This is a genomic window from Peribacillus sp. N1 (assembly GCF_054600815.1).
In genome coordinates this window covers 288,357-346,027 of record NZ_BAAHZO010000001.1, presented here as the reverse complement: position 1 = coordinate 346,027, position 57,671 = coordinate 288,357, and the positions used below count along the sequence as shown (strand labels likewise).

Here is a 57,671-nt window from a genome sequence, read left to right as displayed (position 1 = left end):
TGCCCTCCCCGACAGGGTAAACGCGGAAGTCGTTGTTTCCTAGAGCCATCGCATCATAGTCCAAAGCTTTCAAAAGGGACGTCTCCAACTCTCCTTGCCCCCCCTGAAACTCGCCGCGCAGGAAGACATCCCCGCCATCGACGAGAAGCACATTCTCCTCTTCATTGCGCACATTTTCAATGATGGTGGCATACTTCGCAATAGAATTGTGATGAAGGGTTCCATCATCCAGCGTGACGATGTCATCCAGATGACCATGAAAGTCATTCGTCTGGAGAATGGTAAGTTTAAACTTCTCTCCCTCCTTGAGCTTTTCCTCCGCATCTGCCGTAACGGGCTTTGCGACAAAAACGGCAGCCATCGCCAACGAAAAGCAGCCCGTCAAAAATATCTTTCCCATTTTTTTCATACTATTTCCTCCAAGCAAAATGCTCTATTAAGTTGTAAAACAAGTTATTTAGTTTCCGGTCTTTTCGGATTTCTCAAGACCTACTAGTTTATTTTTCTCTTCAGAGTTAGTTTTTTCTTCTTTGTCATGGCTGATCAAGTCATTTGTTGCTTTTTTAAATTCTTTTAAAGTGTTTCCAAAAGCACTTCCGATTTCCGGTAATTTCGAAGGACCAAAAATGATTAACGCAATGACTAGAATGAGAATTAGGCCGGGGATTCCGATACTAGATAACAAACGTCTCACCTCCTATACCATGATGGTTTGATAGTACTCAAAAAATGCGTTCATTACTTATAAAATTGGCATACCATGACGCTCTAAAGCTGCTGCTTCTAATATAGACATACCTTGTTCTTCTGCGAATGCAGTAAGTTTATCCGAAACAACAGGTGCAAGACTTGCTGGCGGTTGAGCCTGGTTCATAGCTCGTCTACGGGTAGAATTTCTGCGTGCAAATGGTCCCCAAATCGCGAAGGTAATACCTGGTGTTTGCATATTTACAAAGAAAGTATTTCCATCTGGAGAAAATGTAGGGCCAGCAAATTCAGAACCGTTCATCATATTTTCAGCAAAAGTATAAATATTTCCTTCAGGAGTTAATCCGACAATACGATCATTACCGCCACCATCTTCGGCGATCCAAAGATCTCCCCAAGGAGTGATTGTAATGTTATCCGGTGCTTCTAAATCATTTTTATCAGTAGACTCATAGAATAGTTCTAAGGTGTTTGTCGCTGGAGTGTAGCGATAAACACGGCCAAGGCGTGCTGAACCTGCACTTGTATCATCAAACCATAAAGTACCTTCAGAAAAATAAGCCCCTTCTAAGCGGCTAAACTGAATACAGCCTTTATCCTTAGCATCTTGCTGTGCGATTTCAGGATTTAATTTTTTCCAAACAATCCCGAATTTTTGTCTAGTACTAAATTGACTTGCTGCTGCAGCCGGCAATTCCTCGATTGCTGCCGCTTCAAGTAGACCGCCCTTTTGCAGAGAACCTAGCTTTTGACTTCGGTCATGTGGGGTAAAACGGTACAAGAAGCTTGGACTTGCGTCTTCGGTTAAATACCAAATTCCTGTTGAAGGGTCAACATGCCCAGCTTCATGGGAGAAATAACCCATATCACGGATCGGTGTTCTTGACATTTCGTTTTCAGGATCAAGCGGATTTACTTCAAATACAAAGCCATGTCCCATATCACGAGTTTCTTCCATTGTTAACCAAGTGCCCCAAGTCGTAGCACCACCAGCACAGTTACGGATTGTACCTGAACTTGATACATACTGATCAATGACCTTGTTATTTTGTCCAACGATTAATGTGGTTGTGCCGCCGGCAGCACCAGCACTCCAAGGTTTTTTTCCGTTTACAGGGTAGTCCGAATTGGTCCCATTTTCATGGTTTCTTACAAGAATGGTTGTACCCTTCTCTCCTTTATAGGCAGCCATTCCATCGTGGGCAGAAGGAACAAGGTCACCATTAGGCATGATATCACCAGTTCGTGAAAGCATTTTGTAATGAAATCCCCTTGGCAGATCAAGAACTCCATTTGGATCTTTTACTAGTGGGCCATAGCCACCAAATCCACTTGTTGGATTGCTGGATTCCGCAGCAAATCCTTTTGTAGCTCCCGCAAGAGAAAATACCCCTGTTGAACCAAGTGTTAATGCTAATGTACTCATTCCGCCAACTTTTAAGAAATTACGTCTGTTTAAACCGCTATTGCTAGATTTCATCAACATTACCTCCAAAAAATCTTTTTTAGGGATGCTATATTCCTTATAGCAAACTCTACCCTTAAAATTAACAGACCATTTTAAATGCTCTGTTAAACCCATGTGATTTTATTCCTTCACATGAAAGATAAACCAAAAGTCATGGTTTATTCGAAAACAAAGGAGGTTATAACGACATTTATAACATGTAAAGGATGGAAATTGGTGGAATTAGTCAAAAATAGAGAAAAAACTAAGGATTTTGTCATAAAAAGAATGATGCAGAATATTAAAGCTTATTAATAGTTTGTAAATATAAGAGATACACTATGACAAACTAGTTAACCCGATTAATTCTACCCAAATCCAATAAAATTTTTGAAAGGGGTATCGGTTAAAGACATGCTATATAATTGATCTAGAAATATTCTAGTTGTAAACCTACTCCCACTTACTCGCATGTTTTGAATTACTGCCATTTTTCAAAATGTTAAATACTAATAATTTAAAAATATCCATCAGTCTCAAGCATATGCTCATATTTACATGCATGATAACTTTTTAATTCGTATAATAGAATAAATGGGAATCAAAGTGAGTCTAATTTACAAAAGGAGGGAGCAGATTTGTTCTGTGGAACCAAAAGGCGAAGAAATAAACAGTTTAGCATTAAAAGTCAAAGAGATTATTCAATCTTCAGGATGTCAAAATGAAGATGTAATCTTTCTGTGCATTGGTTCAGATCGATCGGTTGGGGATTCATTGGGCCCTTTAGTCGGGACGATGCTAAAAGAACACACGGTGCCTTATCGTGTTTACGGTACCTTGGAAAATCCCGTTCATGCATTTAATTTAAAAGAGACGTTGAAAGAAATTAAAAAACAATTCAAAAGGCCTCTTATTTTTAGTGTGGATGCTTGTTTAGGGGATCAAAACCAGGTCGGTTATGTTTTCTTGAAGGATGGACCTCTTGTCCCAGGGAAAGCTTTAAAAAAAGTATTACCTGAAGTGGGAGACTATCACATTATAGGAATGGTAAATTATATAGATCCGCTGCCAACGATGCAATTTTTAAATGATACTCGTCTTTACACGGTTATGAATTTGGCGAATAAAATCGTAAAAATCATTACTCAAGCGACCGGCGAGACTTCTAGACCTTATTAAAAGAATGGGCTGTCCCAAAAACCACTAATAATAATTGGTTTTGGCACAGCCCTAATTTTTTAAGTTCGAGAATTTAATTGATAACGTTATACTTAAATAATAGCCCCAGTCAAGATAGCAGTAATAATAAGGACTAATGAACAAATTAGAGCCCATTTAAATGCATACCGCTGTAGTTCCCCGATATCTGTCTTTACCATCCCTACCAGTAAAAGAGTCGAGGCCACGAGTGGACTTAAGAAATGTACAGGCTGCCCCAGTACGGAAGCTCTGGCAATTTCTAAAGGACTCACACCATAAGCTTCTCCTGCTTCGGCAAGAATTGGCAAAACACCAAAGTAGTAAGCATCATTTGATAAAACGAACGTAAATGGCATACTTGTGAACGCAACGACCATCGGTAAAAAAGAGCCTAAAGAATCCGGAATGATGGCCACTAATGAATTTGCAATGGCGTCTACCATTTTCGTTCCGGAAAAGATTCCTGTGAAAATACCAGCCGCAAATACTAATGTAACAACGGTTATAGCGTTTCCTGCATGTGACCCGATTCGCTCTTTTTGCTGTTCTAAATTAGGGTAATTAATGATCGAAGCAAGAACAAACCCGATTAGAAACAACACCGGTACAGGTACTAAGCCCATTACAAGTACGACCATGACTGTGAGCGTCAACAAAAGATTGACCCATATTAATTTAGGGCGCTTTAAATCGTCTTGTATGGCGGAAGCTACAGCTGCTTCAGCAAGAGCCCCTTTCATTTCAGGTGCAGATTTGATATAAACAACGCCAAGCCTTTTGCGCTCTTTTTTACCAAGTACATAAGCGGTAAAAAGAATAGCTGCTATTCCTGAGAATAGTGTTGGGATAATCGGGACAAAGAATTCATTTGCATCCAGACCTAATGATGCTATTGCTCTAGTTGCAGGTCCTCCCCAAGGAGTCATACCACTCATAATACTGACAGCCAGCATAGAAATAGTGGCAAGAATAAGTGGATTCATACCAAGTCGTAAGTAAAGAGGCAGCATGGCGGAAATCGTAATCATATGAGTCGTGGTACCATCACCATCCAAGGCAACGGTCATTGCGATTACCGCTGTTCCTATCGCTATTTTAACCGGATCCCCTTTTACGATTTTCAACATAGTTTTAATAAGTGGATCAAATAATCCAGCGTCAATCAGAACTCCGAAAAACAAAATAGCGAACAATAGCAAAGCGGCTGAAGGTGCGACAACCTTTAATCCATCTAGCATCATATCTCCGAGCTCTGGACCAAATCCGCCAATTAATGCAAAGATAATTGGAATGACTACAAGAGAATTAACAGGTGATAACCGTTTAGACATGATTAAATAAGTAAAGACAACGACCATTGAAATTCCAAGTAAAGTTAGAATATTAATCCCTCCCATTAAAGAAACCGCTTACAAATTGGATAAAGAGTCTTGAATAATTAAAAAATATTACATAGTTATTTTCTGCTTCCCTGTTGCTTTGTTTTCTATTTTTAGAATAGTTCATATCATTAAATAAGTGAAATACATATTTTTTGTACTTTTCCGAAAAAAAAACTTATAATCCATTTTATATTAAGTTAAGAAATCCAAAAAGCACAATGAAATTGTCAATAATTTCATTGTGCTTTTTCGTTAAAGATTGGAATTTTTATTCAAGAAATCAATAAAGTTTTTCACAGTAGAGAGTTTTAATGAATCCTGGTTATACATTAACCATGTATTTCTTAACACCGGCTTCCCATTTTTGTAGGATAACCCGTATGTATGCAAATTATCTGAAGGCTGCAGGCATATTTCCGGCAGAATAGAAACACCAAGATCATTTTTGACCATCTCTTTGCACGTCTCCTGCCGATCCGTTTCCATGGTTACAAATGGTGGCTCTGGGAATCTATCATGCCACCAGCCATTTATTAAGTTTTTTAAAGAACTGTCGGTCTTATAATTTATGAATGGAAGTTCTGGCAAATTATCCAAGTCTACCTCTTTCTTAGAAATTAAACAAAGTCTTTCTTTATGCAGTAATGATTTGATTCCATACCATTCATAATTTCCACGCAGAATGCCTAATTGAACACTAGAGGAATCGAGAAGATGCATGATTTCAGTACTCCAGCCTGTATTCACATTTAATTGTACATGAGGATATTGTGTTGAAAACTTTTTCAATATCTCTGGTAGTTTATATTGGGCAAAGTTGCTGGAAACGCCAAGCCTTAACGTTCCTCTTACCTCATTTTTCATATTCAGCATATAATCTTTCGTTTTTTGCAACTTTTTCACCATTTCTTCCGCATAACCCGCTAAATGTATCCCTTCTGAAGTGAACTCAATGCCTCCTTTTATTTTGAAAAATAGGTTTGTGCTAAATTCTTTTTCTAAATTTTTGAGCCGGTACGTTAACGCCGGCTGCGATATATATAAACGCTCTGCGGCACGGCTAATGTTTTTTTCTTCATAAAGTACTCTTATCGCAATCCAATCTTTTTCGTCCACTTAACCATCCCCCACTTTTTGGATTATAAGTTTTTTTATCATTTTTATTAAAAAAATATGTATTTTACTTATGAATAAACATATCATACTATATTTTCAAAGGAACCGGTAGTGCTATATATATTGATTTGAGAAAAGGTGGTTATACAATGAAAGTACCTGTAGTTGTAATGCGCGGCGGGACAAGTAAAGGTGTGTTCCTTAATTTTGAACATATGCCTTCGAATCCCTTACACTGGGAGGAATTCTTACTTGACGTGATGGGCAGTCCGGATCGGAGACAGATTGATGGTCTTGGAGGAGCGAATTCATTGACAAGTAAAGCAGCGATCATCAAAAAATCAGAATCACCAGAATTCGATGTGGAATATACATTTGCTCAGGTCAGCATCGATAATCAAATGGTCGATTTTAAAGGAAATTGTGGAAATATTTCATCTGCTGTAGGACCTTACGCAATTGAGCAAGGATTAGTCCCTGTAAAAGAACCTGTTACAACGGTGAAAATTTTTAATGTGAATACACAAAAACTGATTATTGCAGAAGTTGAGGTTGAAAATGGACAAGTGAAATCAGAAGGATGCTGCTCAATACCTGGGGTGCCTGGTAAAGGATCACCTATTTATCTTTCTTTTACTCGTGCAGAAGGAGCAGTTACAGGAAAACTTTTCCCTACAGGAAATCCGATTGACATGATTAAAACCAAGGATCGGTTAATTCAAGTTTCAATTATTGATGTTGCCAATCCACTCGTTTTTGTAAGGGCACAGGATATTGGTCTAAGCGGAACCGAATTACCCAATGATTATTCACAGGAAAAATTAAATGAACTGGAAGAAATCCGGTCAATTGCAGCTGAAATGTGTCAATTTTCCGATAAGAAATCAGCTACTGTCAAATCTCCTGCTGTACCTAAAATGACTCTAATTGCTCCTCCTATGGATTACGTCGATCTAAATGGATCTGAAAGAAAAGCGTCAGAGATGGATTTGATGATCCGAATGATGTCAATGCAAAAGCCCCATCAAGCGCTTGCCATTACAGGAGCCATCTGTGCAACAGCAGGGGCTTACTTACAGGAAACGGTTTTATCTGAGATGGTGAACATTAAACACGAAATTTTCCGATTAGCCCATCCTGCGGGGATAATGGAAACAAAGGTTGATTTCTTGGCAGGACACATACGTGCTATTAAAGTGGTACGCACAGCAAGAATCATTTTGGAGGGATACGTGTACACGAAAAAAAATTACGAGAATTCCTATCAATTAGCTTGATTTGAATTGATCTGCAAATTACAGCAAAAAATTTTCTATCACTTGGAGGCTTGTCAAATGTGGGTCATCACTATCTTTTTAAAGGAAAATATTTGAATTTGACACAGAAAAAGAAGCGAAAGAAATATTCAAAAATATGAAAGGCACTAAATTTCTTTCCGAAATAGTTTACTTTAATGATCCTTGTTTTGTAAAAGTGAGACTTCAAAAGAGCCCAAACTCTAATGTATTTCACCTAAACCCTGTCTTCAAATTTAATGATAAACTAGGATCGAGAATATAAGTGAATTTCCCCAGATAAGCTAAACCCCCTATACAAATTAGGGTACAGATACAGATTTTTATGGTTACTATATTATTTTAAAAAAGCTAAATACTATCTATTGTTTAGAGAAAAATACCAATACACAAATCCCTCCCCTTTTTCATGCTGAATTTTGGCATCGGAGTGATAAACAGCAATATAACTGGTAAATCTTGATAAGTTAGAACTGACTTCATAAGCGTTAATGCTGATCCTTTCAAGCTGGTGCTGAACTCGAAAAGCTAGTACTGAAGAACCTTATTGTCTGGCCATCAGGGCGCTTAAAGCTATACAATCACTCCATCTGAAAAAACTCCAATAGATAATCTGTTACTAAGTTTGACCTTTTATATTCCTATATGATATGAGTTTTAGTCAAAGCATAAAGACTTTAAATATGTTAAAATACCAAACAGCCAAGGACTTTTTAAGCCTTGGCTATTTTTCATTCTTCTACTTCACGTATCTCTATTATTTTTTGGACACATTCTTATCTAATAAACCATTCAAGGAAAAGACTCAGTGATTATTGATCGTTTCAACCTTTTCTTGAGTATAGCGTGCTGCTGATGAACCAGCTAATTTTCCAAAGACTGCTCCAGACATTAACCCGGATCCACCAGGATAGTTTTCATAAAAAATCCCCCCAATCATTTCACCAGCCGCAAAGAGACCTTTTATCGGTTGTTCTTCTTTGTCTAACACATGACCCGTTGTATCTACATGCAGACCACCGAACGAGAAGGTGATACCGCACGTTACAGGGAAAGCATAGAATGGACCTTGCTCAATTCGAAGTGCCCAGTTGGATTTAGGAGGGGTAATTCCAATCGTTCCTTTGCCATCTTTCTCTGCTGGTCTATACTCGCCATCTTGTACCGCACTGTTATACTCTTCGATCGTTTTTAGAAATTGTGTTTGATTGACCGGCAGTAAACTAGCCAACTTTCCAAGCGTATCTGCTTTATAAATAGTCGCTTCTTCAAGGTCATATTCTTTACGCAGCATCGGGCGTACCTGTGCATCATAAATTTGATATGCCACATGTCCAGGCTGTTTTAATACCTCACGGCCGTATTTGGCATAGGTGTAATTTCGTAAATCTGCTCCTTCATCAACAAACCGTTTCCCTTCATTATTAAGCATGACGCTGTACGGATAAGAATGCTTTTTAAAAATATCCCCCGGCTTCGTGAAGTCCCCTACTTTTGGCGCATTATAATCTGTCCCAATAGAATGACATCCAGACCACTGCCCGAATTTTTGAGCCCCCACTGCCATAGCCATGGAAATGCCGTCTCCTGTGTTGAACTCGGTTCCACGAACAATAGCCGCTTCCCATTCTTCACCAATATTTTCACTTCTCATTTTCTTATTGGCTTCAAAGCCGCCACAAGCCAAAATCACACCGGATGTCTGAACAGTTACCATTGTATGACCCTTCTCAACAACGACACCGGTTATTGTGTTATCCTCTGATACAAGCTCCACAGCACGTGAATCGTACCAAACGTCGATGCCAATTTCTTCTGTCCGCGCAAAGAGCTGTCTCATTAAGCCAACGCCTTTATCCTCCGTTTTGATAGGCAGTCCTCCCCAAAAATTGCGCTTGCCAGCTTGTACGAAAGATTGATTTTCATAATTCAATTCAAATTTTATTCCCTGATCACGCATCCACGCAATTGTTTCATATGATCTAGAAACCAGCTGCTTTGCTAACTCAGGATTACTTTGTCCACCTGTTACTCGCATTAGATCATTGTAATAATCGGTTTCCGTGTATTCAGGCATTACAATTAATTCGGATTCTTCATCTGTTAATTCAGGTATTATATTTCTGATTGCGTCTAAATTATTGTATGCAACACGAATGGCTCCATCCGTGAAGAAAGAGTTCCCTCCACGCTTTTCCACTGGTCCCCGTTCTAATACAAGAACTCTAGCACCTCCCTCTTTTGCTGAGATCGCGGCACATAAAGCTGCGTTTCCTGCCCCTACTACAACTACATCATAATTTTGTGTATTTGACATTTTTACCCCTCCTGTTAAGTTGTGATAACTCTTCATGTAAATAATAAGTGAAAATAATGAATAAAAATAATATTGTTTTTTTATTCATTGCCATAGAAAAAATTTATGAAAGAATGCTGGAAACGCAAAACTATAGTGAGTCTATTGATTTACATAAAAAGATAGATTTCTTTTTTCATTAGTTGTATTATACTTTTAGAAATCAAATAAATTATCATTTTTTATAATTACCCATAAATATTTTTTATGGTTAAAGGAGAAAAATTTTATGGATGAAAAAGACTGGCTTATATTAATTACTCTTTACGAAGAAAGAAATATAACAAAGGCAGCACAACGACTATTTATTTCCCAGCCAGCTTTATCCTATCGTATAAAACAGCTGGAAAAAGAGTTCAAAACAAATTTAATCTCTAGAGGCAAAAGAGGTGTCGAGTTTACAGTTGAAGGGGAATATCTCGTTCAATACTCGAAAAATATGCGTAAGCAATTAGGAGCTGCAAAAGAGCATATTTCAAATTTGGATAAAAAAGTAAAAGGAACTTTGCGATTGGGTGTATCTGGCTTGTTTGCCCGATATAAACTACCATTATTATTAAAAGAATTTCTAACTCTATATCCAGAGGTTGAAATCAGTTTGAAAACTGGATGGAGTTCTCAAATTCATCAAATGCTTCAAAAAGAAGAAGCACATCTCGGGATAGTTAGAGGTCCTTACAAATGGCAGGAAAATAAAGTGTTATTTCAAGAAGAAAAGATTTGTATTGCCTCCAGTAAAAAAATTGAATTAAAAGAACTTCCTTTTCTTCCTAGAGTTAATTATCAGACAGACCAATCGTTAAGAACTACTATTGAAAACTGGTGGCAGGAAACATTTGCGTTACCACCTAAGATTTCAATGGAGGTAGATCGGATTGAAACATGTAAGGAACTGGTTCTTAATGGTTTAGGATATGCCATTTTACCAGAAATCTGTATTAAAAATGATGAACCACTGTATACTTTTCCCATTGTTTTAAGCGATAATAGCTATTTGCTTAGAGAAACTTGGGTATTTTATCGGGATGTGACTATGGATTTGGCACAAGTAAAAGCATTTATTGATTTTCTTAATGATTCTAAACAATGAAACAAGACGAAACGAAGTAAAACTAATACAAAGGAAGAGAATTAATATGAAAAAGTGGGATTTAAATAATGCAAGCAAGACAATCCAATTTTCGGCTGCACTTCTAACTGCTTTTATTGGAGGCGGCCTTTTCTCTCTTATCAGGTTTCCTATCCCCTGGCTACTTGGTCCAATGGCAGCCCTATTAATTGCATCACGTTTCAAAAACGTTAAATTAATTTGGCCCGTTTCGGTGAGAAATACTGGATTAATTATTGTAGGTTATTCAATAGGCATCTCCTTTACCAAGAGCTCACTGTCTGATATGATTAGTCACCTTCCCTCAATGTTGATCCTTACAACCTTAATTGTCCTTGTGTGTGCATGTTCTGCTTTTGTTATGTCAAAATATTCCGGCATTGACTATCCTACATCTTTAACGAGTAGTATTCCTGGAGGTTTGTCACAAATCGTTGTGTTTGCAGAAGATATGAAAGGTATTGATATTACTACAGTAACCTTTTTCCATGTTACAAGAGTGATAATGGTTGTTTTCTTAGTCCCCCTTTTAATTATCAGTCCCATTTTTGCAGCGAATAGTACCAATGATTCCTCTAAAATAACGGATAACGTTATTCCAGAGTGGAGTGGTTTATTTCCTCTTATCTTTCTGTTCGCCCTTATTTGTTTTCTGGCAGCAAGAATAGGTAAAATATTCAAATTACCAGCTCCTTACTTTTTAGGACCAGTAATCGTTGCTGCTGCAATAGGTCTTTTAGGTTTGCAGGGACCACCACTTCCTCCTACACTTCTTGATATATCTCAATTTATGGTGGGCGGTTATATCGGTTTACTATTAAAACCGGAACAACTTAACAACAAAAGAAAAACCTTATTATTGGCTTTGATGAACGGACTAATTTTGATTAGCGCAACAATGTTTTTTAGTTTTCTACTGACCCAGTATTATGATTTATCGACTATTACGGGTTTTTTAAGTTTAGCCCCTGGTGGAATGGATCAAATGGGAATCATTGCACAAGAAGTAAATGCTGATGTATCTACTGTTACCAGCTATCAACTATTTCGGATGGCTTTTATTTATGCCGCAGTGCCTCCATTACTGAAATTGGTATTAAAAATAAGTTTAAGAAGAAAAGACAAGAACAGTAATGTAAAACTAAATGTTAAATAAAAAAGGAGGAAGCTTTGCTCAAGGACAATGAAAAGTCTGATTTATAAAGAAAAGAAGGTTATCTTACACAAAATTGATGACCTTCTTTTTTGTTACTAAAAGTTGCATTAAATATTAAAAAAATTTCGTTATTGAATCACTTATCCTATGGCTTTATTTGCTCCCCTCCCCATTCTTTTTTAAAGAATAAATTATTTTGATACCAATACAAAAAAAATATGTATTTAACTTATTGTCCTCTCTGTATTACCTTTAATAAAGAAAAGCGCATAAGCATAGTGTAAAACTTATTAATCTACCAGTTAATTTTTCTGAAGAGTCACAAAATTATTTCTTAGTCATCCAGAAATCATTTGAAAGCGCATTCAAAATATGGGAGGGGATTTAATAATGTTTCTTACAATTTTAGGCATCTCCATGGTTACCGTTTTTACCTATTTAATTATGTCCAAACGTTTATCGCCCATTGTTGCTTTAACTTTAGTTCCGATCGTTTTTGCAGTAGTTGGTGGTTTTGGAAGTAAAATTGGCACTATGATGATGGAAGGCATTAAGCTAGTCGCTCCTTCTGCAGCTCTATTATTATTCGCCATATTGTTTTTTGGTATTATGATAGACACGGGATTATTTGACCCACTTATCAAAAAGTTATTAGAAGTTGTCAAGGGAGATCCTGTCAAAATTTCGATAGGTACCACAATTCTTGCATTACTCGTGGCCCTAGATGGAGACGGTACAACAACGTATATCATTACTGTTTCAGCTATGTATCCACTTTATAAACGAATCGGTATGAATCCATTGGTTTTAGCCACAGTAGCCATGCTAGCTTTAAGTGTTATGAGTGGCATGACCCCCTGGGGTGGACCTGCTACCAGAGCAATAGCAGTATTGGGACTTGATGCATCCGAATTTTTTGTTCCACTTATTCCTACCATGATCGGTGGTGCTATTTGGGTTATTTTCGTCGCATTTATTTTAGGGAAAAAAGAACGTAAACGACTGGGTGTAATACACATAGAAGAGTTAAAAAATGAAATAGCTGCTACTGTAGAAAATGAAGCCACTGATGCATTTCCTCATATTGACATTAAACGCCCTCGTTTTTTGTGGATTAACTTATTAATTGTGGTAGGTATTATGGTCATTCTCATTATGGGATTGGTACCTTCCCCTATTTTATTTTTGGTCGGTTTCGCTATTGCTTTAATGATTAACTACCCTAATCTGGAAATGCAAAAAAGACGTATATTAGCACATTCTGGAAATGCCCTAATTGTTGTTCTACTAGTTTTTGCAGCTGGAGTATTTGCAGGAATCTTTTCCGGTACAAAAATGGTTGATGCTATTGCTAATGGACTGGTTGCGATAATACCTGCTTCATTAGGACAGTTTTTCCCTGTCATTGTTGGCATTACAAGTATGCCATTCACTTTCGTTTTATCTAATGATGCCTATTATTTTGGAGTTCTCCCTATTCTTGCAGAGGCAGCTTCAGCTTATGGTATTAGTCCGTTAGAAATTGCTCGCGCTTCTATATTGGGACAACCCGCTCATTTAATGAGTCCACTTGTTGCATCAACTATTCTATTAGTTGGCATGGTTGATAAAGACCTTGGGGAATATCAGAAATTTGCATACAAATGGGCCATCTTGACATCGTTAACCTTAACAGTGTTAGCTATAATTAGCGGCGCTATTTCTTTTTTGTAAATTATAAAAGTCCTTGTTTACTTGTTTGCTAGTAAATATCCGCAGGATCCTTTCCAAAAACAACTACTAAGGACTTTTGACCAATTTCATAATGATGAGGACCTAACAACTCTTGAAAGAAAGACTCAGCGGCGTATAATTAACAGATCATCACATATTCTTCACTTAGTACTCTAATATCCCATTTGAAAGACAATGAAGAAGTTGTTGAAATTAAGCTGGTCTTAAAAATGTTGCGTCTTATAAAGTTTTGGTTATTACAAAAAATATATTCTTATTTTGTTATGAAACTGCCCTGATAGTTGCATAAAGTAAAAAGCTGCTCTAAAGACAGCTTCAATCTTATTAATTGCTCTCAAATTATAACCAATTGTATTTGAACTATACCGTAAATAACTCTTTCAAAAGCTAAAAGCAGTTGTATTTCTTAGATGAAATCAACTGCTTTCATTGTGTTTTTTTGTTCCCTATATGGAAACCTCTAAAGGTTGAGGCTTTTATGGAATCATTACTTAATAAATCCATTGAGAAATTGATATAACTCTTCTAATTCACTTTCTTTTGCCACAATACAGTTAGGGTATTGTTTTATCTCTGCTACGCTGGATAATTTAAAATCATTGGGAGTCGGGAGTCCAGAAGCACAAATCATTAAAAAGTCAGCAAAGTGAATTAACCCAGTCACTGCTGACGTTTTTATGGTCATTTGCCCCATTGCTCGCCCTGCAAACAAACCCTTCATTGCACTTTTTCCACCTGTTCTTTCTATTACTATTCTACTTTCGTCTATTATTACTTTTGTTCCTGATTTTAAATCAAAAGTTTTCATCTTCTTAACCTCCTACTTTTCCTTTAATATTACAACATCTTTATATGGAAATGGCTTATATATGTCATTTGCTTGAAAATGATCTTCAACTAACCTGCCCAGTTTTTTGAATAAGGAAAAGGTAGCAGCAACACCTTTAGTTAAAGTGTTATTATAAAGATTCATCAACAAGTTCTTTTTGGCAATTTGGGAAATATTTTTATTTCATCTACACTTACTCTAATTTTACACATTATACATCTAGTGTTAATTAAAGTGTGAGGGAATCGAATATACAAAAAAATAATAAATGGTTTTTGTCCCTAAATAGAAATATAATTTAATAGATATATGATAAGTAAGTATGAAAAGGTGGAGTTTTATTGGATATTTTATGGTGGGGTTTAACGATCGTCTTATTTGCTTTAAGTTTTGTAGGAATTGTCTATCCTATTATTCCTTCGGTTGTTGCTATTTGGGGAGGATTTGCAGTTTATCAATTCCTCATTAATTCTGATGAGTTATCGTTATGGTTCTGGATCAGTATGGTTGTGTTGAGCGGTGTATTAATCGCGGCCGACATCATCGCAAATAGTTATTTTGTTAAAAAGTATGGGGGATCAAAAACATCCGAGACAATAGCAGCTATTGCCACGATTGTTGGTTCATTTGTCTTTCCTCCTTTTGGAATAATTCTCGTACCATTTTTAGCAGTCCTCGTTTCGGAATTAATCATTCAAAAAGATATAATGAAGGCTACTAAAGTTGGGTTTGCAACTATCATCGGTTTTTTAGGCGGCAGCTTAGCCAAAATATTAATTCAATTATTGATGATTGTTTGGTTTATTTTAGCGGTAATTTTTTAATTATTTGTCAACGGCCACAATAAGAAAAAGCTGACTTTCAACAGTCAGCTTTTTCTATTAACAGAAGTCCCATTTACTTATCTGGTACAGATAATAAGAAAAAAAGTGATGGAGGAAAAGGAACTATTATTGTGGCCTAGTTTGAACAATTCTTTAACGATGGGACTCTTTTTAGAATTCTAATATAATTTTCACAACTGCTTCCTTCCGTGTCAAAACTCAAGACATTATCCCCACCCAAGTTTTCACAGCCGTCGCTAAAATCAATAAAGCCAGTATAACTTGCAGCACTTTTACATTCATATTTTTACCGGCCATCGCCCCAAGCGGAGATGCTATTAAACTCGCTCCCACCATTATCAATGCCGGATAGAAGTCAACTTGTCCCGTTGAGATTTTCCCTGCTGTTGCACCAATGGATGAAATGAATGTGATAGCTAATGAAGACGCAATCGTGACCCTGGTCGGTATTCTTAAAACGATAAGCATGATCGGAACTAATAGAAAGCCTCCTCCGGCACCGACTATCCCGGCACCTAAACCTACGATTAAGGCAAGAATGGCCGCAAGCCATTTGTTGAAGGTAACTTGATCCAAAGGAATGTCATCTATCCCTTTCTTCGGAATGAACATCATGACAGCCGCTATCAACGCCAAAATGCCATAGACGATATTCACTCCGTTTTCCGACATCGATTGTGATCCAAAACTTCCAACCACGCTTCCGATCAACACACTGATCCCCATATAGAGAATCAGCGTTTTATTTAAATGTCCGCTCTTACGATAGCTCCATATTCCTCCGATGGAAGCGAATAAGACTTGTACAGCACTTATACCTGTCACATCATGTGCACTAAATGCCGCTAAACCGAAGATTGGGGGAATAAACAGCAGCATTGGATAATTTATTATCGAACCGCCGATGCCGAGCATCCCTGAAACGTATGAACCTATAAAACCAATCAAAAAGATGGTAATGATAAAGGTGATATCCATTGTAAGTGCCTCCCTTAAAAGAAGGGAACCCTAATGGTTCCCTTCTTTTATCAGCCTTTTCTAATCCAAAATTTCAGTATATCATTTTCTTCTGCCGTTTCCACCAGTTCATGGCCACCGGATTTTGACCAAGCGGCTAAGTCTGCTTTAGCTCCTTTATCGGTTACATGTATTTCCAGCACTTGCCCGGTTTGCAAATCATTCATCGCTTTTCTCGTTTTAACGATCGGCATTGGACAAGCTAGTCCCTTAGCATTTAACACTTTATCTGAATGCATATTTCATTCCTCCTATTTTCTTGGCTTTTTATCGGTATTAACGAACCGCACAGCGATTTGGCCCGATTTCCATTTCACGCTGTTTTTCATCATCAGGCTCGATTTTCCCCATATTGGTTTCGCGAATTTCTTGATAAGCGTTTGGCTGAGGCGGTAAATTACCTGTTACCAGCTCTCTGAATTCCGTTTCATCTACAATGTTCAATCCATGATTTTCAGCAAACAGCGCACCCAACTTTTTAGCGACACTTCCATCTTCATTCAATTCATCAACGATCATGAAATGTGATGGCAATACGATTAACTCGTCTGATAATCCTCTATAACGTGTATACAGTGTTTCTCTCAAGTCGCCTACCCAATCCTCAGCCAATCCAGCTAGGTCCGGTCTGCCAATCGAATCGATGAATAGTATATCCCCGCTTAACAAGTATTTTTGATCGACCACAAATGAAGTCGAACCAATGGTATGGCCCGGGGAATATATTGCTTGAATATCAATCGAAGTATGACCAATCGTTATCACTTTCCCGCTTTCTAATGGCTGATATTCAAAGGTTACTTCAGCCGCATCTTTTGGCGGCAGCCAGTAAGTTGCATTTGTTACTTCCGCTATTCGTCTTCCACCTGAAATATGATCGGCATGTAAGTGTGTATCCAGAACATGTGTAATTTTCACCCCGATATCATCGGCGAAATCAAGGTAGGCATCAATCATTCGAGTAGAATCGATAATGGCTGCTTCACCATTGGTAACGACCATGTAAGATAGACAACCTTTACCTAGTCGAACAAATTGGTAAATTCCGCCGCCATTGATCAATTCACCGATTTTCACAGGTTCCAAGTGTTCACTCCATGCTTTCATGCCGCCCTTTAAATAAGAAACGTCCAATCCAGCATCAGATAACATTTCAGCTACCATAACGGAAGATCCTTCCTTTGCACATACTACCAGGATTTCTTTATTGGCCGGGATTTGATCGATTATTTCTTCCACGCCATCCAGTAGATCAAAGTAAGGGATATTAAGGAATTCAAAATTCTCCCCTTCAATTTTCCAATCATTGTAGTCACTTTCATTTCGAACATCCAAAATAAATAAGTCGGTTTTATTGATTACTTTCTTTGAAACCTCAGCGGCTGTCATTTGCTTAAACGCCATTTTATATACCCCCCACAGTATCAATGATGTCAAAAATTTTTCCTTCATTAAAAGGTTAATGTAGCATCAGCATTCTTAGCGAACTCCAAAAATGTGACCGCTCCACCTACTTAGATACGGTCAACGAAAGCTTCTTTTTCCATGCCCAATAAGGCCTTGGTCTTTTGACAACTGTACGTTCATTTCCTGTGCAATGGAAACTAAATCTGAAATGGAAGAAACATTTGCCTTTCTAATACCTTCGAAATAAAAGCAAATCGCCACTTCTTGATCTGTTGCTACTGCCGTTATGATGTTAAACCCTCAATACTTTTTATTCATTCACGGATTTTTGTGAAGGACCGTTCCATTGGCTCATGCCGGGTACAACATTGAATACCCGTTCAAAACCGGCCGCCGTCAGTTTTTGTGCAGCAAGATCACTTCGGCTGCCTGTACGGCAAACCACAAAAATCTGTGATTCTTTATCAAGTTCACCCATATGTTGTTCCAATTCACCCATTGGAAGGGATCTAGCTGCTGGTATATGATTAAAAGCATACTCTGCCGATTCTCGTACATCCAGGATGATCGTATTTCGGTTTTCCTGCATTAGTTGAAGAAGTTCTTCATTTGAAATGATTTTTTCATGCTTCTTCACTGCTGTTTCTTCTCCGATTGCTTTCCGAAGATAATGTTTTAGTATTGTTCCTTCTTCAACCGTACCCAAATATTGGTGACCTGAACTTTCCGCCCAGGCTTTCATGTCGGCGGTTGACCCTTTATCAGTTGCTTGAACTTCGAGTACCTCCCCCGCTTCCAGGACATTCATGGCTTTTTTCGTTTTTACGATTGGCATTGGACAGGCTAAACCTTTAGCATCCAAAACAGAATTTGTTTTAATCATTTTAGTTCCTCCTTGAGTCATTTATAGGGATGGGGGTATATTCGGATATAAAATTATTCTGTGGGACCTTCCCATTCATTCATACCACCCATCATGTTCAACACCTTATATCCATGATCCTCAAGTAACTGTGCTGCCCTTGAACTTCTGCCCCCTGAACGGCAGACGATGATATATTCTTTTGATTTATCCAGATCCTGCATTCTAAATTCCACCAGACCCAACGGGATATTCAAAGCTTTTGGTATTTTCCCTGCCTTTACTTCATCCACTTCCCGTACATCAATAATATGGACTGGGGAGTATCCCTTCAATAATGCGTTCACTTCATTCGGTAAAATTTCTTTCATTTTTTTAAGATCCTCCTTTTATTCGCGCCAAGAATTCATACCGCCTTTTACGTTTGTAACTTCATTAAACCCGAGTTTCTTCAATGCTTTACTCGCATTACTGCTCCTCATTCCGCTTTGGCAGATAACAATTACTTCTTTATCTTTTGAAAGTTCATGTGCCCTTTTGCCAAATTCGTTTAGAGGTATATTTTTAAAGTCCTTAATGTGATTGCCCCTATATTCATTAGGAGTACGAACAACGATGAATTGCCTATTTCCTTTATTATTCAACACAGCTTTTAACTCAACCGCATTTATATTTTTTATCCCCTTTGCCGGGACAAATCGCTGATATAAAAACCAAACGATGAAACCTAATATGATGAGATTAAATATAGTTCCCATTTGACCCCCCCCATTTATATAAATAAGTTTACATTTCCATCCTCTGCTTCAGCTAAATAAGCTGCAACACCTGCATACTCAATTCCATCCAATAATTCCTCTTGCTGTAAACCCAATAAATCCATTGTCATCGTACAGGCTATAAGTTTGATTTCCTGTTCTTGGGCCAACTCAATTAAATTTGGGAGTGACATGGCGTTATGCTTTTTCATTACATGTTTGATCATTTTAGGTCCCATCCCTGCAAAGTTCATGTTTGATAGACCCATTTTATCAGAACCACGAGGCATCATTTTTGCAAACATTTTTTCAAGAAATCCTTTTTTTAATGAAATCGGCTCATCCTTCCTTAAAGCATTCAATCCCCAGAATGTATGGAAGATAGTCACTTCATGATCGTAAGCAGCCGCCCCATTTGCTATGATATAAGCAGCCATTGCCTTATCATAATCACCACTAAATAAAATGATCGTCGTTCTTTTCTTTTCAGTCATTTATGTTTTCCCCCTGATTCACTCTTATATACCCTACGGGGTATATATTATGCTAAAAAATATAGTTCGTCAACCCACTTCACTAAAAATGAATGGAATAGGGTTTTCTTTATTTAATTGGTCCATGATTAATTGAAGACAAAATTTCATTCACTTCGAATATTTTTCCATTAACCTTCTCTATACCAAACCCTTTTAACCGTGCTGTGTGCATTGACAAGTACTTACATGCGGATTCCTTCGTTTCAAACAGATAAATGCCACCAGCTTCCTTTGCCTCACTGTCTTCGGTCCAAATCTTCCAGATCAATCCTTCTTCATCATTAATGCTTTTTGCTAAAACAGTAAATTCTTTTACCATTTCGTGACCAAATGGCCCCTCCATTTTAAAATCCACTTGTAAAATATAAGACATGAAAAACACTCCTTTTTCTACTAGTCAGGTCAAATTCTTTTACCTGCTTTTAATTAGTAAATTAACCGCTTCCTTGACTAAATGATCAGTGCCTTCTCCTTTCTCGACGTTTTCCCGAACGCATTCCTCAAGATTGGCACTTACGATAACACCCATGGTCCTATCGATGGCATTACGTACAGCAGACAACTGAGTGACGACATCCCTGCAATCTTTTCCTTGCTCCATCATACCAAGAACACCCTTGATTTGTCCTTCAATCCGCTTCAAGCGATGAATGCTGCTTTTATCAAACTCCATACTCCGCCTCCCATCTATTTACAACAATAGCTAATCTTTTTTCCGTTAAAAAGAGAAGTGCATCCCCAAACTCACTTCCAGTTTATTAGAAGCAATGACATGAATGTTTTCAAGTCAGGTTTCTTCATTAAAACGTTTTAGTCGGCATAATCAAACTTATCGTGCTTATGCTTATAAGCCGCTAGCCAATTAAATCGTATTTTACTCGTGAGTTTATGTGTTCTTAACTTGTGAGTTCATAATATACCTACAGGGGTATATTGTCAAGCCGTTTTATTTACACTTTTATTTAAAATAAACGCAACCTAATACTAAAAAGCACAAATACATTCAACTAGTGAAATTCAAAAATAAAAACGTACCTACTTATGGCCACGTTATGTTCGAAGTAATCACTTGTAAATGGCTTCCCTTTAGTTTCCTCGTTAAATAAACATTGACGAAATCTTGGCCAGATTTTTAGCGCAACTGTAGTATGGCGTGATGCTTCTGATTTCGGTCAAATTTTATTAAAAAGATTAGAAACGACTTCCATATTCCCCCTCCTAGTTATGACAATTGTATATAGAGTTGCAAATGTTCGAAATGGTTTTAATATCCCGCAAGTACATAATTTCTAGTGGGCAAAGCCAACATATAGGGAGATAAAATTGAAATAGTCGAGGTGGAAATAATTTGAAGGCATCTGATTTGTTTGTAAGGTGTTTAGAGAATGAAGGGGTTCAGTATATTTTTGGGATACCTGGTGAGGAAAATACGGATCTTATTGATTCTCTAATAGATTCTGACATTGAATTTATCTTGGTTCATCATGAACAAGCTGCAGCTTTTATGGCAGACATCTATGGCCGGCTAACTGGAAAGCCTGGCGTCTGCTTGGGCACATTGGGACCGGGTGCAACTAATTTATTGACAGGTATAGGAAATGCTTATCTGGATTATTCCCCTGTTGTCGCGATTACAGGTCAGGCTGGCCTTGATCGAATTCATAAGGAGTCACATCAATATGTGGACATTATTGGAGTTTTTGAGGAAGTAACGAAATGGAATCAACAAATTAAGGTGCCGCATACGATTCCGGAAATTATCCGTAAAGCATTTAAGACTGCAGTCATAGAAAAGCCAGGAGCTGTTCATATAGAACTCCCGGAAGATGTGGCGCTGATGGATACAAAAGGTGAACCACTTCCGGTTACACCAATGCCTAGATCCCGCCCAGCCGAGGAAGAAATCAAAAAAGCTGTCGAATTAATAAATCGCGCTAAAAGACCTATTATTCTAGCTGGTAATGGCGTAGTCCGTGATGAAGCTGCTGAGTCCTTACGGAAATTTGCAGAAGAGAAGCAGATTCCCGTTGTTAATTCGTTCATGGCCAAAGGAGTTTTACCTTCTGACCATCCATTGACCCTTTTTACAGTAGGGATGCAAGCAAGGGATTATGTTCTATGCGGGTTTGATTTGGCCGATCTTATTATCACCGTCGGCTATGATTTCGTCGAGTACTTGCCAAAGTATTGGAACGTTGAGGCAATGAAGCCGATTATTCATATTGATGCCCGACCGGCTGAGATTGATGCTTATTACCCCGTTCAAGCCGAATTAATCGGAAATGTTACTGAGGCACTTGAAGCCCTGACTACTGGTGTAGCAAAAAAGGAGCTTTGGCCAGAAGTGAAAAAGTTAAGGTCTCAAATCATTGAAAAATTTCATTCTTCTGATGATGTATCAGGAAGCCCTATCATCCCTCAGCGAATTATTGCCGATATAAAAAAGGCGGAAAAAGGGAATGCCATTGTCATTTCGGATGTGGGCGCCCATAAATTATGGATTGCCAGGATGTATCAGCCGGAAAAGCCTAATCACACTATCATTTCTAATGGCTTTGCATCAATGGGTATTGCGGTTCCCGGTGCCATTGCGGCCAAATTGGCAAAGCCTGATAAACCTGTCATTGCGGTTACAGGGGATGGTGGATTTCTGATGAATGGGGTTGAATTGGCAACTGCCAAACGTCTGGGTCTTGCCTTCGTTATTGTCATTTTCCATGATTCAAAATTTGGCCTTATCGAGTGGAAGCAATTGAATAAATTTGACCGTACGAATGCGATTGAATTTACAGACCCAGACTTTTTAGGATTCGCAAAAAGTTTTGGGGTTAAAGGAGTGAAAGTAACCCACTCCGATGAATTGCTTCATGCATTAGAAGAAGCGATTTCGAGTCAGGAAATTGTCTTGATTGATGTGGATGTCGATTATTCGGAAAATGTAAAGTTATCGAAAACACTAGGTGATTATATTTGTAAATTATAAAGAGCATGTATTATTGGAGGAATGTCAAATGAAGAAAAAGTGGCAATTGTGGATCGGTGGCAAATGGAGGGAGGCAAAATCGTATGAGCCTTTATTCAATCCCCATACAAATGAAGAAATTGCACAAATCGGACAGGCTGAACCAGCGGATGCCATTGAAGCGATTGTTGAGGCAAATGCCGCTTTTCAGAAATACCGATCCTACCCGGCTCATGCACGAGCAGAAATTTTATTTAAAGCTGCAGCAATCATGGAAGAACGCAGTGAAGAGCTTGCGAAAATCATTTCTCTAGAGGCGGCGAAAACGATTCGAAATGCTCGTGAAGAAATGAATCGTACGGTTCAGACCTATCGTTTTGCTGCAGAAGCGTCCAAGAACAATTATGGAGAACAAATCCCGATGGATGCGGCAGTTGGCGGGGTAAACCGTTTTGGCTTCACGGTTCGCACCCCGATTGGCGTCGTTACTGCGATTACCCCATTTAACTTTCCCTTTAATCTGGTCGCACATAAAGTTGGTCCAGCTATTGCGGCTGGAAACTCGATTGTGTTAAAACCTGCCGAACAAACCCCGTTGAGTTCACTGGTTCTTGCCGATATTTTTAAAGAAGCAGGGTTGCCAGATGGAGTATTGAACATCATACCGGGCAAAGGGGATGTTTTAAGTGAAGCATTGACGACCCATCCACATGTAAAAAAAGTGACTTTTACAGGCAGTGTAGAGGTCGGACACCTTATCCAGCAGCAGGCAGGCTTCCGTAAGCTTACCCTTGAACTCGGATCTAATTCGCCGTTCATCATTGATGAAGGAGTCGACATCGATAAAATCATTCAAAGAAGTGTGATGGGCTCATTTACGAATAATGGTCAGGTGTGTATCTCGATTCAACGAATTTATGTCCACAAATCACTATACCAACAATTTTTAAATCGATTCGTAAGTACAACAAAACAGCTTGTCATCGGTTCCCCACTGGACGAAAATACAAATATTACAGCGGTTATTTCAAAAAAATCATTGGAACGATTACAAAGTTGGATTGACGAGGCAGTACAGGAAGGAGCAAAAATTGAGTGCGGCGGTACAGTGGAAGGCAATGTACTTTTGCCTACCGTTTTAACCAATGTAAATCGTGACTCAAAGGTATTTCGTTTCGAAGTATTTGGTCCAATTGTCTGCATTTTCCCATTCGATACGCTGGATGATGCCATCAATGATGCAAATGATTCGCGTTACGGATTGAACTCAGGAGTGATGACTCCGAGTATAGAACGAGCTTTTTATGCGGCGGAACGTCTGGAAACAGGTGGAGTCGTAATCAATGATATCCCAACTTACCGAATTGATAATATGCCTTATGGTGGCTGGAAGGACAGCGGAGTTGGCCGAGAAGGCGTCAAATATGCGATGCAAGAAATGATGGAGCAGAAGTTTATCAGCTTTAAAATAAGCGACAATTGAACATAGGGAAAATTATAAACCCTTATTATATGAGACGGCGATATCTTAAAGATTTCGTCTTCTTTTTTTGTCGTAAATTTATGTTTTGATTGTAGCCGTTGTTCTTATTATTGGGTACAGTCATTTCTTCATTTCATCATCACTTCTATACATAGGCGATTTTTTACATACAGATGTAATCTAGTTGTAAAAGATAAAAAGCCACCAAATACGGCAGCTTTCACTTATTACTTCAATTCTTCAATTATTTCAGCACCATAAGAGTTGTCGATTATACAGCGCCATGTACCGGTGGAATCTTTTTTAAATACATATGTCGCGGTTCTTTCCATAGAGAATTCGGAATCTTCCTTTTGATTGGCACTTAGCTGGGCTTTTGCCACAACCAATGCCGTATCACCCGTTTCGATTATTGCCATCTTATCTTGATTGACGATTAAACTATGGTTAAAGTATTCAGCGATAGCAATGAATGCCCGACATTTCCGCTTTTCCTTTTGCAAATGTTCCAGGTTTGACAACTAAAGTTGCATCCTCTGAATAGAACTCCATTAAATGATCGAAATTCTCATTATTTATTGCCCTGTCCGCATTTTTTATGATTTGTTCCAGCTCATGATTCTGCATATTCACCATCCTATTCAGCTTCTTTTAATTGGACCACTCTTATACCAATTGATGTTCGACTGTCATGATGGAATATCCTGCTCAAGAAGATTTTAAATAAAAGTTGATATCCAATCGTATATCTTTCAGCTAAAAAACGTAAAGAAATCAATATGTCAGTTGCTGTTTCCATTGTTCTAATGAGGCAAGCAAGTTAGGCATTCCTTCCTGACCGAAATATTCCAGAGAAACAAAGCCTGTATAATTCCGCTTTCTCAATTCTTCGAGTAAGCGAATATTGTCAACATCCCCACTAAAAATGGGGGCTGGTTTGTTTTTATATCGCTCTTTATGATTGTAGTGATAATTTTTTAAATGTACATGGCTGACATGGGGGAAGATGGATTCCAATACCTCCTTCGGATTCAATTGATCAACGTATAAGTTAGCACCATCGAAAATCAGTTTTATCCGTGGATGGTCAATATCTTCTAAAAGCTTTTGAATGGCTTCGAGGTTATCAGCAAAAGAGTCATAGTGAATTTCTATTGCTACATCCACTCCATAGTGATCGGCCATTTGCCCTAATTTATTTAATTCGGTAGCCGTTTCCGACCATTGCTCCGGTGAGGCATTCCTTGATGCTATATGTCCTGCGAAAGTCCGTATTAATGGGCAGTTCAATTGATGGGCCATATCTAACAATTTTCTTGCTTGATTGATTTCGTTTTGATGTTCTTTTTGGTTCCAGAGTTTCGAAAAAGTCGTATATCCACTAATGGATGGTATTTGTAAATCATTATTTTCAAGTAATTTGGCTAACTTGTCCAGTGGTCCATGCTTCTCCTGAAATCGTTCTATATGTTTATTCCATAATTCAAGTCCTTTAACATCCGCTTGCAACGGAAGCAGCCAATTTATTATTTCCTCTATGTCCCATTCTTTAAATCCTGTAGTGCATAAACTCAGTTTCAATGTAATTCCGCCTTTCTCCTTTTATTTTTTCATTGTGATTTCTATACGCTGTACTTTTCCGAGAAGGAAGATATAAGCAAAAGCGCCAATTAGGGCCACTACGGATATAAAGGTTAACGCTGCTGCATAAGAATGTGTCGCACTAATGATTAAACCGACGATTAACGGAGATAATGCCCCTCCAATGTTTGCTACAAAATATAGTGAGGAACCCGTTAGGCCTACCATTCCTTTCGGGGCAATATCAGCTAAAAGTGCTCCGGTAACTGTTGATGCCATCCCCTGTCCAAAGAATGCTATCGCCATAAAGGTGATGACTATGTTTGGTGAATCCGTATAATTCCCTCCAAGAATCAAACAAGACAGTAACAATCCGACAATGATGGGAAGTTTACGTGCCATTCCTGTTGATACCCCGCGTGTCAGCATCCAATCGGAACATCGGCCGCCAATGAGGGTTCCTAATATGGCTACGATGTAAGGAATACTCGCATAAATTCCAGTTTTCAACATCGTCATTCCCTTTTCATCGATCAAGTAGGATGGAAACCAAGTCATAAAGAAAAACAAAGTAGTTTGAATGGAAAATTGCCCGATGAACATTCCCCAAATTTGACGGTGTTTAAGCAGTTGGCCTATTCGGTTCCAGGAGAAAGGATGCTTCTCTTCAGTTCCGATCATCCCTCCGCCTTCTTTGATATAGTTTAGCTCTTCCTGAGAAATCCGCATATGTTCCCTAGGGTTCCGATAGAATCCATACCAAACAAATCCAATAAGAATCCCTATGATTCCGGCGATATAAAAAAGGTAATTCCATCCAAAGGTTATGATGATCCAAGTAAAAACTGGAGTCAGGAAGGCTAACCCAATATATTGGGTTCCCGTATAAATCCCTACAGCAGTAGCACGTTCTTTTTTAGGAAACCACTCGGATACACACCAGGCATTAGTAGGTATGGAGGGAGATTCAAAGGCACCCAGTCCTATGCGATATGTAATAAGTGACGATATATTTTTCGCGGTTCCTACCATGAATGTAAATACAGACCATAAAACGAGGGAAACCGTGTATACCTTTCGAGGACCGAATCTATCAAGAAAGTATCCGCTGAATAGCATGGAGAAGGTATAGCTCCAGCCAAATACGGAAAATATGATTCCCATCATAGCCGGATCAATATGTAAATCGGCTTGAATATTCGGAGCAGCAAGCGAAATGATGGCACGGTCGATGTAATTAATACACGTGACTAAAGCAATTAGAAATAAGATGAACCATCGAACAGTTTTCTGTTTTCCTTTTTTTGATCTGTCAGTTACCGGTTCCGATGTGCGATCTTCTATTATTGCCTTTAATTCTGAGCTCAATATTTTTCCCCCTTAACCTAATGCCCAATATTAGTACATCGTTCTACTAAATTTTAATTTTATTGAAATTTTATAAATGCCAATATGTTTCCTTCCTTTACTTACAACATGAGTTTAATATTTTCAAGAGCAGCCCCTAGAACCATTGAATTGCAGATCCCCTTGCTGCAATGTTAAACAACTAAGGGGATTATATTCCGAATTGTGAATCATTTCTTTAAATAGTTACAGTCTTCTCTGATTCTACCTCTTCATTGTCCTCCTTGACTACCCTGTCAAAAGATCCATGTTTTTCTTGGACCAGAATATAACCGACCGCTGCGATGATACTTGGCAGGGCAAATGTAGCAAAAGCCACCTTCGGATCCATGCCTGTTGACAGAAGAAAGGCAATTAAAGTAGGAGCGAGAATTGAGCCAATCCTGCCGATAGCTTGCGAATAGCCCATACCCGTCGTACGGATTTCACGGGGGTAATATTCTGTGATATACGGATTGGCTAAGTTCATGGCACCAACAGTACAGGCACCCCCCATAAAAATCAGTAAATATACCCCGATGTTATTAGTCGTAGCGCTCAATGCGACAAAGGTAACGGCCCCTAATAAGAATAGTGTAACAAGAATTTTACGATGGCCCATTTTTCCAGCATAATAACCGCCTACTAAGGAACCTCCAATTTGACCAAGGCACAAAACCAGGTTAAATGAAAGGCTTGAGGTGATACTGAATCCGGAATCCTGCATCATTTTTGGAAGCCAGGTATTTAATCCGTAAGCCATCATCAATGTACAGAACACAGCCACCCATATGGAAACCGTACTGAATGCCCGTTTGTTCGTGAATAGTTTTTTTACTGGAGATCCTTTTCCCCTCTGTTCAGCTTCACTAAGCCTGAAATCATCTGTTTCTTTAAAATCCCCTTCTGGTTTGACTCTATTGAGGATTTCAACAACCTTCCCAATTTCCTTCTTTGCTAAATAGTAGGAAAGGGATTCAGGAAACTGCTTCATGAATATTGGAAGTGTAAGTAATGGCAAAATTCCAATAAAGTATAATACACGCCAATCCGTATAAGGAATGATATACATTCCCACTAATGATGCCATGATTCCACCGATTGAATAGCCACAATACATCGCAGCTACAATGATGGCCCGATTTTGTTTTGGGGAATATTCAGTCATTAGCGATATAACATTCGGCATTAATGCTCCCATTCCAATTGCAGCAATGAAACGCATTACTGTGAACCATGTGAGGTTGGGTGCAATCCCTGCCCCCAAGGTAAATATGCTGAACAAAATCATACAAATGACGAGAACATTCTTCCGGCCATATTTATCTGCGATCGGTGCTAAAATCAGGGCGCCAATCATCATGCCGAATAAGGAATAACTGCCGACTGCCCCTGCTTGAATGGAAGTTAAATCCCACTCTTCCATCATCCAAGGCAACCCCACACCATACATGGCTATTTCATACCCGTCGAAAGCGATGGCATAAAAACACCAAAGAAAAACAAGTAAATGAAAGCGGTTAAATTTACTGACAGCAATGATATCCGAAGCTACTACACTACGCATTTTCCGCCTCCCATCATAAAAATATCGGTTTCGAATGTATTTTCCGAGTTCTAAAATAGAAACTCGGAAAATAATCGGAAAAATCAGATAATCTTCATTGGAATTGCCCATTAACAAAGCATCTTTAGTATTCTTATTACCTAAGGGAACAAAATCCTTCTTAGAAAATCTTCACATGTATATTCTTATCGATGATTAGTTTTTCACGACAGCCTTATTGAAAACAGGTTTATCTTGTAATCTAAGTTCAAAATCTAAATGAGCCGTATAATAATCATTTTTCAATCCTTTTTCTGCACCGGAATGTTTTTCTAACTTTGTAATTAAGCTTCCGCGAACACCTTGTGCAACATCATTTTCTAAATATTCATCGCCTTCAAAATATATTTGTGTTACTAATCTATCGCCATTTTCCGGTTGGAATAAGAGATGCAAATGTGCTGGACGAAATGAATGATGATCAATCCACTTTAAGAATTGACCAGAAGGTCCATCTGTTGGAATTGAATAATTACCTGGTACAACTGTTTTTATTTCAAAATTACCATTCGCATCCGTATAAAAAGCACCACGTAAATTATCATCTGGAATACCTTCAGCGAAGTATGAGTATTCACCGTTTGTATCAGCCTGCCACATATCTATTTTGGTATTTGACAACGGATTTCCATTAACATCTTTAACAGATCCTGAAAAGTAAAGGACGTCACCTGGTTCATTTTCACGTTGTGGCAACACTCCGGGATTTTGAACGACTGGCGTATTTTCTATGTAATAAGGTCCTAGAATAGTAGGTTCCGTTCCTTTTACACTTTTATACATTTCCTGAAGTGCATGAGTTTCAAAGAAAACATCCATAAATAACGGAATTTCCCCTGCCCTGCCTAATTGATCCATCCAATCAACAAGAGCTTGATATTCATTGTGATCAATTTCGTATTCGCTAACTAATTCCTTGAATTTAACTACCAATCCATTATAAACGTCGATTACTTTTTGATTCTTCATAATACTTCCTCCAATTTTTTAAAGTTTTTATATTTGTTGATTTTCAATGATGGTACTGATTCCTAATCCACCTGCTATACATAATGTGATTAGCCCATATCTTTTTCCGGTTCTTTCTAACTCATGTATCAATTTGGTTGCTAAAATTGCTCCAGTGGCACCAATTGGATGTCCCATGGCAATGGCACCGCCATTAGGATTCACCTTATTCATATCAAGCTTCAATTCTTTGATTACTGCCAAAGCTTGTGCAGAAAAGGCTTCGTTCAGTTCAATTAAATCAATATCATTCAGTTTCAACCCTGACATTTGAAGCGCTTTCAAGGTGGAGTTGACAGGCCCAAGCCCCATGAAATTTGGTGATACGCCTGCTGCTGCTTGAGCAATCACTCTTGCTTTCGGCTTTTTACCACGCCTTTTTGCTGCTTCTTCCGACATAAGTATCAGAGCGGATGCACCATCATTTCTTCCACTACTATTTCCAGCGGTTACCGTTCCATTCTTCTTGAAAACCGGTTCTAAATTAGCCAGCTTTTCCAGACTGGTTTCTCTTGGGTGCTCATCCACATTAAATTCCATTAACCCTTTTTTCGTTTTAATTTGATACGGAACGATTTCTTTCGTAAATATTTCAGTAGAAATTGCCCGTTTTGCATTTTCTTGGCTCCTTAAAGCAAATTCATCTTGTTCAGTCCTTGAAATGGAATATTTTTCAGCCAGATTTTCTGCTGTCATTCCCATCGTTAACATCCCGTAATCTTCAACGGGCTGTGAACCTGGCTGGCTTTCCGTATTCGGATCCAATAACTGTCCATTCCCTGATTTCAATCCAAAACGGATATTTCTCATATAGTATGGGGCCGTGCTCATTGATTCCGCTCCGCCTGCAATGATTACATCCCCAAATCCGCATTGAATTTGTTGACTGGCAGAATTGATCGCTTGAATGCCGGATCCGCATTGTCTGTGTACGGTATAACCTGGTACTTCTACAGGAAAACCTGCCCGGAGTGATGCAACTCTTGCCAAATTTGACGCGTCTGAACTTTGTTTGGCTTGTCCCATAATCACTTCATCAATACTATCTTTAGGAATATCCGCTCTCTTGATAACTTCATCAAGGACAGCAGCTGCCAGGAAATCGGCAGGAACATTCTCCAATGCTCCCCCTAATTTCCCTATAGCGGTGCGAACCGAGTCTATTATTACTACATTGCTCAATTTTCTACCTCCTGCTATTTTTATTTCTTTCTTCTAAACTATCCTTATATCTTTGGTGAGCTATTTTCAGGGCAACAATCACAGACTGCTGCGATGGAGCTAAAAAGTCCGTTTTAATATTCTCTATTAAAGAATCAATATCTTTACTAAAATCAAAACCAACTATCATTCGCTTAAAAAAATCCTGGGCCAAAGTTGTTAAAAACGTAAATTCTGCATTAATGATAATGTGACTTTCTTTGTGAATTTCCAGTACCATCCCAGCGTATTTATAATTTTCATACATGCTCGTATTTTGCGGTGCCTTCGCATAGGCCGTGATTAATAATGTTGGCTGTCCCATATAAAACTACATCCTCTCAAGATTACTTGCATAAACCAGTGGGTGTTACATAATCCCCATTCCAGTTTATATTAATTAAAGACCTCTTGAAAAATGTTTTACCTTTTCCATATCCATTTCCATGCCAAATCCTGGACCATCCGGGATGATTATTTCATAATTCTCATATTTTATTTCGTTTAGCGTAATATTTTCTTTGAAAAGTAACGGTCCAAATAATTCTGTACCGAATTCAAATTTTGGAATGGTTGAATAAAGTTGTGCACAAATGGCCGTTCCTAATGATGATTCAATCATCGTTCCTCCATACAAACCAAAGCCTACACCTTCAGCAATCGCAGCTACCTTTTTGGTTTGGGTCATCCCTCCATGTTTACATATTTTCAAGGCGAAGGAATTACCTGCCCTATGTTTAGCTATTTGGAATGAATCTTGTAATGAATTCAATGATTCATCGGCCATGATCGGGACCTTAAAACGATTGGTCAATCTTGACATCCCTTCATTATCCCAAGCTGGCAGCGGCTGTTCGACCATGGAAACCCCGCCTTCCTGTAAAGCTTCAATGCAATAAATAGCCGTTGTTTCATCCCATGCTTGATTAACATCAACAGTAATGCGTGCTTGATCTCCCACGGCTTCAATAATTTTCAATACATGCTCCACATTCTTATATGGATTACCTTTGCCAATTTTCAATTTAAAGATATTATGACGTTTTTGGTGTAAGGATTCTTTCGCTTCTTCGATATCTTTACTCGTATCCCCACTTGCCAAAGTCCATGCCACCGGCAATGATTTATGAATTTGTCCACCGAATAATTCATAAGCAGGGATGTTTCTCCTTCTGGCTACTAAATCCACCATGGCTGATTCAACGACAGCCTTCGCAAAATTGTTTCCTCTAACATTTAGTGAAACTTCATGCATGATTTTGTCGTAATGGACGGGGTTTTTTCCAATGATAAGCGGGGCGATATATGTATCAATATTCACTTTGATCGCCTCAGGTGTCCCCTCACCATATGAAGCCCCGCCTATTGTCGCCACTTCCGCCCAACCTTCCGCACCCTCTTCATCCATGACACGGGCAAGAATGATCGTTTGTTCCACGATCGTATGCATGGCAAGCTGATGAGGACGAATTGTGGGTAAATCAATAATGTATACATCAACTGAACGTATTTTCATTTAATCCACCTTTTTAACATTTAATAGATAAAATCCGCTTCTGTTTTTGCTCTTACTTCTTCGATCGTTATACCTGGCATTAATTCAATCAATTTCAACTGTTTTTCAATTACTTCAAAGACTGCCAACTCGGTGATGATCAAGTCAACGCTTCTAGTGGAAGTAATCGGGTAGGTGCATTCATTTAATACTTTACTTTTACCTTCCTTACTTGTATGTGTCATGGTCACGATCACTTTTTTGGCGCCAACCAACAGGTCCATCGCTCCTCCAACACCCATGATATTCCTGCCTGGTACCGCCCAATTTGCAATTTCCCCGGTTTGACCTACCTGCAAAACACCTAAGATGGCAACATCAATGTGTCCTCCACGGATCATTGCAAACGATTCAGCACTATTAAAGAATGATGCACCAATCGATTCCCCTACTGGCAACTTGCCTGCATTAACTAAATTGGGATCGATTTCATCTTCCTCTACATCAGCAACTCCCAACAATCCATTTTCCGTATGGAAAAAAACATTTTCATCATCAATGTACTTTGCAACCAAGGTCGGAATCCCGATTCCAAGGTTCACTATACAAGGACCCGTCAATTCTTTTGCCGCGCGTCTTGCTATCATATTTTGCATTAATTCTTTCTCACTCATAAACTTTGACACCTTCCTTCGTCAGGATTTTCTTTGCCTTAATAATTCCATCGACGAATAGATGCGGTGTTACAATCTCTTCTGGCGAGAGTTCTCCAGGTTCAACTATCTCATCCACTTCCGCAATTACGACATCTGCAGCTGTTGCCATTCCCGGATTAAAGTTTCGAGCCGTTTTATAATAAACAAGATTACCAAGTGTATCTGCCTTCCATGCCCTGATCAAAGCTACATTTGCTCTTATGGCAGGTTCAAAAATATATGTAGCACCATTTATTTCCCTTTCTTCTTTTCCTTTAGCTAAATCGGTCCCTACACCCGTTTTCGTATAGTAACCGCCTATGCCAGCACCGCCAGCACGAATGGATTCCGCTAATGTCCCCTGTGGTAATAGTTCTAATTCAATTTCCCCACGTTGGTAAAACTCCCCAATTTCACGATTGCTTGTAAAATAAGAACCAATAGCCTTTTTTATTTTCTTCTGGCTTAGGAGAACTCCCAGCCCTTTTCCTTTCTCGCCTAAATTGTTACTGATTACCGTCAAGCCTGCTACATCCTTTTTGGCCAAACCATCTATTAATGTAAGAGGGGCACCGATCAAGCCAAATCCACCTACCATTAATGTATGACCGTTCTTCACACAAGATAAAGCTGCTTCTATATCTTGATGTACTTTCGTCATGTTTTCCCCACCAATCTCACGTTACTTATTTTCAATCAATGAATCACTTGCCTCAAACCAAGCAGGTATTCCAGCAGTCAATAAGCAAATTAGACCCACTTCAGCTAATTGTTCTTCCGGGGCTCCATTTAACCTTGCCGCCTCCATCCATTCCCCAACCTGTTCCCCTTTTAATTCTGTAATGAATATTCCTGTCATCAGGAGATGTTTTAGCCTTTTTGAAACCACTGAATCACTTAATATATAATCTTTGAGGGAGTTTTGGTCTTCCGATTTAACCAGTTTCAAAACATTCGAGACGAATCCCGTCTCCTCATCCCCTAATAGTTCAATCATATAAAGCAGGATTTCTTCTGCTGTTCCTTGATGGCCACTTATTTCGGGATATCGAATGCCTTTAAGTGTAAGAGCATACTCCAAAGACTTCATTCCTGTTTTTAATGCTTCTGTTCCGTTATATAAGTATGAAACTATTAGATATTCCACCAGTTCCGGTAATGTTGCCCCGCCATCGATTGCCCCTTTTGTATGGTAAACCATACTTCGTTCATACAACCTCGCAGCATTCATGCCTACAAGTAATATATCTTTCTCCTTCTTCGTCAAGGCTCCCTCTTGCATGATGTTACTGCGTAAGTTGGTATAGTGATCAAGTGCATTGGGGCTATAATCGTGCATTTTTTGCACCCAGCCTGGTACAACATCATAAACTTCTTTGAAATACAATAATCCCTCGCTCATTCGTCTGCACCTCTTTATATTAATTGTGAATCAAGTATCGATAGTGCCCTTATAGGTGAGGCTGTTGCATTTTTTAGTTTTAAAGGGATCCCGAAAAAAAGAAAGCGAGAATGCTTAGGTAATTTTTCAAGATTCACTAGATTTTCAACGATATATATATCATGGTTCAGTAATTTTTGATGAATTCCGCTTTCTGAGTCCTGGTTCAAATCGGCATTGGGCAAATCCAAACCGACAATATGTATTTGCTTTTCAATAAACCATTGGGCCACACTATCATCTAAGGCCTGCGCTTCAAAAAAGCCTTCTTCCCCCCATGATTTCCCCCATGTCCTGATGAGGACGATATCGTTTTTTTCTACATACACCCCCTGCCTGCGTTCCGCCTCTTCAAGTAAAGCTTTCGTAACCGGTTCATGTGTCGCTTTTAACATGCTTACATCCAGTATGAGGGCATCACCAAACATATTCTTCAGATTGATGTTTTCAACCGACTCCCCGTTTTCAAAGTAATGTGAAGGCACATCGACATGAGTCCCACTATGGTCAGAAAAAGAAATCAACTTGGAACGGTATCCTCTAGGAAGTGAATCAGATTTCCCCTTTTGTTCAAGAGGTTCATCTTTAATGCCTATTGCAGGTAAATCATTATTTGTAACTAGACCATCGTAAAGTTCCAATGTTAAATCAATGATTTTCAACCATAAAACCCCCAAATTCATTAAGCGTTTACATTATCACGACAAAAATGGCTACCCTAAACATTACTATCAATAAATGACAGCAGGTGTTTAAGGTAGCCAGTTGTTCACTAGTTGTTATTAAAAAAGGTTATTTTTTAATAGCTAATGAATAGGCAATAATTAAGTTTTTTATATATTCTTAATATTACACTATTTTCTGTTAATTTCAATATCTTTTTTAAAAATAACTGCAAAAAATCAAATTCGTTTTAAAAAAGATTTTATTCCTTCGTTAATCTCCACTCTATTTTCAAACACCATTGTATAGTGATTACATGTAGAAACGATCATTTCGATATCAGGCGTATATTTCTTCGTATCAGCATAGGCTTCTTCATAAAATAATGGAGGAAATTCCCCTATTTTCCCACTGGCATACACCAATAACGTTTTACAGGAAATTTGTCTACAAATCTCTTTAGGGACAAAAGAATAAAAACTATCAAAATCCCTAAGAATGCTATCTTCTGATGATTTATTCTCCCAGTGACCACCCACTTCATGAACCTCATACTCCGCCACACTTTGCAGGTGATCCGTCCATTTGATACCCAAACGGCTATAGATTTCCTTAATTTCAGCAATATAACTTTCCTGAGATTCATATTCTTTACTTAATCGGCCTAGTGATGGTTGTACGATGTCCCTTTGTTGTTGAGAGGAAATGGCCGCACCATCCAATAATATCAAGGCCTGTACCGATGTTAATTTGCTGGCTACAACGCTTGAGATGAAGGCTCCCATTGAATACCCTATCAAAATCGGATTTTCAACCTTTAATTCTTGAATTAACTCAATTACATCTTCTGCATGTTTAAAAAGAGAAGACTGTACATCTGCCCTCGAACTATTTCCCCTCCCTCTTAAGTCAATCGAGATGACTCTGTACTCGCCTTTTAACATTTCTGCATAATAATGCATTTGCTTATGATTACCCGTTAAACCATGTATGGCGATGATTGGCCCTTTCTCTCCAGGATAATCTGCAATTTGAATTCTTTTGTTCCCCAATTCCTTTACATACATTTCCATAGTGACATTCCCCATTTCATGATTATTAACATAAACCAGCCAGCATATTTAATAAAAAAGGCTATCTTAACTTCACCATCAAGGTAACTTGATCGAGAAATTAAGATAGCCAGTCAGTTCATTAATTTTCATTAAAAAAGGGCTTTTTTTAATGGTTAATGAATAGGCAAGTTATAAATACATGTTATGATTCCATTTTACATGAAGTTCGGATTTTTACAATTATTATTTGATAATTTAGATTTATCAGTAACTTAAAGTCGGTACCTGGGAATTTTATTGAAGGAGATCCCCTATGGTCTCACTCCAACGTTCAACAACTTCTTTAGGGTTTTTCAAGTCGATTTTAATTCCAGAGCGTATTTCAGCATACTTAGCCATATCCTCCCGTGCCTCTACTATTTGGGCGTGGAATCTTACTCTTTTATATTGGACATATGGCAGCTCTTTTAATCTCTCTAATGAAAGGCGAATATATTGTGCTTTACCTTTCCAAAACAAAACCAGTGTAGCTTTATGGGTACGAATGACATTGGCTGTAGTCGAAGTATCCGGCCATAGGCCAATCCTTAATTCCTTCCGGCTTACCGCTACGATCTCACCTACGCTAATCATTGCAGTATGCGGCCATCCTTCTTCACTTATCGTTAACAGCATCATGGCTTCATGCTGCTTATCGACAAGTTCTTTACCATTTAACAAGTCGAATATCTCTTCTGGCATTTCCATCCCATTCATTTTTTCACCTTTTTCTTTAATTCCCTAGTAATCTGTTATATTTTGGTGCGATATTTCATTCCGTCCCACCGTTTCGCACCGAGAGTATCGATTTCAAATTGATCTAACGCACGATAAGCCAGATGATCAATGATATCGTTAACATTCTCAGGATGATTATAAAAGGCTGGCATCGGAGGGAATATAATGGTCCCCATTTTGGAAAGCGCCGTCATATTCTCCAAATGAATCGTATTCAGAGGGGTTTCTCTAGTCATTAGTAATAATTTTTTTCTTTCTTTCAACATTACGTCAGCAGATCGCGTTAATAAATTATCCGCTAGCCCCATGCGAATGGAAGCTAGTGTTTTCATACTGCAAGGTGCTACGATCATGCCATCAACCCGGTACGATCCACTTGAAATTCTTGCTGCTTGATCTTTGTAAGAATAGGAATGATCAGCTAATCCCTCCACGTCTTTAACAGAATATGATGTTTCATGTTGAATGGTGGCATGTGCCCACGGGGACATGATTAAATGGGTCTCCACTTCACTGCTTTTTAGCATCTGAAGAATCCTAATTCCGAAAATGGCTCCAGTCGCTCCTGTTATTCCAACAATGATTTTCATTAATTCCCCTCCTTACATTAGTCATCGAATCGAAGCTTTATGGAAACTTACGTATTGGAAAATCCAGGAACGAATCGACTTGGATCCACCTCTTTAAATTCAGACCTTTTAAATTCATCTTTTAAATGAAATGGTACTGTGCAGTCAAAAATGGTTTTACAGGAAATACCCTTTTCCTGAATGGTAGGGCTGTATGCGGGATCTTGTGTAGGATCTAACGGGTGACAGCGCACTCCAGGAATGAAAACCGTATCAACATCACCTTGGTAACGAGTATTTAACGCCCATAAAACATCATTGCTATCGAAGGGATCCACATCTTCATCCACGATGAATACATGCTTAAGTTCAGAAAAGGCAGAGAATGCCAATAGTGCAGCTTGTCTTTGGCGCCCTTCATCACTTGGCTGACTTTTCTTGAATTGAAGAACAGCCATGTATTTACCTCCTCCTGAAGTATGGGCATAAACATTCAATAATTTGCCTGGCATGGACTTTTCCACCATTTGCAGAATGCTTGCTTCAGTTGGAATGCCAGCCATATTAACATGCTCCTCACTTGGACCAATAACTGTTTGCATGATTGGATTGACTCGGTGCGTTACGGCTTTCACTTTGATTAGAGGCAGATCCGCAACAGCTGAACCTGTATAACCAGGGAATTCCGGCATTGCTTTTCCAGTATTGGTGTTTTGATCTTCCCGAACGCGCACTCCGGGAACCAATTCCCCTTCTATTACATATTCAGCATTCGCGATAGCTTTTTCATCAATTGTCAAGCATTGGACCAATTCTACCGCTTCTTTCCTGATCGCCCCTGCAACACTCAGCTCATTAAAGCCAAGGGGAGTCGTAGGTGCTTCAAAACAAGCAGCGACTTCAATAGCAGGGTCAACACCGATACTAATGGAAATTGGTAACGGTTTTCCTGCTTTTTCAGCCTTTTCACGAAAAACTTCTAAATGACGGCCAGGAACAAAATACATGGACATCTCATCTTTACTTTGTAAACATAATCGGTGTATCGTTATATCAGATTCACCGGTTTCTGAATCAGAGGCATAGCACATTCCTATGGTGATATACGGACCTGCATCTTCCTCTGTATTCGTAGGCGCAGGTATTAATTTTCTAATATCGAAACCGGGATCTTCTGCATAGTGAACCACTTCTTGAGCTTTCGCTTTATCATTCGAAATGGTGATTGGATCAATTGGGTTTTTTACAGCTTCATTTAAAAGGAACCCGAGCCGCTCGGGTTTTGTATCCAGCATGTGGCCGACTCTTTCCCGGCTGGCTAAAAGTCCGATTACCACGCTTGAATCTTCATGACCCAAAACATGATTGAAAACCATGGCAGGACCGATTTTTGTTGGACGCATCACTGTCCCGCCAGCACCGATATGACGATACACGCCAGATAATTCAGCATGAGGATTGACTGGTTCATCCGTTTCAATCAATTGTCCTGGAATCGACTTCAGTAGGTCCAGCGCAGAACGTAAATCTGTCACTTTATTCATTTTTTCAGACATAATAAATCCCCCTGTCACTTTAAGATCAGTATCCTATGTATAGTCACATTCAAATAACCTATATGTTATCGGTTACAATTGATATTCTAAAGTGTATTTCTACTATACAGTCAATGGATATTTGAAAATTCAAGTAATTTTCTCTACAGGGATTTGCAGCTGACAAAAATCAACACTACTATCATTCTCGTAAAAGGTCGTATCCAATAAGCAAGCGTCCACAACGTCCCCAATAATTCTATAGTGATTTTCACTGATCCATTGAACCAATTCATTTAAAAACCCAATATTATATGGCATTCCATATTTATATACACAGGCATATTGCCCAGCAGGCAACGTCATCATGTTATCCATATCAGGATCTATAAAAGGTAATGCAGTATATATTCCCGCACCCTCGAAAACATCATCCATTCCAAGTTTATCCTTTAAAATAACCGTGCCAAATCCCTCAGACGGAAGCATTTCATGTTTACTTAATACATTCCAAGCTTTCATAAGCGTTAAATGTAATTCTTCACGGCACAAATCATTTTCAAATGGTATAAATAAGACATGCCTTTCAGGAAATTCTTCTATAATAGGTTTATCCAATTCACTTTTAATATTTTTGGCTTCTGAATATTTCATTAATCTCTGTTGAATATATGTACGGGTATTCATCAAGGCATTTATTTCTTTATCAATGAATTCTTGATGAAATTCCAAAAGTGACATGGCAGTGGTTAAATTCCGATTTCCTATATGGTCCTTAATATCATTCAGTTTTATGCCAATCGACTTCAAAAAGCAAATTTCCCTTAGAAACGGAATCTGAATGGCACTATAATATCGATAACCATGTTCATCTATATGTACCGGTTTAAATAAACCGATCTTATCGTAATAAATGAGTGTTTGCCTTGAGATACTGTGAATGGAAGCCATTTCACTGATTGATAAGTAATTGTCCATATGCGCTACTCCTCTGCAAATACTTTTTGTGAATTTCCTTCTAAGTCTTATATCATATATTAATTTTTTAATTTCCCTCCTTCCATTCGGCAGCTACAACCGCTTGGAGAGGGTCAGTATTCTAAAGAAATCTTCAATCCCCTCTAACTTTACCATTTTTCCATTTAAAATAAATGGATTTTAAAGGTCCTGCCTATCGAAAAAATGGATCATATCAGCATCTTCATTAATTAGGCAATATGTAAGTGACTGCAATGGATACAGAAGGAAAATACCAAAAGGTTTATTTTCTTACCAGCAATGTGGAGTGAACAGCTAATCACCTTTACAAATGATTAAAAAGAACTTCATCAATCTATCCACTGAAAAAAGAGCACCTCTTGGGCACTCTTTTTCCATAAATTTTTTTACATGATTCACAAACATATCTTGTTGCTTTTCCTTCAACACTACATTGTATATCCTCAATTTAAGCATTATTAACCGCTGTTATAAGTTTAATATAATCAGCAGTATATCGAACCCATAAAACTATTACTCACTGGTCTCTTTCATGACCTGGAACCACAATCACTTCTACCACGTGTTTATTTAGGATTTCCTGCATGTTTTTTGGTACTTCTTTGTCTGTAATCACTATATCAACGGCGTCTAAGTCACATACCTTTTGAAAAAAAGTTTTATTAAATTTCGTTGAATCTGCAATCACAATGACCTGGTCAGAACGCTTAATCATTTCGTGAACGAGGAGGCCTTCTTCCTCGATGGAAGTAGACAGTCCTTCAGAAGATATTCCGCAAGTACCAATGATGCATTTATTCACCTTATAATCTTGTACATCCCTAATGGCTCTTGAACCATAAATGGCTTGGTGTCTAGTGCTTAATGTTCCGCCTAATAAATTAACTTTTATATCTTCTCTTTGACTTAATACACTGGCAATGTTAATCGAATTAGTCACGACAGTGTTGTTCCCACTCGTTAAATATTTAGCAGCAAATTGAACTGTTGTAGAGGCATCCAAAATAAGATGATCCCCGTTGTTTATCAAAGAAGCTGCAAATTTTCCGATCTTACCTTTAGCTTCCGATGCCATGTTCATACGCTCACCATAATTATGGACGTCATTGGAAAGCAGAGCCTTTTTCGCCCCACCCCGTATTCGAATGATCTTCCTCATCTCTTCTAAATTGATTAAGTCTCTTCTGGCCGTATCTTTAGATACATTATTTATTTTACAAATTGTTTCAATATCAATTCGTTCGTGTTCGTTTAAATATTGAACAATGGCGTCTAGTCGTTCATCCTGTAGCATGATCTCACCTCGTAATTTAATTATAAGTTAATCCAAGTTTAATCACAAAGAAACATGAATTATTTTAAGGATAATTAAGCTTTTGAGGGTAGATTATTAGTAAATGCTGAACACATTAATCAATATACTTAATTATCAGAATTTCAAATCGGGGATATTAACCAGGGATTAAACATGACGGTCAGCCCACCATATTATAGATTCCGACCATTGTAAGTGGATATTCCGGACATTAAAAAAAATCAACCTTAAAATGAAGATGCTACTATCTTGGTGCAAGGCCCTTTTTAGACAGATTCATACATCTCTTTTTTACCTTCTTTTTCCCTTTGATGTCGATTATATACGAATTTAGATAAGCTGACACTGCTTTCATATAAGAGTAATAAAGGTATTGTAACTAGGATATCTGATAGAAAGTCTGGTGGAGTAATCAAAATTGAAATAACTATTAAAATAAAGTAAGAATATTTCCTGATTTTTTGCAAACGGTATGGATTTATAATTCCTAAACTTGTTAGAAACATGATAACAACGGGCATTTCAAACAGAAATCCAAAAGGCAATGTCATATGAAGCATAAACCGGAAATATTTCTCCGTTGTAAAGAAAGTAGTAAACATGCCGTTTGATAGAGACATTAAAAAATTTAGGACAATAGGAAATAAAATAAAGTAACCAAAACTGATTCCTAATATGAATAGAATAAATAGAGCTGGAATATAAGCGCTAGTAACCTTGCGTTCTTTTGCTGTTAACGCTGGACGTACAAACAGCCAAGTTTGGTGAGCAGCAACCGGTATAGTAGCCGCGATGGCAACGACGGTGGCAATAATTAAATAAACGAGTATGATATCACTCGGTCCTAACAGAGCTAGCTTAAACGGCAAGTCTTTAACTATTACATTATAAATATCTTGAACATATATAAATGTCAGTACGAGGAACAGCGTGAAAACGACTAACGTGATAATAATACGTTTACGTAACTCCTCAAGGTGCTGAATCATGCTCGTATTTTTTTGATTTTCCAACTTCATCACTCCAGGAGAAAAAGATGTAAGACAGATCCTACATCCCCTCTTCATTTATTTGATTAGCTTTCTTTCTTATTGGTCACATCTGCATTAGTGTCATCTGCTACAAGGTCTCTGGTAGACTTTTTAAATTCTCTTAATGATGAGCCAAACGCCCTTCCGATTTCCGGTAACTTTGAAGGGCCGAAAATAATAAGGGCAATCACTAAAATTAGCATCAATCCTGGTATTCCAATATTTTGTAGCATAACTTCCCCCAGCGGTATTCATATTTTGTAATTCCTTTAAAACGTTAAACGTTTATGTGCTCATCGAACCTATCCCCAATTCTTTTTTACCAAGGTTCATTAACATTGTCATACCCTTTTAATTGGTATGAAGCTTAGGCTTCACGCTATCCAGAGAACCCGAAGAGAGAGTTCCCTTATGCAATACGGCAGCACGCTTAGGCAGTCGGGCTACGGCTTCGGCCGAGCAGCTTGCTGGAATGAGTACAGCGGTCGCGGCATCGCCTACCTTTGGCCATATTTGTTTACCAGCCTCGTCTAACGGTGTAATACCACCGGTAGCAAGGGAAAGTGAGCGAGACAGGTTGTATTCGTTTGACCATCCGTACAGATCTGAGGCGAGATGTGCCTTCTGCAGCGTATCGCCAATCCCGAATGGTGACCAGTGATCCGTAATACTATCATTACCTAGCATGACGTTCACCTTATGCTTCTGAAGGAGCGGAATCGGCATTACGTCTTTGCCGATTGGAACGGTTGAGGCTATGGAAATACCCAGAGATGCAAGGCGCTTTGCCATTTCTACGTCGGCGCCATCCCCTAACGAAGCGAGCGAAAACGCATGACTGATCGTCACTTTTCCCTGCAGACCCGCTTCCTCAGTCAGATCAGCCAATCGACGTATTGCCTTCAAACCCGTTTCGCCACCTTCATGAAGGTGAATATCAATACCTGCTTTGTAGTCAACCGCGATCTGTACCATCGTTTGCAACGATTTTTCCATATCCCCGTCAACTAAGGTTGGATCAAGTCCGCCAACATGTGTAACTCCGAGCTGCATGGCTTCGCGTATCAATCCCTGAGAATTTGAACGAAGTAGGCCATGTTGAGGAAATCCAACGATTTCATGTGATATTTTATCTGAATAGTTCGCTAAGGCCCGATTTAGTTTTTCAAGATTTTTCATGCCAACGACTGGATCGATGTTGCAATGGCTTCTGACATAAGTTGAGCCATAGCCAAGAATTAGTTCAATTAATTTCTCCGCACGCTCCTGAGCTGTTGGAAGGAGCTCCAGCAGCAGTGTCTGCTCCAAGGTAATCATGTCAAAAATGCCATTTTTCCTCGTCGCAGCCGCTCTCCAAGGACCACCATAAAAGGTTTTATCCAAATGAATATGCATATCTCTAAAAGAGGGAAGTAGCAGCATGCCTTTCGCGTCGTAGCAATCGACACCTTTTCCATAAGGGGACTTGGTATCTAGTATTCTGGTAATGATGCCTTTTACAATATGGAGGTTCCTCAATACGGTTTCGGTTGCGACGACCTGGCCATTTATATACTTGTATCCACTTTCCAATCTAACATTCATCAACATGTAGGAACTGTTCTTTCCTGGTTTTTTGGTGTTATGGCCAGCCTTCCTCTCAGCATCGGCACTTGCCGTCTCAGGCATAAATAATCCCACCGTGTCCGTGACACCGAGAACAGCGGAAGCGCTTCCAATTTTACAGACGTTACCTATAAACTTTCTGCGGGACAAACCTTCTTTTTCCTGATTCACCTGTGAAATCCTCCTCTAGTACGTTCGTATTTTAAGATGATCATGATTATTAACTTCATTGGAGAACAAGAGGCATCCAGCCCGGTATTTGATTGGAACTACTCTTTTCTTCCAATCTTTCATATCTCTTCTAGTGGTGTTTTTGGATTTATTTTTTACAATTTCAATCCATTCATATCTGTTGAAATAGTCACTGGTCCAGTTACATGATGTCACCCTATAGATCCAATTATAAGTCTACTTAATTTCAATAGCAATAAAATCTGCATTATTTTAAGTTTTTTTAAGTTTTTTGTGGTAATTAATTGATTTCTCATTTTAATTTCGACATAAGATACCTTTGTTGTTTCATTCCTTGTTAATGGAAAACAAAAAGGAATGGTAAAATCCATCCCTTTTTTACTGTATGCAAAGCCTTTGTAGTTAAATGTAACCCTTAACGCCAGAAGGCCGCCAATTGGCGGCCTTCTGACATTGATAGACTTTTTGTAACTGCCCAGGTTCCTTCTTCTTTTCAGTTCGTTATTCGTTCAAATATGCCCATGCATATTGGGCATAAAGTTCTGCACCGGTAGCAAGCGCTTCTTCGTCGATGTTGAATTTCCCGTGATGGTGTGCCCATTCCGTATTTTTTTCAGGATTTCCTGATCCAACTAAAGCGAAGCTTCCAGGTACTTCATCTAAATAGAAGCTAAAGTCTTCGCCACCCATTGTTGGCTTTTCATTATATATTGCGTCATCGCCAAACGCATTTGAGGCAACTTTTTGCACTAATTTTGCACTGTATTCATCATTGATGACAGCTTGTGTTCCGCGGTAGTACTCAACCTTTGCGGTCGCACCGTAAATGTTCGCAACATTTTCAGCATAAATCTGGAGCTGCTTTTCAATATGGTCACGTGTTTTAGGATCAAAGCAACGGACAGTCCCTTCAATGACGGCATTTTCTGCAATGACATTAAATCGTGTGCCAACGACCATTTTTCCAACTGTCAAAACAGCGGGATTTTGGGGGTCGACCGTTCTTGATACGACAGACTGTACGTTCATGACGAATGAAGAGGCAACTATAGTAGCATCGATACAATCCTGTGGCATTGCACCATGTCCCCCTCTTCCTTTAAACGTTACTGTAAAGATATCTGCTGAAGCGAATGAAGGTCCTTGAGTGCAAGCAACCGTGTTTGTTGGCATTTGCGACCAAATATGTATGCCAAAAACATTATCAACACCCTCAACAGCCCCTTGTTTAACCATTTCCTTCGCACCTGTTGCCACTTCTTCAGCTGGTTGAAATATTAATCGCACATTCCCAGGTAATTCTTCTTTTATTACGTTTAGTGCCTTAGCTGCAATTAATAGCATTGAAGTGTGCGCATCATGACCACATGCATGCATTTTCCCTTCCTCTTTTGAAACATACGGCAAGTCTTTATTTAATTCTTCAACAGAAAGGGCGTCCATATCTGCTCTTAATGCTACTGTCTTTCCTGCCTTACCGCCTTTAATTTCTGCAATGACACCTGTTGGTTCCGCTTTTCGATAAGTAATTCCTAATTTTTCAAGGTAGTCACAAACAAAGGCAGTTGTATTTTCTTCTTCCCATGATAACTCAGGTTCGCTATGAAGTTTTCTGCGTATTTCTGTTAATTCATCACTATAATTTTGAATCGCTTCTTTTATCGTTTGATTAATCATTCTTATTCTACCTCCGTTAAACATTTAGCCACTTCGTAAAATATTTGCACTCCATTTGCCAAATGACGTGCATCAGACCATTCCTCTGGACAATGACTTAGTCCTGCTTTACTTGGAACAAAAAGCATGCCAACATCAGTCACATCTGAAAAAACCATCGCATCATGACCTGCTCCACTATCAATGGAACAGTATGGAATTTCCAAATCAGAACTTTTATCTTTTAATAAAGCCTTAATCTCATTACTCAATATCTTTGGCGGCATATACAACAGCTGTTCCGCCGTTGTATGGATCCCCTGTATCTGATAGGATTCGATTAATTCTTTCATCCGCCTGATGACATTGTTAATATGTTCTTCCTTGCTTGAACGAATATCTACCGAAAATACCACTTTATTAGGTATGACGTTTGCTCCATTTGGTAAAACATCTAGTCGTCCTGTCGTTATAACCGTTCCTTCTCCTTCCTCAATTGCAAAGCTCGGTAATTGAGAAATAATTTGAGCGGCAGCAACCAATGCGTCCGTACGGCGATCCATTGGGGTTGTGCCTGCATGTCCTGCCTTTCCTTCAATGGTTACTTCAAATTGAGTTAAACCAACAATAGCTTCTACAACACCAATGGGGATATTCTTCTCTTCAAGGATTGGTCCTTGTTCTATATGCAATTCGAGAAATGCTTTAATGCTATTGGGATTTCTTCTTTTCGGAAGAGAGAAATCCAGTCCAACTTTTGACATCGCTTCAATGGTTGTGATACCATCTTTATCCTTTAAATTTTTAAAACTTTCCTCACTAAGCGTTCCCACTATTCCTCTCGACCCCATTAGCCCCCCGCCAAAACGAGCTCCTTCTTCTTCAATCAGGGCAACGATTTCCAATGGATATTTAGGTGTTAATTGATTTTCTGAAAATAGGGCAGCCACTTCAAGTGCGACAATTACACCTGCTGGTCCGTCATACGCACCGCCATTTGGTACGGAATCAAAATGTGAACCTAACAGAACGCTTGGTGCATCTTTTAAAGTACCCTCAAGCTTTCCAAAAATATTTCCAAATCCATCTTCCTGTACTGTCAGGCCGTAATCCATCATTTTATTTTTTATATAATTACGTGTAAGCAAGTCTTCCTTGCTATACGTAAGCCGGGTAGTCCCTTCTCCGGGTGTTGATGTAAATTCGCCCAAATCACTTATTTGCTTTTCTATACGTTCGCTAAGACTCACTTAGAATCCCTCCTATTTTACAAGAATTGTACGAATATTCCTGCCAAAATAACCGACACGATTGTTACAGATATAAATCCGCCAACAAGCATCGGCGGCAGCATATGGCTTAGCAATGCTTCTTTTTCATTTTCATCTTTTGTTAATGAATTTACGACTTCATTGGTGATAATGTAATCAGCTGGAAATCCGTATAATGCTGTTAAAGATACAGCAAAGGCCATTTCTTTGCTGACTTTTAACAATTTCCCTGCTATGAATGAGAATATATACATACCTATCACAGCTAAGATAATGCAAACAACAAGTGGGTAAAGAATCTCCATCATCATACTTGGTGTTGCATTTTTCAATCCATCAAAGACGAAAAGCATAAGAGCCATGATCGCAAATCCAAATCCATTTGCTTTTTGCAGTGTCTGTCTTTCCAAGAAACCGATACTTTTTCCGATAACCCCGAATAGTAAGCAAAGAACAAATGCATTTATAGATATAATCGGCTCTAATCCACTCGAAACTAGGTAAGCAAGTAAAGCAACAACTGCAAGTCTTAAAAATTTGAAATATTCCGTATTATATTTTTCAGGAAGTTTCTTGAACAGCTTAAGTTCCGTCATACCTTCTGCAGCGGATGCAGTTTCATCCTTTTTTACCGTTAACTTTCCATTGCGGTATTGCCCCAAAAGCTTCTTCCCTTCTTTCTTCAAGACAATTGAAGTTAAAGGATATCCAGCGAAGCCTTGCATTACATAAATAACAATGGCAAAAACGGACAAGCTCGTAAGTCCTGCATCTGCCGCTCCTTCTGACATGATTATTGAAGAAACCATACCTCCCACTAAAGGTGGAACCGCTACAAGGACAGTTTGCAGATCAAAAATAAAGATGCCAATTCCGAATAATAGTGCAACAATTCCAAGAATGCCAGATAAGGAGATGACAATCGTCTTCCATTGATTCACCAATTCCCTTATTGAAAGCAATGTCCCCATATTCGTGATCAATAGGTACATCATCATGGTTGCCACTACCGGTGGAACACCTGCTATTGAAACGATGTCTTGCGGAAAGAATGTCCAATAACCACATAGAAATAGAATCGCCGAAATGAAAACGGAAGGTACCCATGCTTTTGTTCGAACCGCCACTATGTCCCCTACAAATAAAATCAGAATAACAATAACCAAAGCCAACATCTGTGACATATGAGTTTCCTCACCTTCCGAATTAATAGTTTGAATATTCTTATAAAATAATAACATTGAATAGTCTAAATTTAAAGATAATTTAATATATTCAGGTAAATGTACACAGATAATAGGAAATGTAAGTGTTTTATTTCTGATTTAAAACACCAAATATTCTCAAATAATTATAAGGTTGGGTATATCAAAATAATTTTTCTTTGGATACCTCTTTATCTCGGTAGTGACTAAAACAACTAACACAAACTAATCTAAACCTATTATTTCAAAAAGAAAAAGCCGTCTAAGGACAGCTCAGATTAATTAGTAATACATATCCTGTTTACTTTTTACTGTAAAACAGTTCTTGTTTCATTCGGATTCATCCTCTAGCAAGTTTTTCCTTTGTGTATACTCGAAAATGATGGTCCAGATCAATTAGTTCAACTTTTTTAGAATAAAACTGTCTAAAAGTTTATAGGCAATTGTGTTTTTATTCACCCAGTTTTTCTTTTATTATGGTGTCTTCAAGAGACAGGATCGCTTCCTTTTCATCAGTTCCTTCAGCTATGATTTTAATTTGAGCTCCATGGGCAATACCAAGTGACATAACCCCCATGATAGACTTTAAATTGGCCTTTTTGCCATTGTATTCAAGGTTTACTTCCGAGTTAAATTTGCTAGCGTTTTGAACTAATGTTGTTGCTGGGCGGGCATGGATACCCGTTTTTTCAATTATGGTAAATGTTTTTTCTGTCATTTTTAAATCTCCTTTTATCTAATATTAATTAAAATCAAGCTAAACTATTTTTATTATTTGTTAGGGTTATATGTGTGGTACACGAATTAATATCCAAGAATGTTATATAAGTTGAACTATGAATCGAGATGCTTTGAAAGGATGTTTTGTTAAGTAACGGAAAAGAGACTAGGATTCAAAAAGGGTACGAAATGATTCAGTTCATAGCATAGAAATTATGAGATTATGACGCAATAATAACCTTAATTTGGCTTCCAGCCATTACTGCCTCAAATCCTTCGCGCCATTCTTCTAAAGGAACAATTTTTGTAATCATTATGTCTGTATCAATCTTTTGTTCTTCTAGAAGTTGTAAAGCTATGTGCCATGAGCTAGGTTTTTGGGAACGTGTACCAAGATACTTTAATTCTCTCTGAACAATCGATTCTTGATCCAGCTGGTTCATTTTATTCGCAAAAATACCCACTTGTACAAATGTTCCTTTTTTCCTTACCAATGGCAAGCCTTGATTAAGCGCTGGCACTGCACCAGAGCATTCAAACACTATATCAACTCCATAACCATCGGTATGTTTCATGATAACTTCTTCTAAACTCTCTTCTTGAACATCGACAATTACGTCTACACCAAATGATTTAGCTAATTTTAAGCGCTGCTTATCCTTTGTGATGCCTGCTAAAATGACAAACGCACCTTGTGCTTTCACAACTTGGCATTGGAGTAGACCAATTGGTCCTGGTCCAAAAATAAGAACTTTGTCGCCTTTATTAATAGTTGTTTTTTCTAAAGCCGCATGTACACAACAAGCTAACGGCTCAGTTAGGGCTGCTGCTTCAAGGCTTATATTCTCAGATAAAACGTGAACACTTTCTTCGCGAGAAACTACATATTCAGACATACTGCCATTTACTTGAGTTCCGATTCCTTTACGGGAAAAGCATAAATTATAATCTTTTTCTAAGCAGTATTCGCACAAGCCGCATGTTGTGAATGTGGTTTCGCTTGTAACCCTGTCCCCTACCTTAATATTTTTTACTGCGTCTCCAACTTCTACAACAACTCCGGAAAATTCATGCCCCAAAACAACGGGAGTTTTTGAATTTCTATATTCTCCGGTAAATGTATGAATGTCCGTACCGCAAATTCCAGTGTAAGCAACTTTAATTTTAACTAAATCCCCTATTCCTTCTGGTTCTGGAATTTCTACTAGCGACATATTGTCATAACCTGGTTCTGCTTTCACTACTGCTTTCATTGTACCTTCACTCCTCTCTTGCAAATATTTACGCCTTGCCATAAGATTGTTCACGGCTAATAATCCTGTTTGAAGACTGTCTGGGTTCCTTGAGTCTTTATCTATAAGAGATTAATTTTATAAGATTAATTCTTCCATTTTTTTAAAAGTAAATTTTCTATGTTTTTTGATATATACCTATAGAAAATCCCCTTCTCGATTAGAAGATAAAGTTCTTTTTTATCTGTCTATTAGAAGGGGATCTCAGAGAGGATGGAGCTTGCTTAAAATAGCATTTTCCATCCATTGTTGTTTAAGTTCTTTTTGGAGATATAAATAAACCGTTTTAAAGTCGCAATATATTTCTCGTCCCGGTCGTCAACGCTTACTTTATGGGCAATTGTGCGTGCTAGGTGAACAAAGCACGTTTTGTGCGTGAGAATTTTCAAAAACACAAAATTTCAATGTTACGCCTTATAAGACACTCTTGTAAACAATTTCAATAATTTACAGTTCGAACATAACCTTTGTAAATACCTCTTTATTACTTATGATCCGTTCAAACATTTCTGGTCCCATCTCAAGGGGAACACGATGAGATATAAGAGGTTTTACTTGTAATTGTCCTGTATTCATACAGTGAATGGTTGCATGAAACTCCCTACCGGGGAAAGGCGAGGATATGGCGTTCCATGACCCATAAACATGTAACTCTCGACGAACTATTCTTTCAAAATAGAAACGGTCAATCGGCACATCAGCATACGGAATACCCATAAAAACTACTTCTCCCCCTTTTTTTGGTAAGGCGAATATTTGAGCAGAAGTAATGGGAGATCCGGCAGATTCAACTGCCAAATCAACTCCATGCCCGTTAGTAAATGTCATGATTTGTTCAAATGTATTTCTATCTTTCGGATTTATTAATACATCGGCTCCAACTTGTTTAGCTAAGGTTAATTTCTCTTTTTCAATATCAATAGCATATACTCTTTCTGCACCAAAAATTTTTGCCCATTGGATTACAAGTAATCCAATTGTTCCACATCCCATAACAGCAACAGAGTATCCTGGCTGCATGTTTGTTTTAAAAAGTCCATGAAGCGCAACTGCAGATGGCTCGACAAAGGCAGCTTCTTCAAAAGAAACACTATCTGGGATACAGATAACATTTTCTCTTGGAACCTTCACGTATGTAGCAAATCCGCCGGGGACTTTTGCGCCTGTTACAAGTAATTCAGGACATGCTGCAAAGTAGCCTGAACGACAATACTCACACTTTCCACAATAAAGCGCAGGACATACAGCCACTCGAGCGCCCACATGCAAATCCGTTACATTATCGCTAAATTCAACTACCTCACCAGCATATTCGTGTCCCCAAATGTTACCGGGAGTCACAGGGCCCAATTTTTTATAACGAGAAATATCTGAACCACAGATACCTGCATTTCTTACTCTAATAATAACTTCATCGTTCTGTTCAATTGTTGGCGGAGGAGACTCTTCATATCTCAAATCCTGAATTCCATAGAAACATAATGATTCCATTTCCAATACCACCTCCGTACTTACTGCATCCCATAAAATTTAATTACAGCATCAGCTGCTTTTCTTAAAGCTTTCATGTGTTAAGCATCAAATCTCCGTCGACTTATATAAATCAAATTCTCTTTTTATTTTTGAGAGTGGAGTATACATCCTGTTAAAGTACTCATCATACAGTTTAAAATTTTCTTGTGATGGAAGATACCTATCAAATGAATTAACGTGTATCTGGTCAATAAAGTTTTGCTTTAATGCTGCTAACATGGCGCCGCCTTTTGAAACAGCTTCCTCTGTTTTATAAGAAAGTACTTCGCAGTTAAGAATATCTGCTTTTAACTGTAGCCATAATGGGTTTAATGTGGCCGGGCCAATAACTTTAATACTCTTGATATCTTGATCTGTTAGATCTATATATGCGTCTTTTAAATTTCTCAATTCGAAGCATAGGCCAGCAAAAATCGAGTATAAAATATCTCTCTTTTCTGTTTGGTCCTGTATTCCATATAAGATTCCTTTAGAATGAGAATCACGATGAGGGGGACCACTTCCTCTTAAATGTGGAATAAAAACCAGCAAATTTTCTATAAACTCCTTCGAGTTTTTCTGGTATTCTTTATATAATCCATCACTCATTTGAGTTAATTCATCAAGAGAGGATAAAAAATTTCTTGTAAACCAATTTATACTATAACCAGCTGTTGGCATTGATCCATAGAGACTGAACAAATTGTCTTTTACATATAAACCATTTGAAATAGCATTTTGCTGAAAGTCACTATTTAAAAATGATTCTTTTTTCAATAAAAGTAATCCTTCTGTTGTTCCAGTTGAGTTTAGCAGTTCCTTATCCACATCCAAATTAGTAATTATTGATCCTGCCATATGATCGTGACCAGCTATTGAAATAGTTGTATTGGGACTTAATCCAACCTCAATAGCCAGAGAATCTTTAAGAAAAGAAATAGCTGTACCAGACTCAACAATAGTAGGAAACGTTTGAACTTCCAGTTCAAAGTCTTCAATTAAATGTTTTGACCATTTTCGGGTAGACATATCTAGCAGTAACGTTCTGGATGCAAGGCTCACATCTGTCGCGTATATTCCAGATAGCTTAAAAGCAATAAAACCTGACAAGCATGTCCATTTTTTAAATTTTAGATATTGATCAGGAAAATGATCTCTAATCCAAAGTAGCTTGGTAAGACTATGATTACTGTGAGAGACTATCCCAGTAATCTTATATATTTCTTCCCTTCCAACAATATTGTTGACTAGTTCAGCTTCAGATTTAGAGCGAGGATCATACCATGTAATGGTGGGTTCTAAGATTTGATTATGTTCGTCTAATAAAACGATAGTTTGAGCTGCACTGGCTATCGAAATAGTTTTTATCTCTTTTGGGTTTTTAATTTTTTTTGAGAGAACGTAAAGCCCTTCCTTCACACCCTCCCAAATTTTATCCATTTCAAACTCTGATTCTTTTTCATTCCATTTAGTAGGAGTAGAAAAACGATACACTTCCACTAATTCGAAATTTGGTAATTGAAATAGACAAAGTTTTACGTTAGTTGTTCCAATATCAATTCCAATTACATACATCTTCAACCCCATCCTTTAGAAACATTATCTATTTAAAGTGCTAAATTTATTAATAACTACTTCTTTAACCTCAGATTGTGCTTCTAGCAATACGCTAATAAGGTTATATTCATTTGGGTTTTGTTCATACCGTTTACCGACAGACGCAATAAATCGTTTACGAAGATCACTCGCAAGATTTATTTTGCGTACATTGTAATTTTTTAATTGCTTTAATATATCATCAGGAATTCCAGAGCCTCCATGAATGACTAATGGAATCTCAACAGTATCTGCTATTTCACGAAGTAATTCCAGGTTAATTTTTGGTTGTTCATCTAAACCATGAATATTTCCTACGGATACAGCTAAAAGATCGATTCCTGTACGCTCTACAAATTCTCTTGCAAGGTTAGGATCTGTTTGTGCCGAATCATCACTCTCGTGATCATCTTCTTTGCCACTTAATTCTCCTAATTCAGCTTCTACCGAAACTCCTCGAGCATGGCAATACTCTACAACTTCTCTAGTAAATTGAATATTTTCTTCATACGGTAATTTTGAAGCATCAATCATGACAGAGTTAAAACCAGCTTCTACGGCATTTTTTACATCCTCAAAGGTCATGCCATGATCTAAGTGTAAAGTTACAGGCACTTCTACTTTCTCCGCAGCAGATTTTACAATATTGGCAATGTAATCGTATCCAGACAGCTTAACGTTTGTAGGAGCAATTTGGACAATAACTGGAAGCCCTGCCTCTTCTGCTCCCCTGATAATAGACAGTGTCATTTCTAAATTGGTAGTATTAAAGGCTGGAGCAATAAGATTTTTCTCTTCTAATAATTGTAAGAACGATTTCATATTTACTAATGGCATACTAAATCTCTCCTTATAATTTAATCTACAATAACTACTTTCATAACTTCTTCATCAGGACTTGCGGCAAATGTAATCGCTTCGCCTACTTGATCAATGGCCATTTCATGTGTAATCATTTTTTCTGCATCTATTGTTCCATTTGATATGTTTAAAATAGCTTCCTCAAATTCATATGGGGATACACTGTAGGTACCGACTATTGATATTTCGTCCTTAAAGAATCTTCCTGCATCAATAGTCACTTCAGGATACTTTTCAAAGGGAGAAAAACAGATTACTCGTCCGCCGCGTCTTAGCAGTTGTACTGCTTCTGGTAACAGAGAGGAAACACCTGCAGCAATGATAACAATATCTACACCTTGATTATCAGTAACCTTATCAACAACATCCTTGAGACTATCATTTTTAATATTTACTGTGTAATCGATACCAAACTCTTTAGCTTTTGACAGCTTATACGAAGAAACGTCAGAAATAATTACATTACTTACATCCTTATGTTTTAGGAGTTGGCCATGAATCACCCCGATCGGTCCTGCCCCCATAATTAAAACATTATCTCCAGGACGTATTTCTGCAGCTTTTTGTCCATGAATACAACAAGCTACTGGTTCTGCTAAAGATGCGTGCTGGTAGCTCATACTGTCAGGAATTCCAAAAAGTAAATGGCGTACATGTTTTTCAGATAATCGGATATATTCTGCAAAGCCGCCAGGATCAATATTCGTTTCTCTAAATTCAGGACAAAGTGTATAATGCTGTCGTTGACAATAATGACAAGTGAAACAGGGAACATGGATAGCACCAACAACTCTGTCTCCAATTTTAAATTTCGTAACACCTTCCCCTACCTTAACAATCTCACCTGCATATTCATGCCCAAGAACAGTCCCTGGATTAACGGTTTTATGAATTGCTTTGTGAATATCCGTCCCGCATAATCCACAGGCTTTTAACTTCAAGAGTACTTCTCCGAAACCAATTTTTGGATCTTCAACTTCTTCTATTCGAAAATCATTAACATCGTGAAATGCAATAGCTCTCATCATTAGATCTCCTTTTTAAGAATAAGAGGCGAGGTACCTTACTAAAAGCATTGTCCCTTTAGTTAGCAAGCAAGTACCTCCTTATCTTTAATAAACTAACTTCAGATAGTCTAAGAAACATCCTTCAATTTACCATTCTCATCAAAATCTTTTTTGGTTATTTTATATGCCGACCAAATAACAAGACCTACAACTGGAATGGCTCCAATAGCATAGATATTCCCTTGGGATAACATGACCATCCAATAGCGGAATGGATTACCGCCGTCTAAGAAGCTGTTCACCAATTCTGATGCCCCTTCTGGGAATTGGAAATTAATACTTTTTGCTACTTGCGTAACAAGTGGAGCCAGATAAGAAGCGATGTATAAGTTTGCGATAATAACTGGTATACCAATAATAATTGATCGTATAATATTACCTCCGCAAGCAAGAACAATCATTGCCATTGGCACAGTTAAAGTTGATAAATCACCTAGTGGAATAATCTTATTTCCTGGAAGAATAACAGCTAGCAATATTGTAATTGGTGTCATCAATAAGGCTGTTGAAATAACTGCCGGATTACCAATCGCAACTGCAATATCAAGTCCGATGGTAATATCATCCCGATCAGGGAATCTCTTTTTTAGCAAGGCACGAATTGCATCAGACAGTGGGATTAAACCCTCCATAAGGATACGAACCATACGAGGCATAATAAGCATAACTGCTCCCAAGTTCATTCCTAATTTCAATACTCCATCCGCATCGTATCCTGCGAGAATTCCAATAATAATTCCCAAAATCAGACCGATCATCATCGGTTCACCAAATACTCCGAAGCGTTTTTGAATTGAATCTGGATCAGCTTTTAAGTTCCTTACCCCAGGTATGGAACCAATAATTTTATTTCCTAATACTCCAACTGGAAAAAATATGACTGCCGATAATGTGGGAAGGGAAATACCAGGCAAATTAAATCGTTTCTGTATATATGGAGCAGACCAATCAGCCATTTTAAGAATTGTGACTGTAGCTATGGCGGCAGCAAGCAATCCTAAGAAAAAGTTACCTGTTGCACTATAAACTAGCGCCCCTGCAAAGGCAAAATGCCAGTAGTTCCATAAATCAATATCGACAGTTTTTGTCCAACGAAGCATTATCATGGCAATGTTTAGTAAAACAACCATAGGAATTACAAACGGTGCGATTGGTGATGCAAAAGCAATTGCAGCAAGTGGCGGCCATCCAGTGTCGACCACTGGTAAATCAATTCCTGTTCTATCCACCATAGCTTGAGCTGCAGGTCCAACGCTCTCAATCAGTAGATTAAATATTAGGAAAATTCCAACAAAACCCATACCTATAATTACAGAGGATCTTAAAGCCTTCGCTGGTTTAACTCGAAAACAGATCGCTAGTATAAATACAACAATTGGCAACATAACCGTAGGTCCAAAACTAAGAATGTACTGGAATGCTTCTAATATCTGTTGTCCCATTTAGTTCACCCCTTCAACAGTTTAATAATTTTATCAAGCAGCTCTTCTTCTCCAACCCCTGTAATAATAGGTAATGCGTTGACAAGAGGTGTATTTAATTTTGTTTCTACTTGTGAAGTTACTACAATTAAATCAGCTGAGTTATCTAGTGAAGGTAATTCCCCTATGATTGCCTGTTGATACACGACATCAATCCCATGGCCTTTACAATGCTCTACTACTTTCTCTGCTACTACCGTTGAAGTTGCAATCCCACTCGAACACGCAAATACAATATTTTTTTTCATTTTGAAAATCCCCCAATTATTATTTATTGATCAGCAAATCTGTTGTCCGATTTAGTTCACCCTTTTAACAATGTAATAATTTTATCGAGCAATTCTTCTTCCCCAACGCCTGTAATAATAGGTAATGCGTTGACAAGAGGTGTATTTAATTTTGTTTCTACTTGTGAAGTTACTACAATTAAATCAGCTGAGTTATCTAGTGAAGGTAATTCCCCTATGATTGCCTGTTGATACACGACTTCAATCCCATGGTCTTTACAATGTTCTACTACTTTCTCTGCTACTACCGTTGAAGTTGCAATCCCACTCGAACACGCAAATACAACATTTTTTTTCATTTTGAATTCCTCCTGATTTATTATTTTACTCTGCAGTCAATTTCTCTTCTAGATAACTATAAAGATGGGT

At 38.2% G+C, this 57,671-nt stretch carries 57 protein-coding genes and 2 pseudogenes (2 of these 59 cut by a window edge); 8 read left to right on the top strand and 51 right to left on the bottom strand.

Features of this window, described 5'->3' with window-relative positions:
* The 3 genes in view from ACYP5M_RS01645 to ACYP5M_RS01635 are tightly spaced (at most 57 nt apart) and all read right to left on the bottom strand, a layout consistent with a single transcriptional unit that may run on beyond the window.
* A protein-coding gene (locus ACYP5M_RS01645) for a bifunctional metallophosphatase/5'-nucleotidase (protein WP_459734546.1) crosses the window boundary here: on the bottom strand, window positions 1–409 show its beginning. 605 nt of this gene lie to the left of the window's left edge; 409 of the gene's 1,014 nt are visible here — the first part of the coding sequence; its start codon is at window positions 407–409; its stop codon lies off the left edge, out of view.
* 48 nt (window positions 410–457) lie between these two features.
* Complete coding sequence (tatA, locus tag ACYP5M_RS01640) at window positions 458–685, bottom strand: twin-arginine translocase TatA/TatE family subunit (RefSeq protein WP_101221764.1); 228 nt, start codon at window positions 683–685, stop codon at window positions 458–460.
* A 57-nt stretch (window positions 686–742) separates the two neighbouring features.
* Window positions 743–2,188 (bottom strand): alkaline phosphatase PhoX, encoded by a 1,446-nt coding sequence (locus tag ACYP5M_RS01635; protein WP_260357336.1) that lies wholly within the window; start codon window positions 2,186–2,188, stop codon window positions 743–745.
* 612 nt (window positions 2,189–2,800) lie between these two features.
* Between ACYP5M_RS01635 and yyaC the strand changes: the two genes are divergently transcribed.
* The gene (gene yyaC, locus ACYP5M_RS01630) at window positions 2,801–3,334 is read left to right on the top strand and encodes a spore protease YyaC (RefSeq protein ID WP_230176480.1); all 534 of its coding nucleotides are present in this window, start codon (window positions 2,801–2,803) and stop codon (window positions 3,332–3,334) included.
* A 92-nt stretch (window positions 3,335–3,426) separates the two neighbouring features.
* On the opposite strand, the gene ACYP5M_RS01625 is transcribed toward yyaC, so the two are convergent.
* Both ACYP5M_RS01625 and ACYP5M_RS01620 read right to left on the bottom strand, forming a co-directional pair.
* The gene (locus ACYP5M_RS01625; protein ID WP_230304141.1) at window positions 3,427–4,737 is read right to left on the bottom strand and encodes a CitMHS family transporter; all 1,311 of its coding nucleotides are present in this window, start codon (window positions 4,735–4,737) and stop codon (window positions 3,427–3,429) included.
* A gap of 252 nt (window positions 4,738–4,989) precedes the next feature.
* A complete protein-coding gene (locus ACYP5M_RS01620) occupies window positions 4,990–5,853 on the bottom strand; it encodes a LysR family transcriptional regulator (RefSeq protein ID WP_459734545.1) in 864 nt (287 codons plus the stop codon).
* Window positions 5,854–6,002: 149 nt separating this feature from the next.
* Between ACYP5M_RS01620 and ACYP5M_RS01615 the strand changes: the two genes are divergently transcribed.
* Complete coding sequence (locus tag ACYP5M_RS01615) at window positions 6,003–7,130, top strand: PrpF domain-containing protein (RefSeq protein WP_459734544.1); 1,128 nt, start codon at window positions 6,003–6,005, stop codon at window positions 7,128–7,130.
* 823 nt (window positions 7,131–7,953) lie between these two features.
* On the opposite strand, the gene tcuA is transcribed toward ACYP5M_RS01615, so the two are convergent.
* On the bottom strand, window positions 7,954–9,465 hold the full coding sequence (gene tcuA, locus ACYP5M_RS01610) for an FAD-dependent tricarballylate dehydrogenase TcuA (protein WP_459734543.1): 1,512 nt from the start codon (window positions 9,463–9,465) through the stop codon (window positions 7,954–7,956).
* Window positions 9,466–9,733: 268 nt separating this feature from the next.
* Between tcuA and ACYP5M_RS01605 the strand changes: the two genes are divergently transcribed.
* From ACYP5M_RS01605 to ACYP5M_RS01595, 3 genes are all read left to right on the top strand, one after another.
* Window positions 9,734–10,594 (top strand): LysR family transcriptional regulator, encoded by an 861-nt coding sequence (locus ACYP5M_RS01605; RefSeq protein WP_459734542.1) that lies wholly within the window; start codon window positions 9,734–9,736, stop codon window positions 10,592–10,594.
* A gap of 46 nt (window positions 10,595–10,640) precedes the next feature.
* A complete protein-coding gene (locus ACYP5M_RS01600; RefSeq protein WP_459734541.1) occupies window positions 10,641–11,768 on the top strand; it encodes an AbrB family transcriptional regulator in 1,128 nt (375 codons plus the stop codon).
* Between the two features lie 390 nt (window positions 11,769–12,158).
* Window positions 12,159–13,481: a CitMHS family transporter gene (locus ACYP5M_RS01595; RefSeq protein WP_459734540.1), complete on the top strand. Its 1,323-nt coding sequence runs from the start codon at window positions 12,159–12,161 to the stop codon at window positions 13,479–13,481.
* Between the two features lie 508 nt (window positions 13,482–13,989).
* Here ACYP5M_RS01595 and ACYP5M_RS01590 read toward each other — a convergent pair.
* Window positions 13,990–14,310, bottom strand: coding sequence for a hypothetical protein (locus ACYP5M_RS01590; protein WP_101221755.1), 321 nt, complete (start codon window positions 14,308–14,310; stop codon window positions 13,990–13,992).
* 362 nt (window positions 14,311–14,672) lie between these two features.
* Between ACYP5M_RS01590 and ACYP5M_RS01585 the strand changes: the two genes are divergently transcribed.
* Complete coding sequence (locus ACYP5M_RS01585) at window positions 14,673–15,155, top strand: DUF456 domain-containing protein (RefSeq protein ID WP_459734539.1); 483 nt, start codon at window positions 14,673–14,675, stop codon at window positions 15,153–15,155.
* A 219-nt stretch (window positions 15,156–15,374) separates the two neighbouring features.
* Here ACYP5M_RS01585 and ACYP5M_RS01580 read toward each other — a convergent pair whose 3' ends face one another.
* The 10 genes and pseudogenes from ACYP5M_RS01580 to ACYP5M_RS01535 form a co-directional block, all read right to left on the bottom strand.
* Window positions 15,375–16,154: a sulfite exporter TauE/SafE family protein gene (locus tag ACYP5M_RS01580; protein ID WP_260357318.1), complete on the bottom strand. Its 780-nt coding sequence runs from the start codon at window positions 16,152–16,154 to the stop codon at window positions 15,375–15,377.
* 50 nt (window positions 16,155–16,204) lie between these two features.
* Window positions 16,205–16,432: a sulfurtransferase TusA family protein gene (locus ACYP5M_RS01575; protein ID WP_101221752.1), complete on the bottom strand. Its 228-nt coding sequence runs from the start codon at window positions 16,430–16,432 to the stop codon at window positions 16,205–16,207.
* Window positions 16,433–16,469: 37 nt separating this feature from the next.
* Window positions 16,470–17,597, bottom strand: a complete 1,128-nt coding sequence (locus ACYP5M_RS01570) for an MBL fold metallo-hydrolase (RefSeq protein WP_434169350.1) — start codon at window positions 17,595–17,597, stop codon at window positions 16,470–16,472.
* A gap of 47 nt (window positions 17,598–17,644) precedes the next feature.
* Window positions 17,645–17,891: pseudogene (locus ACYP5M_RS01565) on the bottom strand (DsrE/DsrF/DrsH-like family protein).
* A gap of 19 nt (window positions 17,892–17,910) precedes the next feature.
* Window positions 17,911–18,483 carry a sulfurtransferase TusA family protein gene (locus tag ACYP5M_RS01560; RefSeq protein WP_459734538.1) on the bottom strand — a complete coding sequence of 191 codons (573 nt, stop codon included), beginning with the start codon at window positions 18,481–18,483 and terminating at the stop codon, window positions 17,911–17,913.
* A 53-nt stretch (window positions 18,484–18,536) separates the two neighbouring features.
* Window positions 18,537–18,833: a rhodanese-like domain-containing protein gene (locus tag ACYP5M_RS01555; protein WP_402942222.1), complete on the bottom strand. Its 297-nt coding sequence runs from the start codon at window positions 18,831–18,833 to the stop codon at window positions 18,537–18,539.
* An 18-nt stretch (window positions 18,834–18,851) separates the two neighbouring features.
* Window positions 18,852–19,220, bottom strand: a complete 369-nt coding sequence (locus ACYP5M_RS01550) for a rhodanese-like domain-containing protein (protein WP_459734537.1) — start codon at window positions 19,218–19,220, stop codon at window positions 18,852–18,854.
* A 14-nt stretch (window positions 19,221–19,234) separates the two neighbouring features.
* Window positions 19,235–19,714, bottom strand: coding sequence for a DsrE/DsrF/DrsH-like family protein (locus tag ACYP5M_RS01545; protein ID WP_336866487.1), 480 nt, complete (start codon window positions 19,712–19,714; stop codon window positions 19,235–19,237).
* A gap of 109 nt (window positions 19,715–19,823) precedes the next feature.
* Window positions 19,824–20,129, bottom strand: coding sequence for a monooxygenase (locus ACYP5M_RS01540; RefSeq protein ID WP_427572799.1), 306 nt, complete (start codon window positions 20,127–20,129; stop codon window positions 19,824–19,826).
* Between the two features lie 39 nt (window positions 20,130–20,168).
* Window positions 20,169–20,429, bottom strand: a complete 261-nt coding sequence (locus ACYP5M_RS01535; protein ID WP_459734536.1) for a metal-sensitive transcriptional regulator — start codon at window positions 20,427–20,429, stop codon at window positions 20,169–20,171.
* A gap of 675 nt (window positions 20,430–21,104) precedes the next feature.
* On the opposite strand from ACYP5M_RS01535, the gene ACYP5M_RS01530 reads away from it, so the two are divergent.
* Together ACYP5M_RS01530 and ACYP5M_RS01525 are read left to right on the top strand one after the other, a co-directional pair.
* The gene (locus tag ACYP5M_RS01530; protein WP_459734535.1) at window positions 21,105–22,739 is read left to right on the top strand and encodes an acetolactate synthase large subunit; all 1,635 of its coding nucleotides are present in this window, start codon (window positions 21,105–21,107) and stop codon (window positions 22,737–22,739) included.
* A 28-nt stretch (window positions 22,740–22,767) separates the two neighbouring features.
* Window positions 22,768–24,201: an aldehyde dehydrogenase family protein gene (locus ACYP5M_RS01525; protein ID WP_459734534.1), complete on the top strand. Its 1,434-nt coding sequence runs from the start codon at window positions 22,768–22,770 to the stop codon at window positions 24,199–24,201.
* Between the two features lie 227 nt (window positions 24,202–24,428).
* Here ACYP5M_RS01525 and ACYP5M_RS01520 read toward each other — a convergent pair.
* The 34 genes and pseudogenes from ACYP5M_RS01520 to ACYP5M_RS01355 all read right to left on the bottom strand — a co-directional run.
* Window positions 24,429–24,828: pseudogene (locus tag ACYP5M_RS01520) on the bottom strand (YybH family protein).
* A gap of 147 nt (window positions 24,829–24,975) precedes the next feature.
* Window positions 24,976–25,782 (bottom strand): sugar phosphate isomerase/epimerase family protein, encoded by an 807-nt coding sequence (locus ACYP5M_RS01515; RefSeq protein WP_459734533.1) that lies wholly within the window; start codon window positions 25,780–25,782, stop codon window positions 24,976–24,978.
* Window positions 25,783–25,803: 21 nt separating this feature from the next.
* Window positions 25,804–27,150 carry an MFS transporter gene (locus tag ACYP5M_RS01510; protein ID WP_260357312.1) on the bottom strand — a complete coding sequence of 449 codons (1,347 nt, stop codon included), beginning with the start codon at window positions 27,148–27,150 and terminating at the stop codon, window positions 25,804–25,806.
* A 217-nt stretch (window positions 27,151–27,367) separates the two neighbouring features.
* Window positions 27,368–28,735 (bottom strand): MFS transporter, encoded by a 1,368-nt coding sequence (locus ACYP5M_RS01505; protein WP_459734532.1) that lies wholly within the window; start codon window positions 28,733–28,735, stop codon window positions 27,368–27,370.
* A 195-nt stretch (window positions 28,736–28,930) separates the two neighbouring features.
* Window positions 28,931–29,743 (bottom strand): dioxygenase family protein, encoded by an 813-nt coding sequence (locus ACYP5M_RS01500; RefSeq protein WP_434169334.1) that lies wholly within the window; start codon window positions 29,741–29,743, stop codon window positions 28,931–28,933.
* 27 nt (window positions 29,744–29,770) lie between these two features.
* On the bottom strand, window positions 29,771–30,964 hold the full coding sequence (locus ACYP5M_RS01495) for a thiolase family protein (RefSeq protein ID WP_459734531.1): 1,194 nt from the start codon (window positions 30,962–30,964) through the stop codon (window positions 29,771–29,773).
* 4 nt (window positions 30,965–30,968) lie between these two features.
* A complete protein-coding gene (locus tag ACYP5M_RS01490) occupies window positions 30,969–31,307 on the bottom strand; it encodes a DUF3870 domain-containing protein (RefSeq protein ID WP_048687694.1) in 339 nt (112 codons plus the stop codon).
* A 75-nt stretch (window positions 31,308–31,382) separates the two neighbouring features.
* Window positions 31,383–32,498 (bottom strand): muconate cycloisomerase family protein, encoded by a 1,116-nt coding sequence (locus ACYP5M_RS01485; RefSeq protein WP_260357306.1) that lies wholly within the window; start codon window positions 32,496–32,498, stop codon window positions 31,383–31,385.
* Between the two features lie 20 nt (window positions 32,499–32,518).
* Window positions 32,519–33,151 carry a 3-oxoacid CoA-transferase subunit B gene (locus ACYP5M_RS01480; protein ID WP_459734530.1) on the bottom strand — a complete coding sequence of 211 codons (633 nt, stop codon included), beginning with the start codon at window positions 33,149–33,151 and terminating at the stop codon, window positions 32,519–32,521.
* A complete protein-coding gene (locus ACYP5M_RS01475) occupies window positions 33,144–33,833 on the bottom strand; it encodes a CoA transferase subunit A (RefSeq protein ID WP_434169332.1) in 690 nt (229 codons plus the stop codon). Before ACYP5M_RS01475 ends, ACYP5M_RS01480 begins: the two co-directional genes overlap by 8 nt.
* A 21-nt stretch (window positions 33,834–33,854) precedes the next feature.
* Window positions 33,855–34,574: a carboxymuconolactone decarboxylase family protein gene (locus tag ACYP5M_RS01470; RefSeq protein WP_459734529.1), complete on the bottom strand. Its 720-nt coding sequence runs from the start codon at window positions 34,572–34,574 to the stop codon at window positions 33,855–33,857.
* A 14-nt stretch (window positions 34,575–34,588) separates the two neighbouring features.
* Window positions 34,589–35,275 carry a cyclase family protein gene (locus ACYP5M_RS01465; RefSeq protein ID WP_157830962.1) on the bottom strand — a complete coding sequence of 229 codons (687 nt, stop codon included), beginning with the start codon at window positions 35,273–35,275 and terminating at the stop codon, window positions 34,589–34,591.
* A gap of 240 nt (window positions 35,276–35,515) precedes the next feature.
* Window positions 35,516–36,349 (bottom strand): alpha/beta fold hydrolase, encoded by an 834-nt coding sequence (locus ACYP5M_RS01460; protein WP_459734528.1) that lies wholly within the window; start codon window positions 36,347–36,349, stop codon window positions 35,516–35,518.
* Between the two features lie 276 nt (window positions 36,350–36,625).
* Complete coding sequence (locus ACYP5M_RS01455; protein WP_230176501.1) at window positions 36,626–37,087, bottom strand: pyridoxamine 5'-phosphate oxidase family protein; 462 nt, start codon at window positions 37,085–37,087, stop codon at window positions 36,626–36,628.
* A gap of 35 nt (window positions 37,088–37,122) precedes the next feature.
* Window positions 37,123–37,698 (bottom strand): non-oxidative hydroxyarylic acid decarboxylases subunit B, encoded by a 576-nt coding sequence (locus ACYP5M_RS01450; protein ID WP_241588953.1) that lies wholly within the window; start codon window positions 37,696–37,698, stop codon window positions 37,123–37,125.
* Window positions 37,699–37,745: 47 nt separating this feature from the next.
* Window positions 37,746–39,233 (bottom strand): UbiD family decarboxylase domain-containing protein, encoded by a 1,488-nt coding sequence (locus ACYP5M_RS01445; protein ID WP_459734527.1) that lies wholly within the window; start codon window positions 39,231–39,233, stop codon window positions 37,746–37,748.
* Window positions 39,234–39,362: 129 nt separating this feature from the next.
* The gene (locus tag ACYP5M_RS01440) at window positions 39,363–40,190 is read right to left on the bottom strand and encodes a MerR family transcriptional regulator (protein ID WP_459734526.1); all 828 of its coding nucleotides are present in this window, start codon (window positions 40,188–40,190) and stop codon (window positions 39,363–39,365) included.
* Between the two features lie 538 nt (window positions 40,191–40,728).
* Window positions 40,729–41,505, bottom strand: coding sequence for a DeoR/GlpR family DNA-binding transcription regulator (locus ACYP5M_RS01435; RefSeq protein ID WP_459734525.1), 777 nt, complete (start codon window positions 41,503–41,505; stop codon window positions 40,729–40,731).
* A 287-nt stretch (window positions 41,506–41,792) separates the two neighbouring features.
* Window positions 41,793–42,515: a twin-arginine translocase subunit TatC gene (gene tatC, locus ACYP5M_RS01430; RefSeq protein ID WP_459734891.1), complete on the bottom strand. Its 723-nt coding sequence runs from the start codon at window positions 42,513–42,515 to the stop codon at window positions 41,793–41,795.
* A gap of 86 nt (window positions 42,516–42,601) precedes the next feature.
* Entirely contained in the window at window positions 42,602–42,790 is a 189-nt protein-coding gene (locus ACYP5M_RS01425; RefSeq protein WP_459734524.1) for a twin-arginine translocase TatA/TatE family subunit, read from the bottom strand.
* Between the two features lie 118 nt (window positions 42,791–42,908).
* Window positions 42,909–44,147, bottom strand: coding sequence for an amidohydrolase (locus ACYP5M_RS01420; RefSeq protein ID WP_459734890.1), 1,239 nt, complete (start codon window positions 44,145–44,147; stop codon window positions 42,909–42,911).
* Between the two features lie 708 nt (window positions 44,148–44,855).
* The gene (locus ACYP5M_RS01415) at window positions 44,856–46,031 is read right to left on the bottom strand and encodes a M20 family metallopeptidase (RefSeq protein WP_459734523.1); all 1,176 of its coding nucleotides are present in this window, start codon (window positions 46,029–46,031) and stop codon (window positions 44,856–44,858) included.
* Between the two features lie 2 nt (window positions 46,032–46,033).
* Window positions 46,034–47,260 (bottom strand): allantoate amidohydrolase, encoded by a 1,227-nt coding sequence (locus ACYP5M_RS01410; protein WP_459734522.1) that lies wholly within the window; start codon window positions 47,258–47,260, stop codon window positions 46,034–46,036.
* 17 nt (window positions 47,261–47,277) lie between these two features.
* Window positions 47,278–48,465, bottom strand: coding sequence for a hypothetical protein (locus tag ACYP5M_RS01405; RefSeq protein WP_095390129.1), 1,188 nt, complete (start codon window positions 48,463–48,465; stop codon window positions 47,278–47,280).
* 472 nt (window positions 48,466–48,937) lie between these two features.
* Complete coding sequence (locus ACYP5M_RS01400; RefSeq protein ID WP_434169298.1) at window positions 48,938–49,204, bottom strand: phosphocarrier protein HPr; 267 nt, start codon at window positions 49,202–49,204, stop codon at window positions 48,938–48,940.
* 223 nt (window positions 49,205–49,427) lie between these two features.
* Window positions 49,428–50,459 (bottom strand): zinc-binding dehydrogenase, encoded by a 1,032-nt coding sequence (locus tag ACYP5M_RS01395; protein WP_434169297.1) that lies wholly within the window; start codon window positions 50,457–50,459, stop codon window positions 49,428–49,430.
* A gap of 486 nt (window positions 50,460–50,945) precedes the next feature.
* Window positions 50,946–51,989 carry a galactitol-1-phosphate 5-dehydrogenase gene (locus ACYP5M_RS01390; protein WP_101221696.1) on the bottom strand — a complete coding sequence of 348 codons (1,044 nt, stop codon included), beginning with the start codon at window positions 51,987–51,989 and terminating at the stop codon, window positions 50,946–50,948.
* Window positions 51,990–52,076: 87 nt separating this feature from the next.
* On the bottom strand, window positions 52,077–53,585 hold the full coding sequence (locus ACYP5M_RS01385) for an FGGY-family carbohydrate kinase (RefSeq protein ID WP_202190539.1): 1,509 nt from the start codon (window positions 53,583–53,585) through the stop codon (window positions 52,077–52,079).
* 24 nt (window positions 53,586–53,609) lie between these two features.
* The gene (locus tag ACYP5M_RS01380; protein WP_427672805.1) at window positions 53,610–54,443 is read right to left on the bottom strand and encodes a class II aldolase; all 834 of its coding nucleotides are present in this window, start codon (window positions 54,441–54,443) and stop codon (window positions 53,610–53,612) included.
* Between the two features lie 20 nt (window positions 54,444–54,463).
* Window positions 54,464–55,492, bottom strand: a complete 1,029-nt coding sequence (locus ACYP5M_RS01375; RefSeq protein ID WP_101221693.1) for an alcohol dehydrogenase catalytic domain-containing protein — start codon at window positions 55,490–55,492, stop codon at window positions 54,464–54,466.
* Window positions 55,493–55,602: 110 nt separating this feature from the next.
* Entirely contained in the window at window positions 55,603–56,976 is a 1,374-nt protein-coding gene (locus tag ACYP5M_RS01370; RefSeq protein WP_101221692.1) for a PTS galactitol transporter subunit IIC, read from the bottom strand.
* 5 nt (window positions 56,977–56,981) lie between these two features.
* Window positions 56,982–57,263 carry a PTS sugar transporter subunit IIB gene (locus ACYP5M_RS01365; RefSeq protein ID WP_101221691.1) on the bottom strand — a complete coding sequence of 94 codons (282 nt, stop codon included), beginning with the start codon at window positions 57,261–57,263 and terminating at the stop codon, window positions 56,982–56,984.
* A 56-nt stretch (window positions 57,264–57,319) separates the two neighbouring features.
* Window positions 57,320–57,601, bottom strand: coding sequence for a PTS sugar transporter subunit IIB (locus ACYP5M_RS01360; protein WP_072272825.1), 282 nt, complete (start codon window positions 57,599–57,601; stop codon window positions 57,320–57,322).
* A 25-nt stretch (window positions 57,602–57,626) separates the two neighbouring features.
* On the bottom strand, window positions 57,627–57,671 hold the 3' end of the coding sequence (locus ACYP5M_RS01355) for a PTS sugar transporter subunit IIA (protein ID WP_157830959.1). Its footprint extends 420 nt past the window's final position; only the last 45 of its 465 coding nucleotides appear in the window; the start codon falls outside the window, past its right edge; the stop codon is at window positions 57,627–57,629.

Coding starts and splice junctions, on each gene's coding strand:
- ACYP5M_RS01635 (WP_260357336.1), bottom strand. CDS start 2,188: ATGAAATCTAGCAATAGCGGTTTAAACAGACGTAATTTCTTAAAAGTT.
- ACYP5M_RS01615 (WP_459734544.1), top strand. CDS start 6,003: ATGAAAGTACCTGTAGTTGTAATGCGCGGCGGGACAAGTAAAGGTGTG.
- tcuA (WP_459734543.1), bottom strand. CDS start 9,465: ATGTCAAATACACAAAATTATGATGTAGTTGTAGTAGGGGCAGGAAAC.
- ACYP5M_RS01605 (WP_459734542.1), top strand. CDS start 9,734: ATGGATGAAAAAGACTGGCTTATATTAATTACTCTTTACGAAGAAAGA.
- ACYP5M_RS01600 (WP_459734541.1), top strand. CDS start 10,641: ATGAAAAAGTGGGATTTAAATAATGCAAGCAAGACAATCCAATTTTCG.
- ACYP5M_RS01595 (WP_459734540.1), top strand. CDS start 12,159: ATGTTTCTTACAATTTTAGGCATCTCCATGGTTACCGTTTTTACCTAT.
- ACYP5M_RS01590 (WP_101221755.1), bottom strand. CDS start 14,310: ATGAAAACTTTTGATTTAAAATCAGGAACAAAAGTAATAATAGACGAA.
- ACYP5M_RS01580 (WP_260357318.1), bottom strand. CDS start 16,154: ATGGATATCACCTTTATCATTACCATCTTTTTGATTGGTTTTATAGGT.
- ACYP5M_RS01575 (WP_101221752.1), bottom strand. CDS start 16,432: ATGCATTCAGATAAAGTGTTAAATGCTAAGGGACTAGCTTGTCCAATG.
- ACYP5M_RS01570 (WP_434169350.1), bottom strand. CDS start 17,597: ATGGCGTTTAAGCAAATGACAGCCGCTGAGGTTTCAAAGAAAGTAATC.
- ACYP5M_RS01560 (WP_459734538.1), bottom strand. CDS start 18,483: ATGATTAAAACAAATTCTGTTTTGGATGCTAAAGGTTTAGCCTGTCCA.
- ACYP5M_RS01555 (WP_402942222.1), bottom strand. CDS start 18,833: ATGAAAGAAATTTTACCGAATGAAGTGAACGCATTATTGAAGGGATAC.
- ACYP5M_RS01550 (WP_459734537.1), bottom strand. CDS start 19,220: ATGGGAACTATATTTAATCTCATCATATTAGGTTTCATCGTTTGGTTT.
- ACYP5M_RS01545 (WP_336866487.1), bottom strand. CDS start 19,714: ATGACTGAAAAGAAAAGAACGACGATCATTTTATTTAGTGGTGATTAT.
- ACYP5M_RS01540 (WP_427572799.1), bottom strand. CDS start 20,129: ATGTCTTATATTTTACAAGTGGATTTTAAAATGGAGGGGCCATTTGGT.
- ACYP5M_RS01535 (WP_459734536.1), bottom strand. CDS start 20,429: ATGGAGTTTGATAAAAGCAGCATTCATCGCTTGAAGCGGATTGAAGGA.
- ACYP5M_RS01525 (WP_459734534.1), top strand. CDS start 22,768: ATGAAGAAAAAGTGGCAATTGTGGATCGGTGGCAAATGGAGGGAGGCA.
- ACYP5M_RS01505 (WP_459734532.1), bottom strand. CDS start 28,735: ATGCGTAGTGTAGTAGCTTCGGATATCATTGCTGTCAGTAAATTTAAC.
- ACYP5M_RS01500 (WP_434169334.1), bottom strand. CDS start 29,743: ATGAAGAATCAAAAAGTAATCGACGTTTATAATGGATTGGTAGTTAAA.
- ACYP5M_RS01490 (WP_048687694.1), bottom strand. CDS start 31,307: ATGGGACAGCCAACATTATTAATCACGGCCTATGCGAAGGCACCGCAA.
- ACYP5M_RS01485 (WP_260357306.1), bottom strand. CDS start 32,498: ATGAAAATACGTTCAGTTGATGTATACATTATTGATTTACCCACAATT.
- ACYP5M_RS01480 (WP_459734530.1), bottom strand. CDS start 33,151: ATGAGTGAGAAAGAATTAATGCAAAATATGATAGCAAGACGCGCGGCA.
- ACYP5M_RS01475 (WP_434169332.1), bottom strand. CDS start 33,833: ATGACGAAAGTACATCAAGATATAGAAGCAGCTTTATCTTGTGTGAAG.
- ACYP5M_RS01470 (WP_459734529.1), bottom strand. CDS start 34,574: ATGAGCGAGGGATTATTGTATTTCAAAGAAGTTTATGATGTTGTACCA.
- ACYP5M_RS01460 (WP_459734528.1), bottom strand. CDS start 36,349: ATGGAAATGTATGTAAAGGAATTGGGGAACAAAAGAATTCAAATTGCA.
- ACYP5M_RS01455 (WP_230176501.1), bottom strand. CDS start 37,087: ATGAATGGGATGGAAATGCCAGAAGAGATATTCGACTTGTTAAATGGT.
- ACYP5M_RS01450 (WP_241588953.1), bottom strand. CDS start 37,698: ATGAAAATCATTGTTGGAATAACAGGAGCGACTGGAGCCATTTTCGGA.
- ACYP5M_RS01445 (WP_459734527.1), bottom strand. CDS start 39,233: ATGTCTGAAAAAATGAATAAAGTGACAGATTTACGTTCTGCGCTGGAC.
- ACYP5M_RS01440 (WP_459734526.1), bottom strand. CDS start 40,190: ATGGACAATTACTTATCAATCAGTGAAATGGCTTCCATTCACAGTATC.
- ACYP5M_RS01435 (WP_459734525.1), bottom strand. CDS start 41,505: ATGCTACAGGATGAACGACTAGACGCCATTGTTCAATATTTAAACGAA.
- tatC (WP_459734891.1), bottom strand. CDS start 42,515: ATGATTCAGCACCTTGAGGAGTTACGTAAACGTATTATTATCACGTTA.
- ACYP5M_RS01425 (WP_459734524.1), bottom strand. CDS start 42,790: ATGCTACAAAATATTGGAATACCAGGATTGATGCTAATTTTAGTGATT.
- ACYP5M_RS01420 (WP_459734890.1), bottom strand. CDS start 44,147: ATGTTGATGAATGTTAGATTGGAAAGTGGATACAAGTATATAAATGGC.
- ACYP5M_RS01415 (WP_459734523.1), bottom strand. CDS start 46,031: ATGATTAATCAAACGATAAAAGAAGCGATTCAAAATTATAGTGATGAA.
- ACYP5M_RS01405 (WP_095390129.1), bottom strand. CDS start 48,465: ATGTCACAGATGTTGGCTTTGGTTATTGTTATTCTGATTTTATTTGTA.
- ACYP5M_RS01400 (WP_434169298.1), bottom strand. CDS start 49,204: ATGACAGAAAAAACATTTACCATAATTGAAAAAACGGGTATCCATGCC.
- ACYP5M_RS01395 (WP_434169297.1), bottom strand. CDS start 50,459: ATGAAAGCAGTAGTGAAAGCAGAACCAGGTTATGACAATATGTCGCTA.
- ACYP5M_RS01390 (WP_101221696.1), bottom strand. CDS start 51,989: ATGGAATCATTATGTTTCTATGGAATTCAGGATTTGAGATATGAAGAG.
- ACYP5M_RS01385 (WP_202190539.1), bottom strand. CDS start 53,585: ATGTATGTAATTGGAATTGATATTGGAACAACTAACGTAAAACTTTGT.
- ACYP5M_RS01380 (WP_427672805.1), bottom strand. CDS start 54,443: ATGCCATTAGTAAATATGAAATCGTTCTTACAATTATTAGAAGAGAAA.
- ACYP5M_RS01375 (WP_101221693.1), bottom strand. CDS start 55,492: ATGAGAGCTATTGCATTTCACGATGTTAATGATTTTCGAATAGAAGAA.
- ACYP5M_RS01370 (WP_101221692.1), bottom strand. CDS start 56,976: ATGGGACAACAGATATTAGAAGCATTCCAGTACATTCTTAGTTTTGGA.
- ACYP5M_RS01365 (WP_101221691.1), bottom strand. CDS start 57,263: ATGAAAAAAAATATTGTATTTGCGTGTTCGAGTGGGATTGCAACTTCA.
- ACYP5M_RS01360 (WP_072272825.1), bottom strand. CDS start 57,601: ATGAAAAAAAATGTTGTATTTGCGTGTTCGAGTGGGATTGCAACTTCA.